Raw genomic sequence first — 57,671 nt, 5'->3', positions numbered from 1 at the left:
CGCGATCCCGCTCCTGATCGGCCTGTGCCTGGTCAGCGCGCTCGGTGTGGTGCTGACCGGCCTCAAGCGCCGAGACCGACCGGATCGACGGCCTCAACGGCCCTGACCAGGCACGTCGCACTCCGGACAGTGACCAACCTTCACCTGATCGGCCTAACGGCCGCCGTGAACAGTGACCTCCGCCGTCCCGTATAGGCAAGTGGCGGCTCGCGATGCCCGCCGCAGGGACCACGACAGGAGTGTCACCATGGGGTTTGCACGATCGGACGACGCGGCCGTGCGCGTGGCCAGGCGCACCCTCGGAGCCTTCGCCCTCGTGGGCACCACGGCGGTCGTCTGGTTCGGCTTCGTCGACCCCGCGGGCGCGGGCGCGCCGACCGTGAAGGCGAACTGCGTGGGCGGTCAGTCGGCGCTCACGGTGGAGATCCGCGGCTACGACAGCCGGGTGGCGAACACCGTGACCGTCCTGGACGGCGAGCGGGTGCTGGACGGCGAGCGGTTCGGGTCGTCCTACCGGAACTCCTTCATCCGGCCGGGCAACGCGGCGCACTCCTACCGGGTCAGGGTGAGGGCCGGGAACGACCGGACCGGCGACCAGGGCTTCTCGTTCGACCGGACGGTGTCGCAGCCGCCCTGCGAGCAGGTCGCGCCCACGCCGACGCGGCGGTCGACCACGTCGCCGCCCTCCTCCACCACCACGGCGACGCGGACGAGCGCTCCGAAGACCACCGGCACCGCGCCCACGACGACGACCACGCACACCACCACTCCCCCGGTGACGACCACGACCACCACCACCGCGGCGGTGCCGGAGCCGCCCGTGGAGCAGCCGGGGCGGGGCACCGAGCCGCCCGGTCGGAACGGGCCCACCTCGACGGCGCTGCCGACCAGGGCCCTGCCGTCGCTGGTGCCACCGCTCGTCAGCCTCGTCGAGCCACCGACGGCTCGGACGTCCGTCGGCTCGGAAACGCCGCCGGGGAGCAGGACGTCCGCGGCGACCTCCACGTCCTCCTCGGTGCCCGGTGACGGCAGGGGGCCGGTGGGCGGCGAGACCCGCGGCACGACCTCGGAGCGGGCGACGAGCACGACGACGAGCGAGGACGGCGTCCTGGTGGTCGCCGACGACACCGACCTGCCGACGACCGGCGCGTCCATCGCGATCCCGCTGCTCTTCGGGCTGTGCGTGCTCACCGCGGGTGGCGTCGTGGTGTTCAGCATGAGGAACCCGCGCAAGCGCGGCAGGCACGCCGCCTGAGGACGGCGCTCCTGCCCCGGACGTGCGGAAGCCCACCGGCCTGTTCGGCTGGTGGGCTTCCGGTCCGCTCGCGGGTGGGTCAGGGCAGGATCTGGATCTTGCGCCCCTCGCCCGCCTTGAACTGCTCGATCGCCGCCGCGTAGGAGTCGAGCGGGAGCCGGTCGCTGATGAAGACGTCCGGGTCCAGGACGCCGGTCGCGAAGAGGTCCGCCGCCCGCTCGAACGAGTGCAGCACCGCCATCGAACCGGTGATGGTGATCTCCTGGTTGTAGATCTTGTACGGCTCGATCACGGCGCGGGCCGCGTAGTCCGAGACGCCGAACTGGAGGAACGTCCCGCCCTTCGCGACCCGGTTGAGGCCGTCCTGGATCGCGCGCTCGTTGCCGGTCGCGTCGATCACGACGTCCCAGCCCTTCGGCCGGTCCAGCTCGTCCGCCGACGTCGCCGTGGCCGTGACGCCCAGCTGCTTGGCCGTGGCGAGGCGGTCGGTGTTGATGTCGACCACCTCGATGCTGGCCGCGCCGGTCAGCTTGCCGAGCTGGAGCATCATCAGGCCCATCGTGCCCGAGCCGTAGATGAGCACCCGGCTCGCGAGCTGCGACCGGAGGATGTCGTAGCCCCGGACCGCGCAGGACAGCGGCTCGATCAGCGCCGCGTCCTCGGTGCGGACGTGGTCGGGCAGCTTCACGCAGTTCGCCACCGGCGCCACGGCGTACTCGGCGGCGCCACCGGCGACCGAGACGCCGATCGCGTTCCACCGCTCGCACAGGTTGTTGCGGCCCAGGCGGCACATCCGGCACTCGTGGCAGTACAGCGACGGGTCGACCGCGACGCGGTCGCCCACGGCGACCTCCGTGACCGCCGAACCGACCTCCACGACGACACCCGCGAACTCGTGGCCGGGGATCACCGGGAGCGTCGGCGCGAACTCGCCCTGGAGGATGTGCAGGTCGGTGCCGCACAGACCGCAGGCGGCGACGTCGACGACCACCTCGCGCGGCCCTGCCTTCGGGTCCGGCACCTCGGTCACTTCCAGCTGACCGACCCCGGTGATCACGACAGCCTTCACTTGACGGCTCCTAGCGACAAGCCCTGGACCAACTTGTCCTGGGCGGCGAACCCCGCGATCAGCACGGGGAGGGACACGACCGTCGCCGCGGCGCAGACCTTCGCCAGGAACAGGCCCTGGCTGGTGACGAAGCCGGTGAGGAACACCGGTGCGGTGCCCGCGACCACGCCGGTCAGCACCCTGGCGAACAGCAGTTCGTTCCAGCTGAAGATGAAGCAGATCAACGCGGTCGCGGCGATGCCCGGCATGGCGATGGGAGCCACCACCCGGCGCAGCGTCGTGATGAGACCGGCACCGTCGATCGACGCCGCCTCCAGGATGGCGATCGGCACCTCGGCGAGGAACGAGCGCATCAGCCAGACGGCGATGGGCAGGTTCATCGAGGTGTAGAGGATCACCAGGAACGAGATGTTGTCGAGCATCCCGGTGAACTGCGCGACCAGGTAGATCGGCAGCAGACCGGCGACGACCGGCAGCATCTTGGTGGAGAGGAAGAAGAACATGACGTCCGTCCACTTCTCCACCTTCTTGATGGAGAGCGCGTACGCGGCCGGGATCGCCAGCAGCAGCACGATGATCGTCGAGCCGATGCTCGCGCTGAACGAGTTGATCAGCGGCGGCCACGGGGACTGGCCCGTGGACGCGCCGAAGAACTCCTCGTAGCCCTGCAGCGTCAGACCGGCGGCCAGCGACGGCGGGTTCGTGGCGGCGTCCGACTCGCTGTGCAGCGAGGTCAGCACCATCCACGCCACCGGCGCGAAGAACAGGATCGCCGAGAACCAGGCCACCACACCGACAAGCCTGCGCATCACTTCACCTCGTCCTTCAGCAGGGACGACACCACGCGCAACGCGAAGTTGGCGATGATGAGCGACCCGATGACCACCACGACACCGGCCGCGGACGCCTGCCCGTAGTCGTGCGCCTGGTAGAAGGTCTGGTAGATCGTGTACGGCAGGTTCGCCGTGCCCAGACCACCCGAGGTGATGGTGAAGACCGCGTCGAAGTTCTGCACGATGTAGATCGACCCGAGCAGGCCGCCCAGCTCCAGGTACTGCCGCAGGTGCGGGAACGTCAGGTAGCGGAAGATCTGCCACCCGGTCGCCCCGTCGATGCGCGCGGCCTCGACCACGTCCATCGGCCTGCTCTGCAAGCCCGCCAGCAGGATCAGCATCATGAACGGCGTCCACTGCCACACCAGCGAGGCCTCGACGGCGATCAGCGGCATGTCGCTGACCCACTCGGGCTGCGGTGGGTTGTCGGCGCCGAACAGGCCCCACAGCCAGGTGAGGGCGCCGTTGAAGAGGCCGTACTCCGGGTTGTAGAGCGCGTGCTTCCACAGCAGCGCGGCGGCCACCGGGACGACCAGGAACGGTGCGATGAGCATCGTGCGGGCGAGTCCGCGGCCGAAGAACTTCTGGTCCAGCAACAGCGCCAGACCGAGGCCGAGGATCAGGCTGACCACCACCACGACGACGGTGAGGATGACCGTCGTGACGATCGACGACCTGAGGTTCGGGTCGGTGAAGACCGCCACGTAGTTGTCGAACCCGGCGAACCCGCGGTTCTCGGGGTCGAGGGAGTTCCAGCGCAGCACCGAGATGATCAGCGTCGCCACGAAGGGAAGCTGGGTCACCACGATGGTGAAGATCAGCGCTGGGAGGAGGGGGGCCCGACGGGCCCAGCGCGCTGCCGCGCTGAGCCCCGTCGGAGCGGGAGGGGTGCCCCGCCTGTGCTGCTTTGCCGGTGGTGGTGCCGTGTCGAGGCTCATCGAAGGCTCCTCGCTACTTCGCGCGGTACTTCTCGGCGACCTTCTCCGCCAGCGCCTGCCCCGCGTTGAGCGCGTCGTCGACGGACGTCGAGCCCGCGATGGCGGAGCTGATCTGCTGGGAGACCTGGGTTCCGAGGTCGGTGAACTCGGGGATGCCGACGAACTGGATGCCGCTCGCGGGCCTCGGCTGGACACCGGGGTCGGTGGGCTTGGCACCCTTGATGGCGGCCTCGGCCTGCTTGGCGAACGAGCTGCCCGCGGCCAGGTAGTCGGGGTTCTGGTAGGTGGAGGAGCGCTTGCCGTCCGGCACCTTCGACCAGCCCAGCGACGTGCCGACCAGCTTCTCGTAGTCCTTGCCGGACGCCCAGGAGATGAACTTCCAGGCCGCGTCCTGCTTCTTGCTGGCCTTCTGGACGCCGAACGCCCACGTGTAGAGCCACTGCGACGCCTCGGTCTTGACGACGGGGGCCTGCGCGAACGCGAGCTTGCCCTTCACCGGGGAGTCGTTGGCCTCCAGCAGACCGGCGGCGACGGTGGCGTCGTACCACATCGCGACCTTGCCCTGCGTCATGTTGTTCAGGCACTCGGCGAAGCCCGCCTGCGGGGCACCGGCCTCACCGTGGGCGCGGACCAGGTCGACGTAGAACTTGGTGGCCTCCTTGAACTCCGGCGCGTTCACCTGCGCCTGCCAGTCCTTGGTGAACCACGTGCCGCCGAAGGTGTTGACCACCGTGGTGAGCGGCGCCATGACCTGGCCCCAGCCCGGCTGGCCGCGCAGGCAGATGCCCTTCATGCCCGGCTCGGCCCCGTCGACCTGGGCGGCGAGGTCCGCGACCTGCTGCCACGTCGGCTTCTCGGGCATCGTGAGGCCCTTGGCGTCGAAGACGTCCTTGCGGTACATGAGGAACGACGACTCGCCGTAGAACGGCTCCGCGTAGACCTTGCCGTCCTCCGCCGTCAGCGACTGGCGGATCGGCTCCAGGATGTCGTTCTGGTCGAACCCGCTGTCCTTCGCGATGAAGTCGTCGAGGGGCGCCAGCCAGTTGTTCTTGGCGTAGATGGGCGTCTCGTAGTTGCTGATCGTCGCGACGTCGTACTGACCGGCCTGGCTGGAGAAGTCCTGGCTGATCTTGTCGCGGACGTCGTTCTCGGGCAGCACCGTGTAGTTCACCTTGATGCCGGTCTGCTTGGTGAAGTTGTCGGCGGTGAGCTTCTGGATGTCCTGCATCTGGGGGTTGTTGACCATCAGGACGTTGATCGACGAACCGTCGGCCGTGGATCCACCCCCACCGGCGCCGCTGCACGCCGTCACCCCGACTGCCACCAGCGCGGCTGCCGCCACACGGGCGACGCGGCGAGAACTGAATGACGTCATCGTCTTTCCTTCCCATCTAACCGTTTTTGCCCTGAGGAGGGCGTCGAGCAGCCAGGTCACCACGCCGTGGTGCACCACTCGGGGGACTTGATCAGGTTCTGACAACTTTCGGGCCGAGCGCGGCATAGCGGTGACCTTCGGCCGCGGGCAGTCCGGAATCCGTGATTATGGCTTCGAGATCCGAAATCGCGGCGAACCGGTTGAAGCTCGCCACGCCGAACTTGGTGTGGACGCCGACGAAGATCTTCCGTCTCGAAGCGCCCACGGCTTGTGCCTTGACCGCACCGACCACGGGGTCGGGTGTGGTCAGTCCGTGCTCGCGCGAGATCCCGTTCGACCCGATGTACGCGAGGTCGATCACCATCTCGCTCAGCATCCGGATCGCCCAGTGGTCCACGGTGGCCAGCGTGCGACCGCGGACGCGGCCGCCCAGCAGCAGCACCGTGACCGAGGGCGTGCCGGACAGTGCCGCGGCCGTGGGCAGCGACGCCGTGACGACGGTCAGCGGGTGGGTCGTCGGCAGGGCTTCGGCCACGAGCTGCGGCGTGAACCCCTCGTCGACGAACACCGTCTCCGCGTCGGCCAGGCGGTCGGCCGCAGCCTTCGCGATGCGCCGCTTCTCCGGCACCATGGACGCCGAGCGGAACGCGAGACCGGTCTCGAACCCCGCGCTCTCCACGGGGAAGGCACCCCCGTGCGTCCGCCGGACCAAGCCGTGGTCGTCGAGGAGCCTCAGGTCCCTGCGGACCGTCTCCGGCGCCACTCCGAGCTCGGCGGCGATGTCGACGACGTCGACCCGCCCGTCGGCCCGAGCACGAGCGAGAATGCGGCGCTGACGCTCTTCTGCCTGCATGCACATCCTCCTGCCCACTCGGACTTGCAGATGCCCGTTCGGGCTGCCCATAGGTTTAACACCGGGGAAACAGTGTGGCCAGCGACACAGCACGTGCGAACATGCCCGATTGGCGCCCGTTTGGCTAGTCAACACGTGGGGGAATGCCGACATCGATGCGGATACGTGCCCGATCACTGGTCAAAAGTTGCCCGTTTTTCGCGAAGCGGAGCCAATTGCGAGTGTGCCGCCAGATCGTCGCCAGGCGTGGCGGGTCGGTTTGATCCGCGTGGAATGGAGCGTCCCCCACACGATTTTCTCAGTTGTTGTGGATGCAAACAGGCGCTCAACTGGGCCGATGCGGGTCACAGACCAATGTCCGAACGGTCACGATTGAACAGGCTAGGGGGTGCTAGGGGTTGGCAGAACCCCTTTCAGGGGTGGCTGCTCCCGTGCCCGTTTCCCCCTCCGGCGACGGGTCGGAACCCCGCGCGGACCCGCCCCCGTCCGGGTCGGACGGTGCGCGTGGACTGTGGGGCGGGGCGACGTCACCCGGACACGGGCCGGGCCCCCGAGGAGGTCGAGGCTCGGGGGCCCGGTGTCCGGAGTGGTGCTCAGGAGGTCGGTGGTCAACCGCTGTGGACCTCGAACTCGCCGACCTGGCCCGCGGGCCAGCCCGTGTTCGCGGTGACGACCAGGCGGACGTACCTGGCCTGGCCCGCCGGGAACGCGATGGTGGCGGTGTTGCCGGTGGCCGGGTCGAAGGTGCGGCCCGCCGAGGCGGACAGGGTGCGGTAGGCGGTGCCGTCGGTGCTGCCCTCGACCGCGATGGTCTGGGTCCTGCTCACCCAGGCCGCCGGGGTCGGCAGCCTGAGGACCACCCGGCCCACCCGCGTCGACGTTCCCAGGTCGACGGTGACGGACTGCGGGAACGCGTTGTTCGCGCTCTCCCAGTAGGTGCCGGGATCACCGTCGGTCGTCCTGGACGGACCGTGGACGTCCGCCTGGCTGGTCGCGGAGGCGGACCTGCCGCGCGCCAGGTTGCCGGTCGGGGCCGTCGTCGTCGTGGTGGTGGTCGTGGTGGTCGGGCCACCGGAGCGGTAGGCCTCGAACTCCGCGACCTGGCCCGCCGCCCAGCCGGTGTTGGCGGTGACCGTCACCCGCAGGTGGCGGTGGCCGGCGGTCACGGGGATGGTGACGGCGTTGCCGGACGCGGGGTCGAAGCGGTAGCCGGTGGGCCCGGACACCTGGGTGAAGGCCGACCCGTCCGCGCTGCCGGACACGGCGATCGTCTGGGTGCGGGCCTCCCACGACGGCGGCAGCTTCAGCACGACCCGGCCCACGTCCGCCGCCGCGCCGAGGTCGACGGTGAGCGTCTGCGGGAACGAGCCGTTGGTGCTCTCCCAGTAGGACCCCGCGTTGCCGTCGGTGGCGTTCGACGCGGCGAAGCCCGAGCCCTGGCTGGACGCCGACGCCGCACGTCCGCGCGCGAGGTTGCCGCTGGGGTCCGGGGGAACGGTGGTGGTCGTCGTGGTCGTGGTGGTGGTCGTCGTCGGTGGCACGGTCGGATCGCCGTACACCGGCTCAGGCCACGGGCCGCAGTACGGCGTGGTGTCCCACCCGGAGTTGCCGGTGCCGCGCTCGATCGCGAACCCGCCCGACCCCAGGCAGCTGTAGATCCCGCCGCGCCCCAGCCCGGTCGCCGTCACGTTGGAGAACGACGCGCCGCCGGGCGACTGGAGCTGGATCCCGAACGTCCCCGCCCCGAGGATCCGCACCCCGTTGAAGTGCACGTTGGTGATCGTCCCGCTGATGAACTGGATCGCCTCGTGGTTCGAGTCGATCAGGTCCGTGTCGGTGACGTCGATCCGCCCCGACATCGCCCCGTCGCGGGCGTCGAACCACAGCGCGCCGACGCCGAACTGCCAGTTGGAGTCGAGCACCCCGGCGCGCAGGGTCGTGTTGCGCGCCAACGTGGTCGTGCCCGCGAGCGGCACCGACTGGAACCGGTTGCCGACGTGGATTCCGCCGCCCTGGTCCTGGGTGTCGGCCACGACGTTGTCCGTCGCGGTGTTGTCCCGCCCGCCGTAGATGGCGATGCCGTTGGCCTTCATCGGCACGACGACGGTGTTGTGCCGGATCGTGTTGCCGTGGTCGGCGTCGTATTCGGACCAGAACGCGATGCCGTCGTCGCTGATGTTGCGGAAGAGGTTGTTCTCGATCAGCACGTTGCTGACGCCCCGGTGCAGGTTCATCCCGTCGGCGAGCTGGTCGACGACGCGGTTGTTGCTGATGGTCAGCCCGTCGAACGGCCCGTCGAGCCAGAGGCCGACCTTCGTGTGCTGGAGGAACATGCCGTCCACCACGGAGCCGCCGCCGAGCGCGCCGCCGATGGCGTTGACCTGGTCGCAGTCCTCGCGCGTGGTGACCTCGCCGATGATGGCGAAGTTCCGCAGCTCCACCCGGCTGCTGCGGCCGGTGTTGCCGCCGGTGCCGCAGCTCGACGGCTCACCGAGGCCGTAGAAGCCGACGCGGTTGCCGCGCACGACGCTGTGCCAGTGGCCCGCGCCGCGCACGACCACCTGGTCGACGGTGATGTGCCGGGTGACGGTGAACGTCCCGGCCGGGATCCACACCTCCTTGCCCGCGGCCCTCGCGGCGGCCACGGCGGCGACGAAGGCGGTGCTGTCGTCGCCCGAATCCCCCGCCACGGCACCGTGTTCGGTCACCGAGACCGAGTTGGCGGGCCGGGTGGCGGGGCCTGCCACCTGTTCGAAGTCGGCGAGGTCGATCGTGTACGACGGCGCGGTGTCGCCGCTGTCGACCTGCAACCGGACCTTGGCGCCCGCCGGGAGGGTCGAGCCGAACAGCGCGCGGGTCGAGTCGTACAGGTGGTGCGGCTTGCCCTGTCCCGGATCGTTGGCGTACGGGTAGCCGCCGTAGCGCCACGAGTACTTCGACGTCAGGGTGAGGCTCGTGGTCCTGGTGCCGTTGAGGTACAGCGACAGCGGCGCGGTGATGCCCGCTCCCCCGTTGCCGTCCGGGACGCTGTAGCGGATGTCGATGGAGTTCGCGGGCTTGGTCAGGGTGAACTCGACGTACTTCCCCTGGCCGGACAGCGTGACGGCCTGGCGGCCGGACGCCTCGCCTTCGAGGGTGCCCTGCCTGCGGCCGGGGCCGATCCTGGTGCCGTTGGTGGCGGCGTTCTCGGCCTCGATCTCGGTGAACGGGACGGTCGCGCCGCGGCCGGGGACGTCGAACGGCGACTGGTAGGCCGCCGCCGCGCTGACCTGGCCGGAGGCGGACTGGGGTGCGGCGACGACCAGCGCGGTCACCACCGCCGCGGACAGGCACGCGGCGCCGAACGCCAGCGGCCGTCGGAGGGAGGAGCGCATGGGACGGCCCTTCTAGGAGGTGTAGGCCTCGAACTCGGAGAGCTGCCCGGCGGGCCAGCCCGTGTTCCCGGTGAAGGTCAGGCGCAGGTAGCGCTGGTTCGCCGTCACCGGGACGGTCACCTGGTTGCCGCTCGCCGGGTCGAACCGGTAGCCGGTGGACCCGACGAGCTGGCTGAAGCCGCTGCCGTCGCCGCTGCCGGAGACGCTCAGGGTCTGGGTGCGGGCGCCCCACGCCGTGGCGGGCGGCAGCGTCAGCACCAGCCGCTTGACGGCCGTCGCCGCGCCGAGGTCGACGGTGAGCGTCTGCGGGAACGCGTTGTTCGCGCTCTCCCAGTAGGAGTCGGCGTTGCCGTCGGTCGTGTTCGACGACGGGTACCCGCCGACCTGGCTGGACGAGGTGACCGGCTTGCCGCGGGCCACGTTCCCGGACTGCGGAGGGGTGGTCGGGGTGTCGCCCGCGTTGCGCGGGGGCCAGCTCCCGCAGTCGGTCCACTGGCTGTCCCAGCCCGTGTTGCCGCTGCCGCGGTTGATCGTGAACGTGCCCGCGCTCGACGGGTAGACGCAGTTGTAGAACCCGCGCGTGCCGACCCGCGAGGCCACGACGCCGCTGAACCGCCCCGAACCGGGCGCCTCCACCTGGAGCACGACCGTGCCGACTCCCTCGACGGACGCGCCGTCCACGGTGACGCCGGTGATCGGCTTGCCGGTGCCGCCGCCCGACACGAACTGGAGCGCGCTGTACGGGCTGTCGACGAACCGGTTGTCGGTGACGGTGACCGGTGAGGTGATCGGGAAGTCGTAGGCGTCGAAGCGGATCGCGCTCATCGGGTGGCCCCAGTTGGGGTTCATCGCCCCGGTGCGGACCATCGTGTTCTGGGCGACCGTCGTCGTGCCCGCGAGCGGGGAGAACGAGCCGTCGTGCACGAACGCCTGGTTGGAGATGGCGATGCCGCCGCCGAGCGCGTTGGTGTCGCGGATCAGGTTGCCGCGCACGGTGGTGTCGGTGCCGCCGTAGATCGCGATGCCGTTGGCGAGGTTCGGCTGGACGATCGTGTTGTCGACGAACGAGTCCCGCACGTCCGCGCCGAGCGACCACATGGCCAGCGAGTCGTCACCGGTGTTGCGCAGGAAGTTGTCGCGCGCCACGGAGTCGGTGACCCGGCCGTTGAAGTTGAGGCCGTCGGCGGCCAGGTCGAGGAACCGGTTGTTCTCGATGACGGCGCCGTTCGTGGTGCCGTTCATGGTCCAGATGCCGCACTTGAGGTGCTGCATCCACAGGCCCGAGATGACCGAACCGCTGCCCAGCGGACCGTGGTAGGCGTTGTCCGGGCTGGTGTCCACGCGCTGGGTGACCTCGCCCATGACCGCGAAGTCGTGGAGCCTGATGTTCCCCCGCACCTGGCCGTTGTTGAGGAACGGGTTGTTGCTGTGCAGGACGGAGTGCCAGTTGCCCGCGCCGCGGATCGTGACCTGGTCGATCGCCAGGCCCCGGCCGATCTCGAAGGTGCCCGGCGGCACCCACACCTCGCGGCCCTGCGACCTGGCGGCGGTGACGGCACTGGCGAACGCGTTCGCGTCGTCGCCGCCGTCGTTCGGGGTGGCGCCGTAGCCGGTGACCGACAGCGAGTTCGCGGGCTGCGCCGCGGCGGCGGCGACCTGCTCGAAGTCGGCGAGGTCGACGGTGGCGGTGCCGACGTTGCCCGCGTCGAGCTGCACGCGGACCTTGTCGCCCGCCTGGACGTCGCGGCCGAGCAGCGCCCGCGACTCGTCGTAGAAGTGGTGCTCCTTGGCGCCGACGATCCACGGGGCGGTGAGGTAGCTGTACTTCGACGTCACGGCGAGGTCGCGGACCTTGGCGCCGTTGACGAGCACGGAGACCGTGCCCTGGCTGCCGTCCGGGACGCTGTAGCGCACGACGATCGAGTTGGCGGGCTTGGTGAGGGTGAACTCGACGTACCGGCCCTGGCCGGACAGGGTGATCGCCTGCCTGCCGGACGCCTCGGACGCGAGGCTGCCCTGGGTGAGGTCCGGGCCGATGCGGTTGCCGTTGGTCGCCGCGGCCTCGGCCTCGTACTCGGTGAACGGGACCGTGGCGCCGTTCCCGCCCGCGGTGAGGGTCAGGGGCGGCGAGTCGGTCGGGGCGGTGGCGAAGAGCGTCCCGGCCACGGCGCTGGCGGCCACGAGCGCCAGCGTCAGGGGCAGGGCTGTGCTGCGGACAGGAGACATCGACGGCTCCAAGCAGGGGTGAAGCGCAGGGGTCACGACCCGGCGGACCGGGCGGGTGGGTGCCGGGCCCACCGGTGGTCGAGCGGACGACCACCGGTGGGCGCACGCGGAGCGGGGACTACGGGTGCTCGGGTCTCAGGCGGACCGACATCGTTGTCCTCCTCCGGTCAGGCCAGGCGGAGCCAGGCGGCGGTGTCCGACGGCAGCGCGCCGTCGTGCAGGGGGTCGCTGGTGAGCAGCACGCCCGCGTGGTCCGGCAGGGGGACCGGGTCCGGCGACAGGTTGACCACGCAGGCGAAGCCGGGCGAGCGGGTGAACGCGAGCACGCCGGGGCCGAGGTCCAGCCACGTCAGGTCGCCGTCGCCGAGCGCCTCCTCGGTGCGGCGCAGGCGGAGCGCCGTGCGGTAGAGGGAGAGCATCGAGTCCGGGTCGGCGGCCTCCACCTCGGCGGTGAAGTCGCTCCACTCCTCCGGCTGCGGCAGCCACGCCGTGCCGTCGCCGAACTCGAACGGCGGTTCCGAGCCGCCCCACGGGATCGGGATGCGGCAGCCGTCGCGCCCGCGGTCGGTGTGGCCGGAGCGCACCCACACCGGGTCCTCGCGCAGCTCGTCGGGGAGGTTCTCCACCTCCCAGAGCCCCAGTTCCTCGCCCTGGTAGACGTACACGCCGCCGGGCAGCGACGTGGTCAGCAGCGCCGCCGCCCGTGCCCGGCGGGTGCCCAGCTCGAAGTCGGTCGTCGCCAGGTGCTGGCGGTCGCCGAAGTCGAACGAGGTGTCCGCACGGCCGTAGCGGGTGACGTGCCTGGTCACGTCGTGGTTGGACAGCACCCACGTGGGCGGCGCGCCCACCGGGGCGTGCGCGGCGAGGGTGTCGTCGATGACCCCGCGCAGCGCCGCCGCGTCCCACGGGCAGCCGAGGAAGTCGAAGTTGAACGCCGAGTGCAGCTCGTCCTCGCGCAGGTAGCGCGCGAAGCGCTCCGGGTCGGGCAGCCACATCTCGCCGACGAAGATCCGCTCGCCGGGGTACTCGTCGGCGATGCGCCGCCAGTGCCGGTAGATCTCGTGGACGCCGTCCTGGTCGGAGAACGGGAGCGGCTCCGGCGTCCGCCCGTCGAGGTCGGGAAGCCCGTCCTCCTTGACCAGGCCGTCGGCCACGTCGATGCGGAAGCCGTCGACGCCGCGGTCCAGCCAGAACCGCAGGATGTCGTCGAACTCGTCGTGCACCTTCCGGTTGGTCCAGTTGAAGTCCGGCTGCTCCGGGCTGTACAGGTGCAGGTACCAGTCGCCCGCCGTGCCGTCCGGGTTGGTGGAGCGGCTCCACGCCGGGCCGCCGAAGCGGGACTGCCAGTCGTTGGGCGGCTCGGAGCCGTCCTCCCCCTTGCCCGGCCTGAACCAGAACAGCTCCCGCGCCGGGCTGTCCGGCCCCTCGGCGATGGCCTGGAGGAACCAGGGGTGCTGGTCGGAGCAGTGGTTGGGCACGATGTCGATGATGATCTTGATGCCGAGGGCGTGCGCCTCGTCGATCAGCTTCTCGGCCTCCACCAGCGAGCCGAACAGCGGCTCGATGGCCCGGTAGTCGGCCACGTCGTAGCCGCCGTCCGCCATCGGCGACGGGTACCACGGGTTGAGCCAGATCGCGTCGATGCCCAGTTCGGCGATGTAGGGCAGCTTGCGCAGCAGGCCCTGGAGGTCGCCGACCCCGTCGCCGTTGCCGTCCGCGAAACTCCGGACGTACACCTGGTAGATCGCCGCCCCGCGCCACCAACGCGTGGTCGTGGTCGTCTTCGCTTCGGCCACTTCAATGCCCTCCTCGTGGAATGGGTCAGCCCTTGACGCTGCCTGCGGTGAGACCGGCCAGGATGTGCCGTTGGAACAGCAGGAAAACGGCGATCATCGGCAGGGCGGCGAGCACCAGACCGGCCAGCAGCAGGTTGATCGGGGTGTCGGGCGCGAACCGCTGCAACGCCACGCTGAGCGTTTGCAGCGACGGGTCGGAGAAGACCAGCAGGGGCCAGATGAAGTCCTTCCACGCGGCCACCACGGCCAGGATCGAGACCACGGCCAGGATCGGCCGCGCCATCGGCAGGACCACCCGCCACAGCACGGTGACCGCCCCCGCTCCGTCCATGCGCGCGGCGTCGAGCAGCTCCGTCGGGATCTGGTCGAAGAACCGCTTCAGCAGGTAGATGTTGAACGCGTTGGCGGCGGCGGGCAGCCAGATCGCGGCGGGGTTGTTGACCAGGTTGACGCCGAGCAGCGGCACGTCGGTGATGGTCAGGTACATCGGCACGAGCAGCGTGGACGGCGGCAGCATCAGCGTGACCAGCATCGCCACCAGCACGCCGTCGCCGAACACCGGCCGCAGCTTCGACAGCGCGTACGCGGCGGGCACGTCGAACAGGATCTGCACGAACCAGGCGCCCGCCACCACCAGCACGGTGTTGAGGAAGTACTCGCCCAGGTCCATCAGCTCCCACGCCTCGACGTAGTTGCCGGGGTTGAACGTCTCGGGCAGCACCGTCACCGGCACCTTCGCCAGCTCCACGGCGGGCTTCATCGCGCCGAGCACCAGCCACAGGAACGGCAGCACGAACGCGGCGGTGAACACCACGACCGTCGCGGTGAACACGATCTTGTACCCGATCCCGGTGCGGCTGCCGGAGAACAGGGTCCGAACAGGACGGTCGCTCACGCGTCTGCCCTCCTGGTGATCCGCAGGTAGGCGAAGGAGAACACCGACAGGAACACGAGCAGCAGCGTGCTCAGGGCGCTCGCCGTGCCGAAGTCGTTGTAGACGAAGGCGTAGCGGTACAGCAGGAGCAGCACGGTGACCGTCGAGTCGTCCGGACCGCCGCCGGTCATGATGTAGGGCTCGGTGAAGATCTGCATCGTCGCGACGACCTGCAGCAGCAGCAGCACCAGCAGCACGAACCGGGTCTGCGGGATCGTCACGTGGCGCAGGCGCTGCACCACGGTCGCGCCGTCCAGCTCGGCCGCCTCGTACAGCTCGCCGGGGATGGTCTGGAGCGCGGCCAGGTAGATCAGCGTCGCCGAGCCGAGGTTCGACCACGTGGCCACGAGCACCAGCGACAGCAGCGAGGTCGTGCTGTCGTCGAGCCAGCGGGGGCCGTCGATCCCGACGGTCCGCAGGATCGAGTTGAACAGGCCGGGGCCGGGGTCGTAGAACCACTTCCACAGCAGCGCCGCCACCACCGGCGGGAGCATCACCGGCAGGTAGACGACCAGCCGGAAGTACCCCTTGGCGTGCCGCAGCTCGTTGAGCAGCACGGCGATCAGGAACGGGACGAAGAACCCGAACACCAGCGCCAGCCCGGTGAACAGCAGCGTGTTGCCCCAGGCGTCCCAGAACAGCGGGTCGGCGAAGAGCCGCTCGAAGTTCTCGAACCCGACCCACTCCGGGTCGGTGATGAAGTTGACCTGCTGGAACGCCAGCAGGACACCGCGGACGATGGGGTACCAGGAGAACAGCGCGAAGCAGACCAGGGCGGCGCAGAGGAACCCGTACGCCGTCAGGTTCTCCACGATCCGGCGGCGCACCCGGCCGGGGGCCCGCCCCGGACGCCGGGCGGCGTCCGGGGCGGGTGCTCCGGCAGGGCGGAGCAGTGTGGAAGCCGACATCACTTCACCTGGGCCAGCACCGGGTTCACCTTGGCTTCGGCGTCGGAGAGCAGCTGCGAGACGTCCGCGTCCTTGTTCGTGAGCACGGCCTGCATCACGTTGTCGAGGATCGCGTACACCTGCTGGGCGTTCGGGGGCTCGATGGCGCCCTTGATGCTCTCGAACGAGTCCACGTAGGCCTTGAAGTTCGCCACCGGCACGGTCGCGTTGGCGTCCTTGAGCTGGTTCTGCTTGTCACGGGTGGCGCCGGTCCAGATGTCGGCGACCGGCGGGACCGGCAGGCCGATGGGCTGCCCCTCGGCCTTGTAGCGCTGGAGGTTCTTCTCGATGCGGTCGGGGTTCAGGTACTTCCACTGCACCCACTTCAGCCCGGCCTTGATCTTCTCGGGCGTGGCCTTCGGGTTGATCATGTAGCCCTCGCCGCCGATCAGCGTCCCCTTGCCGTCCGGGATGCCCGCCAGGCCGTAGTCCTCGTACTTGCCCTTGAACTGGTTGACCAGCGTGGGCACGTTGTCCGGCGCGGCCAGGTACATGCCGAGCTGGCCCGCGCCCATCATCTGCTGCACGTCGGCGAGTTCGAGGAGCTGCTTCTCGCCCATGCTGTTGTTCTCCCACCTCATCTTCTTGAGGTGGTTCAGCACGGCCTTGCCCTTGTCGTCGTTGAAGTCCGCGACCCACTTGTCGCCGTCCTTCTTCGCGATCCGCCCACCCTGCGAGTACATCCAGGTGGTGAAGTGCCAGCCGCCCTGGTTGCTCTTGCTGTACTCGGCGAAGCCGACCGTCCCGTCGCCGAGGTCGGCGATCTTCTTGGCCGCCACCGCGACCTCGTCCCACGTCTTCGGCGGGGAGTCGGGGTTCAGCCCCGCCTTCGTGAACACCGCGCGGCTGTAGAGCAGGCCCATGGAGTAGTTGGCGGTGGGCACGCCGTAGACCTTGCCGTCGGCGCTGAACACGTCCTTGAGGTTCTGCTGGATGTCCGCGTAGTGCGGCACGTCCTTGACGTACTCCGTGATGTCCGCCGCCTGCTTGCGCGCGATCAGGTTCGCCGGGTCCGTGAAGTAGGCGTAGAACACGTCTTCGAGCTGGCCGCCCGCGAGCTTCGCCGAGAAGGTCTTGGGGTCCATGAACCCCTCCTTCGGCTGGAGGTCGATGTCGGGGTTGGCCGCCTCGAACTCGGCGACGTCCTCGTCGAAGATCTTCCGGTCGAACGCCTGCGTCTGCGGCGGCTGCCCGTTGACCGTGAGGGCCACCTTCCCGCCCGTCGACGCGTCGGGGGTGCCGGAGGAGCACGCGACCGTGGCGAGGCCGAGGCTGCTGACCAGCAACAGGCCTGCGGCTCTGCGGACCGTTGATGTGTTCATCGTCTGGGGACCCTTCTCGACGAGGGTGCGCGGGATCTGTCCGTGAGTCGGTGGTGACTCCCGGCGGCGGATCAGCGACGGCTTGTGTGGCGCACACCATAAGCGTGACAAGCCGAAGTCCGCAAGATGTCTACGAGATTTCGCAAGATGCTGACATTTATCACGAACGGGTGACGTGAAGAAGGGGCGAGCCGTGGCGGCTCGCCCCTTCGGGGTCTGGCGGAACCAGGTCTACCTCGGCGCGGGACCCGTCGACGCACGAACGACCAGCTCGGGCTCGAAGAGCAGCTCCTCGTCGGGCACCTGGGCGCCGGAGATCTGGTTCGCCAGCAGTTCGACGGCCGCCCGGCCCATCGCCTCGATCGGCTGCCTGACCGTCGTCAGCGGCGGCTCGGTGCAGTTCATGAACGCCGAGTCGTCGTAGCCGACCACCGACACGTCCTGCGGGATCCGCTTGCCCTGCCTGCGCACCGCGCGCACCGCGCCGAGCGCAAGCGGGTCGCTCGCGCAGACGATGCCGGTGACCCCGCGGTTCAGCAGGCGGGTGGCCGCGGCCTGCCCGCCCTCGAGGGAGAACATGGTGTGCTCGACGAAGTCGTGCAAGAGCTCCAGGTTCGCCCGTTCGGCGCACACCTTGAGCGCGGCGAGCTTGCGCTGCGACGGCACGTGGTCGGGCGGCCCGAGGACCGCGCCGATGCGCTGGTGGCCCAGCGAGACGAGGTGGCCGAACGCCTGCTCGACGGCCACCGCGTCGTCGCACGACACCCTCGGGAACCCGAGGTCCTCGACGGCGGCGTTGACCAGCACGGCGGGCAGCTTGCGGCGGGTCATCTGGCGGTAGTGCTCGTGCGGCGCGTCGGCCTGCGCGTACTGGCCGCCCGCGAACACGACGCCGGAAACGTGCTGTTCGAGCAGCAGTTCCAGGTAGTCGGCCTCGGACACGCCGCCCGCCGTGCGGGTGCACAGCACGGGCGTGAAGCCGCGCTGCGCGAGCGCGTTGCCGACCACGTCCGCGAAGGCCGGGAAGATCGGGTTCTGGAGTTCGGGGAGCACCAGCCCGACCAGCCGGGCGCGCTCGCCGCGCAGCTGCGTCGGCCGCTCGTAGCCGAGCACGTCGAGGGCCGTGAGGACGGCGGAGCGGGTGGCGTCGGAGACGCCGGGCTTGCCGTTGAGCACCCGGCTCACGGTCGCCTCGCTCACGCCGACCTTCGCGGCCACTTCCGCCAACCGTCGCTGCGTCATAGAGCAAGTATACGACAGCGATTAACGGACTTTTGCGTACTCTTGCGCTCGTTTGCGTGGCGCGTGTGCGGCGTGGCTGACGGCCAGTTCCCGCGCTGACGCAAGCAGCGCGCAAGGCGGTACGACCAGGTCGACCAGTCCGGCGCGCAGCGCTTCCGCCGCGGGCACCCGGCGGCCGATCAGCACCGCCCGGTCGGCCTGCGCGGACGTCACGCTGCCCAGGCTGCCGCCGTCCACGAGGACCCGCGCGTCGCACGCCATCGCCAGCGCGCAGCCGCCGCCGACGGCGTCACCGCCGATCGCGGCGACCACCGGGACCGCCATCCGCGCGACCTGCGCGCACAACGCCCTCAAGCCCTCCGCGTGGGCCCTGACCTCGGCCGGAGCGGTACGGGCCACCATCCGGAGGTCGACACCGGAGAAGAACGAGCGGTCGCCGCCGTGCAGCACGACCGCGACCGCGTCCGACGCGGCGTCGAGCGCCGATCGCACTGCGGCCAGGTCGGCGCCGGTCGGTCCCGCCGAAGAGTGCTCGACGAGGATCAGCGCGACCCCGTCGGTGAACTCCAGGGTGACGGACATGAGATCGTCACTGTGACTGAATCCGAGCCCGCGTGTCATGCGGGTGACCACCATCGAGTGACATGCGGCGTGTCGTCGGATCAGCGAACGTCGGCGGGTGTTCGGAAACCACCGACGCACCCGACCGTGGAGTGCGGAATGCCCGTCCGAGGGACTCGCGATAGCAGTCGGCCACGTCGAGGAATGGACGATCGGCCACCGCGAAGAACTCGACAAAACATTCGCTTCACCAAGCGGTCGACCACCACGGTTCGACGTCCGAGAACAGCGATCGACTCATTCACCGAAGGCCGCGCACCCCCTTGGCGCCGCACCCGCGGAACGCTCGGTTCGCACCGAGGGCCAGGGGGTGCAGTTCGACTCTGCCAGGGGGGAGTTTCCCAGTCGGACCCTTGTGGTCGACCCGACCTCAGCCCTTCGCGATTCGCGGTGAACAGGGATATCCGAGGGGGTATTCCGCATTGCTCGAAAGACGAATTGGACGCCGGTCGCGAAGATCCATTTCGGTGCTGGCGACGATGTTGTGCGTGTCCGCGGTGGTGCTGCCGGGCACGGCGCTGGCGGCTCCGCCGGAACCGTCGACCGCCGACCTGGCCGAGGACCTGCTGACGCTGGAGAACGCGGCGGTCCTCCCGGACGACGCCAGAACCGAGGTCACCGCTGGACTGAACCCGGCGGTCACAGCGCCCGCCAGGGGCAAGGTGGCCACTCGGATGTCGCTGAGCGAGGACCGCCGGTTCGCCCGCGGGGCGGCCGGGGCCGAGTTCGACACCGTCACCACGTCGGTGCGCGACGAATCGGCCCAGGGCAGCGGGACGTCGAGGACCGCCGAGGTCGAGGAGGTCAGCGGTCACCCGGTGGCGGGTACGGAGGAAGGCACCTCGTCCACCTCGCACCACCGGTCTCCTACGAGTGGGCGGACTGTCGGTGGGCCATCTCCGACATCACGCCGCTCGACCAGGACAGCGTGGTCAGCGATGCCCGCATCGCCTCCGCCGAGGGCGAGTCCGCCGAACAGCGCCGTGCGGCGATCGTCGATCGGACCTCGACGATCCACCAGGGATCCAGCGCGACCTGCCCGCGCTGACGGCCGGGACGAGGCCGAACTGTCGGGCGAGCGGGTCGAGGCGAGGCCGCCTGCCGACGGCGGGAAGGAAGTACATGGTGGACGTCGCCGTCCACTACGCGAGGGACAACGCGGTTCCCCACGTCCGCGACACGAATGGTTGCACGACCTTCATGTCATGGGTTCTCCGGAACGGCCGTTACGCGGAAGCAGGCAGTGAAAGCCTGATCGACGCGGTCTTCAACCACGACGACCACGCCGCCTGGTACTACCGCCGCAACGACTGCTCACCCCGAAGAACATATACCTGGGGTGGCGCGCGGAACTGGAACATCGACGAGAACAACTACGGCAACCGGGTCACCTTCCTGCCCTACTTGAGCGACCTGCCGATTTCCGATGTATTCCCAATGGATTTCAACGCGTACGGCGACCCGCCGGACATCCCGGACCACACGACGATGGTCACCGGTCGTGGAGCGAATGGCCGGCCTTTGCTGAGCCACCACACCACCGACCGGAGGAACCATCCGGTGTGGGACACCACCGGAAGTGAGGACGGCCCGTTCTGGGCCATTCGCACATGATCAAACGGTCTGCACCGGCGGCACTGCCCGTCCTGGTGGTGGCGCCGTGCTCGGTGGGGACTGGATGCGGCCAGTCCCCACCGCAGGACTGCCTGCCGCCGACCGCCGAGACCATCCGCGCGGACGCGGCTCGTTCCCCGTTCGTGGCGCGGGTCCTCGTGACCGGCCACCCCGAGCTGACCAAGGGGCCCTCCAGCGGCCACGGGCTCATGGTCCGCGCGGAAGCCACCCTGACGGGCCGACCTCCTCCGGCCGAGCTCGCGCTCTGGCCCGCGGTCACCACGCCGGACCTGCCGGAAGGCAAGACGATCATCGTGTTCGCGGGGCTCAGCCGAGCGGAGAGCAGCGAGGTCGCGACCGCGGGCGGCGAGGTGGTGACCGACCACCAGATCGCGGTGCCGAGCGGGTGCTCGACCAGCACGACGGCGTGGTGGCCCGCCTGTGCGAGGAAGCCGCCAGTTCCACCGTCCCCGACGACGTGCTGCACAGCCTGTGAAGGCTTGCCTGTCCGGCGACCGGGATCAGAGCCACCCGCGCCTCATCGCCTGGACCCCGGCCTGGAACCGGGTCTGCGCCCCGGAGCGGTCCATGAGCTGCCGAACGCGCCGCTGCACGGTCCGCGGGCCGAGGCCCAACTGCCGCGCGATGCTCTCGTCGGTCAGCCCCGCGGCCAGCAGGGCCAGCAGCTGCGGGTCGGCCACCTCGTCGGCCGCCCCGCTCCTGGCCGAGTTGGGCGTGAACGGGATCCCCCGGTCCCAGTACAGCTCGAACGTCGAGATCAGCACGTCCAGCAGCGCGGACGGCCTGATCAGCAGCACCTTGTCCACGATCCCGTTCGTCCCCACCGGCAGCACCGCGACCCGCGCGTCGACCAGCCCCAGCTTGAACGGCAGCGTGGGCGTGACGCGGGCCCGCTCGCCCGCCGCGATGAGGTGCACGATCTCCGCGAGCCGACCGGGCAGCTCGATGCTGGACCGGTCGTAGATCACCCGCCACTGCACGTGCCTGGCGCGCGTGTCGACCTCCAGCGCCACGTGGTCCTCCGGCGGCGACACGTACGGCGGCTGGTCCAGCACGCACACCTCCGAGCGCGCCCCGGCGAGCAGCGTCTCCCACAGGTCGCGCACCGAGCTGACCCCGGTCACGACCTCGACCATCCCGCTGTCGTCCTGGTGCTGCTCGTCGCGGCCCTTCAGGTACAGCTCCATCAGCGGCAGCGCCTCGGCCCGCGCCCGCCGGTGCCCGTCCTCGCGCGCGGCGATCAGCATCTCCACGGCCAGGTCCGGCGCGACGGCCTGCCACACCGCCGGGTCACCGGAGCGGCGCTGCACGAGGCCGAGTTCGCCGAGCGACGCCACGACCGGCTCGGCGGCCACGCCCGGCAGTTCGGCGGCGATCTCCGCGGCGGTGCACGTGCCCACCCTGATCAACAGCTCGTAGACCCGCGATTGATCCGGCGTGACGCCCAGGTGTTCGAACACCAGCGCATTGTCACCCATTGAGCCAAAAGAACCAATGAACTGGTCCGAACATCGCAAAAGGGGTGGCGGGAATACGCAACTGACGGGAACCAGCCTGCTCAGACCCTGTGCCGGGCACCACAGCCCTGCCTACCTTCCAGCTCAACTCCGCAGCCGCTTCAGAAACCCTGATCCCTCGGCGGCAAGCGGGGTCCCTGTAGTGGGAAGGAACACCGCTGTGAATGGATTGCGACGCACCGCCACGTGCGCTGCCGTCACGGTGACGCTGCTCGGTGGCATCACCGCGACGGCGTTCGCGGCCCCCGCGGCCCAGCCCGGCGCGGACCCGCTGGCCCAGCCCGTCCCCACCGGGAACGCCCGGCCCTACGAGCGCCTGATCGTCGGCTACAGGTCGTCGGCGACCGAGGCCCGGTCGGACGCGGCGGCAGCCGAGGACGCGAGGACCAAGGGCGACAGGGCAGGCCGCTCGCTCAAGCTGAACCGGCGGCTGGCCACCGGTGCGGCGGTCGTGGACCTGGGTGGCACGACCACCGCGGGCGACGCCGCCAGGACCATCGAGGAGTTCCGGGCCGACCCGGACGTCGCCTACGTCGAGCCCGACCTGCTGATGCAGCCGATGGCGGACCCCAACGACACCGAGTACGCCAAGCAGTGGGACCTCTACGAGGCCACCGCGGGCATGAACGTGCCGTCCGCGTGGGGCACCTCGACCGGCAGCGGCGTGACCGTCGCGGTCATCGACACCGGCTACGTGGCGCACTCCGACCTCGCGGGCAAGACCGTGGCGGGCTACGACTTCGTGTCCGACGCCGCTCGGGCGCGCGACGGCGGCGGCCGTGACTCCGACGCGTCGGACAACGGCGACTGGATGAGGAGGGGCGACTGCGGCACCGACTCGCTCGGCCAGCCCGTCCCGCCCGCCGACCAGAACTCCAGCTGGCACGGCACGCACGTCGCTGGCACCATCGCCGCGTCCACCAACAACGGCAAGGGTGTCGCGGGCATCGCGTACGACGCGAAGATCCAGCCGATCCGCGTGCTCGCGCAGTGCGGCGGCAGCACCTCCGACATCGCCGACGCCATCGTCTGGGCGTCCGGCGGCACCGTCTCCGGCGTGCCGGCCAACGCGACCCCGGCCAAGGTCATCAACATGAGCCTCGGCGGCCAGTCGGCGTGCTCGGCCACCTACCAGAACGCGATCAACACGGCCGTCGGGCGGGGTACGACCGTGGTGGTCGCGGCGGGCAACTCCAACGCCGACATCTCCGGGTTCACCCCGGCGAGCTGCAACAACGTCGTGGCCGTCGCCGCGAGCAGCCGCGAGGGCAACCGGTCGTACTACTCCAACCACGGCTCCAAGGTCGACATCGCCGCACCCGGCGGCGAGACCCGCCGCGGCACCGTCTCCACGCCGCAGAACGGCATCCTGTCCACGCTGAACACCGGCACCACGACGCCGGGCGGCGAGACCTACACGCCGTACCAGGGCACCAGCATGGCCGCGCCGCACATCGCCGGTCTGGCCGCGCTCGTGCTCGCGAAGAACAGCGCCCTCACGCCCGCCCAGGTCGAGACGCTGATCAAGAACAACGCCCGCCCGCTCGCGGGCACCTGCACGGGCGGCTGCGGCGCGGGCCTGGCCGACGCCGCGAAGACCGTGGCGGCGGCCGGTGGCGGCACCACGCCGCCGGTCGGCGGGACGTTCGAGAACACGGCCGACGTGCAGATCCCGGACAACGGCGGCGCGGTCACCTCGTCGATCACCGTCTCCGGCCGCACGGGCAACGCGCCCACCGCGCTGAAGGTCGGCGTGGACATCAGGCACACCTACCGGGGCGACCTCGTGATCGACCTGGTCGCGCCGGACGGCACCGCCTACCGGCTGAAGGGGTCGGCCAACGACTCCGCGGACAACGTGACGACCACCTACACCGTCAACGCCTCCAGCGAGGTCGCGAACGGCACGTGGAAGCTGCGCGTCCAGGACGTCGCCGCGGCCGACACGGGCTACGTCAACTCCTGGAACCTCGTGTTCTGACCGGTCGACCGGCCTCCCCCTGTCCGGCCGGACGCACGGCGGGAACGCCCCGAACCCCACCAGGGGTTCGGGGCGTTCCCCGTCGCGGCGACGTGGCGAACGGCACGTCGGGCCCCGCTCCGGCGTGAGCCGGGATGCGGCCGGGCCAGGGCGGATGGCACAGTCGTGCCACCGAACCACCGTACTGAGGGGATCGCATGACCCGACCCGCCCGTCGTGACCCGAGCAGGCTCGTCGACGCCACCGGTTTCCGCGAGAACGTGCGCCAGGGCTGGGGCGACACCGACCGCGCCGTCCAGCTCACCGCGGGCGCCGCCCGTGCCGCCGCCGACCACCGGGCCCGGCTCGCCGCCGCCCTGCCGGGACGGCGGATCGCCGTCGCGTCCGGCTGGGCGCCCGTCCGCGCCAACGACACCGACTACGGCTTCCGCCCGGACAGCGACTTCTCCTGGCTCACCGGCTGCTCGGCCGAGGGCGCCGTGCTGGTGCTGTGCGACGGCGACGCCGAGCTGTTCCTGCACGAGCCCGCAGGACCGGACGAACCGGACTTCTTCGCCAGCGCCCGCGACGGCGAGCTGTGGGTCGGCCCGGTCCCCGGCCTGACCGAGTGGTCGGAGGCCCTCGGTCTGCGCTGCCGCCCGATCGACCAGCTCGCCGCGGCGCTGCGCGGCAGGCTGCCCGAGGTGTTCTCCGCCCACGGCACGGACCCGCTGCTGGACGCGCTCGCGAACGGCGGGAACAGCGCCGAGCTGCGCTGGACGCTGTCCGAGCTGCGGCGGATCAAGGACGACTGGGAGGTCGGCCAGCTCCAGAAGGCCGTCGACGCCACCGTGCTCGGCTTCGCCGAGGTCGCGGCCGAGCTGCCGACGGCCGTGAAGGGCGGCGGTGAGCGCTGGCTGGAGGGCACGTTCGACCGCAGGGCCAGGACCAGCGGCAACGGCCCCGGCTACGCCTCGATCGTCGCGGCCGGACCGCACGCGCCCGTGCTGCACTGGGTGCGCAACAACGGTGTCGTGCCGGAGGACGCCGTGCTGCTGCTGGACGCGGGCGTCGAGGTCGACACGCTCTACACCGCCGACATCACCCGCACGCTGCCGATCTCCGGCGAGTACAGCGCGGCCCAGCGCCAGGTGTACGACCTCGTGGCGCGCGCCCAGGCCGACGCGCTGGCCGCCGTGCGGCCGGGCAACGACTACCGCGCGTTCCACCGCGCCGCGATGCGCGTGCTGGCCGAGGGCCTGGACGACTGGGGCCTGCTGCCGGTGTCGGTCGACGAGGCGCTGGCGGTCGACGGCCAGCAGCACCGCCGCTACATCGTCTGCGGCGTCGGCCACTTCCTCGGGCTGGACGTCCACGACTGCGCCAACTCGCGCGCCGAGGCCTACCACGACGGCCCGCTGGAGGTCGGCATGGCGCTCGCCGTCGAGCCCGGCCTGTACTTCCACCCGAACGACCTGACCGTGCCGCCGGAGCTGCGCGGCATCGGCGTCCGGATCGAGGACAACGTGGTCGTCCGCGAGGGCGGCGTGCAGCTGCTGTCGAGCGCCCTGCCGTCCGCGCCCGACGAGCTGGAGCAGTGGGTGCGCGCCCAGCAGCGGTGAGTGCCCGGCGGGGCGGCCACGGCCGCCCCGCCCGTTCCGTCAGGAGTAGAGGACCCCGAGGAACTCGACCAGCAGCCGTTCCCGCAACCGCGGACCGGCCGCGGCGAGCAGGGCGTTGACGGGAGCCATCCGCTCCGGCAGCACCCCGGCCCCACCCCCGCCGAGCCCGGCGGCGGCCAGCAGCCCGGCGAACTCCCGCGGCGTCAGCGCGTCGGGGTCCAACGCGCGGATGGCCGCCACGACCTCCTCCGCGACCGGCACCGGCCCGGCCTCCAGCGCGGCCCGCACGGAGTCGTCGAGGTCGGCCACCAGCGAGGCCTCGCTGCCCGCGTTGGCGGCCGTGACGGTCAGGTGCAGGTTCGCGGGCGACGCCCCGTGCGCGAACTGCGGCTGCACGTACCAGTTCCGCGCCCGCATCTCGTCGGCCACCGTGAACAGGTCGAGGTCGGCCCGATCGGCGGCCACCGCGATCAACGTCGAACCGGGCTCGCCCAGCACCCGCAGCCCGTCGATGCCCGCGATCCCGTCGAGGATCAGCTTCGTGGCCCCCAACGCCTTCCGCGCCAGCTCCAGGTACCCGGAGTCGCCGAGGTGCCGGGTCACCGCCCACGCCGCGGCCAGCGGCCCACCGGAGCGCGTGGACTGCGTGGTGGAGTTCAGCATCGTGTACCCCGGCCAGTCCGCGCTGGCGAAGTACTGCGCGCGCCGCAGGTCGGCCGACGCGTGCAGCAGCACCGACGTGCCCTTGGGGCAGTAGGCGTACTTGTGCAGGTCGACGGACACGCTCGTCACACCCGGCACGGAGAAGTCGAACGACGGCACCTCGACCCCCAGCCGGGCGAAGTACGGCAGCACCCAGCCGCCGATGCACGCGTCCACGTGGCACCGCACCCCCGCCGCGGCGGCAGCGGCGGCGATCTCCACCACCGGGTCCACCACCCCGTGCGCGTAGGACGGCGCGCTCGCCACCACCAGCACGGTGTCCGCCGAGATCGCCGCGGCCATGCCGACGGGATCGGCCCGGAAGGTCACCGGGTCCACCGGCACCGCGACCAACCGCACCCCGAAGTAGTGGGCGGCCTTCCGGAACGCGGCGTGCACCGTCTCCGGGACCACCATGGTCGGGTTCCGCACCTCGGGCCGCGAGTCGCGAGCGGCCACCACGGCGAGCAGGCACGACTCGGTGCCGCCGGACGTCACCGTGCCCACCGTGCCCGCGGAGCCGCCGAGCAACGAGGACGCCATCGCCACGACGTCGTTCTCCAGCCGCAGCAGGCTGGGGAACGCGGTGGGGTCCAGCCCGTTGACCGACGACGCCAGCGCGTGCGCCTCGGCCGCCAACGCGTCCAGTCCGGGCACCGCGCTGTCGTAGACGTAGGCCAACGTCCGCCCGCCGTGGGTGGGCAGGTCCCCGCGCCGCAACGCCCGCAGCTCGTCCAGCACCCAGTCGCTCACGCGGACTCCTCACCCCTCAGCAGCGGCAACGCCGCCAACGCCAGCACGGCCGGGACGACCGTGAACCCGATCAACGCAGCCAACACGGCACCGGACGACTGCACAACAGCACCGCCAGAACTGGCGGCGTAACCACCAGCGGCGAGCACCACCCCGTACACACCGGGCCCCAACGCCAACCCGAACGTCTCCCCCGCGGTCCACACCCCGGAGAACAACCCTGCCCGCGTGGACCCGCAGGCCTTCTCCGACGCCGTGATCACGTCGGGCAACATCGCCATCGGGAACACCTGCATCCCGGCATAACCGATCCCCACGAACGCCATCACCGCGACGACCACACCGGCGGGCAGCACCAGCGAAGCCCCCAGCACCGCCACCGCACCGGCGAAGAGCACGGAGGCGAGCACCAACCCGACCCGCTTCCCGTACCTCCGCCCCACCCGCTGCCACAACGGCATCACCACCAGCGCGGGCCCGACGAAACCGACGAACAACAACGTCTGGTACCGAGAATCCCCGAGGACGAGCCGAGCGAAGTAGTCGACCCCGGCCAACATCGTCCCCAGCCCGACCGCCTGCACCACGAAAACGGTCAGCAACAACCGAAAGGGCCGGCTACCCCGGACAACAGCCCACAGCTCACGAGGCGAAGCGGCAACCGGAACCCGCCGCACCCCAGAGGCACCAGCCGTGCCGAAGTACGTCACCAGCGTCCCGACGACGATCAGCACCCCGACAGCGACACCCATCACCGGATAACCGGTCGCATCCCGCACAGCAGGCGCACCGGCCCCGCTCACCAGGATCGCCAGCGCCAGCACGGCCATCCGCCACCCCATCAACCGGGTGCGCTCGTCGTAGTCCTCGGTGATCTCCGCCAACATGGCGACGTACGGCACCTGAAAAAACGCGTAAGCGGTGGCGCACAGCAAAAAAACCACCGCGACATACACAGCGGACCCACCAGCGAACAACGCGGCGAACAAGACCGCGACCCCAAGCCCGCCCACCAACAAGAAGGGCCGCCGAACCCCAGCGCGATCACTGATACGCCCGGCAACGGGGTTGAACAGGACATCCCAGGCCTTGGGCAACAACACCACAAGCCCGGCAGCAGCAGCAGGCACAGCAAGACCGTCAGTCAGATAGGGCAACAGGAGCAAGCCGGGCACAGTGCCAAAAGCACCGGTGACGAACGACCCCATCGCATACCCGGCACGAACACGGGTAGTAACGACCTGCATAAACAGGACATGCTAAGCCACAACAACAAAAAACACACCAGACCAGCCAACAGGAGGCCACAGCCTTCCCGAAACCAAGGCCGATGTCACTCGGGGGACTTGCCCCTCACCCCGGTAGATCGGACAGGTGGTCACCACCTGCCCTTGAGCCCGATCACAGGGGCACATCGAGGGGTCCCCGAGTCACATCGGCCACCCGCTGGGACCAGCAGCCCAGTCAACCCGACGCAACCGGCACCCACCCGTTCCAAGCAGGACCGAACCAGGCGGACCGGACGCCCACCAGGACGCCCGGCCCACCCACCACCTCAACTCCGATAAGGAGCGGCAGCGGCCTTGGCCGCCACCACGAACGCCCCCTTGTTCTTGGGCCAGAACGTACTGCTGACGCAGGAGTAGGCCGGGAAGAACCCACCGCAGGTCCCGCTGGAGGCCCCGACCTCGAACGTCACGCTGGCGACCCCCAACACCCCGTAGGTGAAGTCATCGGTGGTCCCACTGGTGTCGTACCCGACGGTCTCCTCGTTGGTCCCCACGAGATAACCGTTGTAAGCAGCCATCTTCTTCCCGAACGCCCGCATCTGCGCGTCGTTGGGGGCCGTGGCGGACGTCCACCCCCACGGGATGATGATGTCGTTCCCGTAGCTGTGCAGCGTGATCATCGTCCCCCGAGCCGTGACGGGGGCGGGCGCCGTGTCCGACGTCCCCCGCTGGTCCGGGTAGATGGACGTGAACAGGTTCTCCAGGGCCTGCGTCTCGGGCTCGGACTTCGCCGAAGCACCCTGGTAGGTCTCCGTGCAGGGCGAGTTCGAGTCCCCGCCCCACTTGAACGACGAGTTCCGGTTCAGGTCGACACCGATCGACGTTCCGCTGCACCCGCGCAGGTTGTTGGCGTTCTTCCGCTGCAACCGGGGACTGTTGCCACCGGCCGCCACCAGGTCGACGCCGTCCGGGTTGGCGACCGGCACCACCCACACCTCGGTGGTGTCCAGGATGGACGTCGCGTCGGCGTCCGTCCCGTAGCCGTCCACCAGGAAGTCGATCCACCGGTAGGCCAGCTCCCCGGTGGACAACTCGCGGGCGTGGATCTGCGCGACGATCGTGAACCGCGGCTTGGTCGAGTTGGGCGTCCGGGCGCAGTCACCGGCCTGCTTCTTCGTCAGGCAGATGGCCTTGATGTCGTGCCCGGTGCTCAACCCGCGGGTCTTGCGCCAGGAGTCACCGATGTCGAACTGGGTGGCCAGGTCCGGGTGGGCCGCGACCACGGCGTCCAGGTGGGCCTCCTGTTCGGCGGCGGTCTTGTACCCGCCGTAGAACGACGCCGTGCCGACGTCGGCCGCGCCCGCCTCCACCGGCTTGTACACCGTGTCGAAGCGGGTGGGTCGGAATCCGGCGCGGCGCAGGCGCTGGGCCTCCGCCGCGTCCCCGACCACGAGGACGGCGTCGGAGTCGCGCTCGGTCACGTCGAATCCGGCTTGGTCGAGCTGGTGCATCTGGGCGGTGGACGTGACCGGCACCCGCCAGACGTAGGGGACGCGGTCGGGAGCGGCCGCGGCGGTTGTCGGGACGACCAGGGCGGCCGCGACCAGCACGGCCGTGAGCAGGGTTCTGGGTCGCAAGGCAAGCACCTCTCGTGCAGGCCCGACCACGCAGGGGTGTAGTCGGGCGAACACGCTCAGTGTGCCCACCGAACCCCCGGCTGCCACCCCTCGAACGGCTGGTTCCCGCGACGGACCGCACCGCACGGCCCGCGTCCCCTCAGGCCTGTTCCTCCACCCGGACCACCAGCACCAGCTCGGCGGACGACCGCGCCCCGCCGACCCCGCCGTCGCCCTCGACGAGTTCCAGCACCGGCTTGCCGGTCACCGGAACGGCCAGCGCGGCCGCGGCGGCGGCGAACGGCACGGCGGGCCGGGGAGCGGCCCGCACCTCGCGCGGCACGGCTCCCGTGCGCCCGAGCAGCATGAACGGCTCCACCTCGGCCCACACCTCACGTCCCCCGATCACGACCGCACCTCCTGTTCCGGCAGCAGGATCTGCTCGGGCGACGGCCGCGTCCACACGTCGTCGCGGTCCAGCGCCCACGGCGCGTACTTCCCCACCGAACTGATCAGCAGCCGCAGCTCCAGCGCGAGGCACTCCGCCAACCGCGCCAACCCCACCTCGGGGTCCTCGTCCACGGCGATCAGCGCGGCCCGGCCGAGCCCGACGGCGCGGGCGCCCAGCGCGACGGCCTTGGCGGCCCGGCTGCCCTCCCACATGCGACCGGCGACCAGCAGGCAGCCCTCCGGCTCGCCGATCCGGCGCAGGCACTCGGCCAGCGGGAGGCCGACGTGGTCCAGGAACCCCGACGGCGCCCAGCCGGTGCCGCTCTCGGCGCCGTCCACGGTGACCGCGTCGGCGCCCGCCCGCCACGCGACCCGCACGGCCGAACCGATGTCCCGCGCGGGCGGCAGCTTCACCCAGATCCGGGCGAGCGGGAAGGTGTCGCACAGGAGCCGCACCTGCCTGTGCAGGATCTCCTCGGTGAACGTGCCGGGGCTCTCGGAGCGCAGCACCCGGTTGCCGAACAGGGGGTCGATCGCGAACGCGTCGGCGATGCGCGCGGCCCGGTCGGCGTCCAGCACGGCCATCCCGCCGAGGCCGGGTCCGGCTCCCTGGCCCACCTTCAGCTCGAACGCGAGCCGCCCGTCCTCCAGCAGCGGCCGGACGGCGGGGTCGCGGTACACCTGGTCCCACACCTCGGTGCCCGCGGTCCCCTGCTGGACCACGACGCCGCCCCAGCCGTCGGGAACGGTGCCGGTGTAGGCGCGGATCCGCTCCAGCGTCGACCCGCCCACCCCGCCGCGCCCGTCGGTGTCCCCGCCGAGCACGACCGGGATGCCGAGCGCCCCGGCCTGCCTGCTCGCGGCCCGACCGAGGTCGGTGCCGCCGACCTCGGCGGACCCGAAGGCCGACAGGTAGACCGGCATGGTCGACTGGAGGCCGCCGATGATCGTGGTCAGGTCGACGTCGCCGTGCACCGGCTCCCGGTCCAGGTCGATCAGCTTCTCCAGCCGCTGCGGCATGAACACCGGCGGCACCAGCCGCATCGTGTCCAGCTCGTCGACGCACCGGCCCACCGACGCGCCGAACAGCCTGCGCCCGTACTGCTCGACCGGCGGGAACGCGCACGCGGCTCCGTCCCGCGCCCGAGCGCGGACCTGGTCCTCGGGGAAGTCCAGCGCACCGAGGCCGCTCACGTCGCCACCACGCCCGCGGTCTCGGGACGCGGCACCGGCGGGACGGCGTGCGCCCGTGGGAGCGGGGGTGCGGCGGCGGTCGGCAGGATCATCTGCGCGGTCCTCTCCGGCTGGGTAGGCCTTCGGGTGGGGCGGTGCCGAGTGTGTCCCCCCACCCCGGTCGCGGACATGGGTACGACACCCCCACATTTCGGTCGGAGCCGCCGGAGGGCGGCGCGGCGGGAATCTGGGGGCGAAGCACCCATGTCCAACGGGCGACGCGGGTGAGACCGTCGAACCGTGATCCCCACGCCCGCCGCGAAGCAGCCCGCCAGCTGGTGGGCGGGCGGTCTCCGCCTCGCGGAACGGCCGGTCGTCACGAGCGGTCGGACCAGCGCGCGGCTGGCGAAGTGGCGTTCGGCGCACGACAGCGAAGCCTGGTTCGCCCAGCGCCTCGCGGACGCCGGGCTGGACGAGGACGCGCTGGACGCCCTGCTGGCCGAACCGGCCCCCGAACTGGCCGCCCGAACCGGGCGGCCGGAGTGGGCCGCGTTCGTGGAACGCGCCACCACGAACGCGGCCCCCACCACCTTCGCGGGCGGCACGTGGTCCGAGGCCTTCGCCCACGTGCTGCGCCCGCTGGCCGAGGCGGCGGGCGACGACCCGAGGCTGGACGGTGCCTTCACCGAGCAGCTGGTCGGCAGGCTCGTCCGGATCGCGGCCCGCACGCTCGTGCTGGAGCTGAACCTGGCGCGCAGGCGCGGCGACCTGGTCGGCGCGACGCCCGCGGACCGGTTCACGCACTTCGTGGACCACGTCGACCTGGCCGACCTGCTGCGCCGCTACCCGGTGCTGGCCCGGCTGCTCGCCCTGACCTCGCTGCACGGCGCGGCGGCGCACGTCGAGCTGCTCGACCGGTTCGCCGCCGACCGCGAGCGGATCGTGGCCGACCTGCTCGACGGGGTCGACCCCGGAGCGGTCATCGCGGTGGAGTCCGGCCAGGGCGATTCGCACGGCCGCGGCCGCACGGTGTGCGTGCTGCGGTTCGCCGACGGGTCTCGGCTGGTCTACAAGCCCCGCCCGGTCGACCTGCACGTGCGCTTCAACGAGATGCTGGGCTGGCTGGACGGCCACACCCGCCTCGGGCTCCGCCGGGTCAGGGTGGTGCGCGGCGAGGGCTACGGCTGGGCCGAGTTCGTCGAGCACGGGGAGTGCTCGGAGGTCAGCGGCATCGGCCGGTTCTACCACCGGCTCGGCGCGCTGCTCGCGCTCGTCTACGCCGTGGACGGCACGGACATGCACTACGAGAACCTGATCGCGTGCGGCGACCAGCCGGTGCTGATCGACGTCGAGACCCTGTTCCACCCGACGCTGCTGACCGCCGCGCCGAGCACCGACCCGGCGGCGAACGCGCTGGCGGGCTCGGTGACGCGGACCGCGCTGCTGCCGCAGATGCTGATCGGCGACCACGGCGTGTTCGACCTGTCCGGGCTGGGCGGCGACCGGGACCGCACCTACCCCTCCCAGACGGTCGACTGGCTGGACCCGGCCACCGACACCATGCGGCTCGTCCGGCGGACCGCGCCGAGCACCGGCGCCCACAACCGGCCCCGCCTCGGCGGCCAGGAGGCCGAGCCGAGCGACTACCAGACCGCGCTGCTCGCGGGCTTCCGCGTCGGCCACGACACGATCTGCGCGCACCGCGCCGAGCTGCTGGACCTGCTGCGGCGCTGCGCCGACGTGCCGGTGCGGTTCGTCGCGCGGGCCACCCGCACCTACGCGACGGCGCTGGACGAGACGACGCACCCCGAGGTGGCCCGCGACGCGCTGGACCGCGACCTGGCGCTGGACCTGCTGTGGACCGAGGCCCGCGAGGACGCGCTGCTGCGCGCGCTGGTCCCGCACGAGCTGGCCGACCTGTGGGCGGGCGACGTGCCCCTGTTCACCGTGCGGCCCGGCAGCCGCGACATCTGGACGTCGACCGGCGAGCGCATCCCCGACCTGCTGCCCGTCTCCGGTCTGGAGGCCGCGCTGCGCAAGGTCGAGCGGATGGACGAGGTCGACCGGCACGACCAGCAGTGGCTGATCGCCGCGTCGCTGGCGGGCCGGTCGGGCGCGGTCGAGCACCGCGGCGCCGACGTGGTGCCGGGGCGGGTCACGGCGGGCGTGCCCGACCCGCAGCGGCTGCTGGCAGCGGCCTGCGGCATCGCCGACGAGATCCTGGCGCACGCCACCGTCGAGGGGAACCGGGTCAACTGGCTCGGCCTGGAGCTGGTGGACGACCGGCACTGGACCGTCATGCCGATGGGCGCGGGCCTGTCCAACGGCTACACCGGTGTCGCCCTGTTCCTGGCGCAGCTCGGTGCCCTGACCGGCGCGGAGCGGTACACCGAGTTCGCCCGCGACGCCCTGCGGCCGATCCCCCACCTGCTCGACGTGCTGGCCGCCGACCCGCAGCTGGCGCCCGCCGTCGGCAGCGGCGGGTTCCACGGCCTCGGCGGCATCAGCTACGCGCTCGCCCGGCTCACCGCGATCCTGGCCGACGACCCCGACCTGCCCCGCTGGCTGGAGCGGTCCGTGGAGCTGGCCCGCGACCTGCGGGACGAGTCGTCGTCGGTGGTCGAGGGCAGCGCGGGCGGCCTGGCCGCGATGCTCGCCGTGCACGCGCAGACCGGGCTGCCGCTGGCGGGTGAGCTGGCGGCCCGCTTCGCCGACCGGCTCGCCGAGCGGGCAGCCGCCGGCGACGGGTTCGCCCGCGGCGCTGCCGGGGTCGGCTGGGCGCTGCTGCGGTTCGCCGCGGCGGGCGGCGACGTCCGGCACGCGGTGTCCGGCCGGGCCGCGCTGCGCGCCGACCGGAGCCTGCGGCAGCGGCTGCTGCCCGTCGGCGAGGCCGACCACGGCTGGTGCTCCGGCCTGTCCGGCGCGGTGCTCGCCCACGTGGCGCACCCCGAACAGCCGCTGGACGCGTACACGCTGCACCTCGACCGGTGCATCAACGCGCTCGCCGTGCACGAACCGCTGCGGGACCTCAGCCTGTGCCACGGGGAGCTGGGCGTCGTGGAGGCGCTGACGGTGCTCGCGGAGCGCGGCCACGAGCGGGCGGCCGCCGCCAGGACCCGGCGGGCCGGGCTCGTGCTCGGCGCGCTCGACCAGTACGGGGCGCGCTGCGGGACCCCCGGCGGCGTCCCCTCCGCAGGTCTGCTCACCGGGCTGTCCGGGATCGGCTACGGACTCCTCCGACTCGGGTTCACCGACCACGTACCTTCGGTGCTCCTGCTCCAACCACGGTAGAACTCACACCCCTCAAGGAGAGATTTCCGATGAACGACGCCATGAACACCGAGGTACCGGCGATCGACGACGACGAGTTCGACGCCGGTACCAGCCCCGCGGGCGAGATGGCGCTGTCCGGCAGGACCACGGCCGGGATCCGCACGAGGGTGCTCTCCGGCATCGCCCTCACCGCGGGCATGGCCGTCCTGGCCTACGGGACCAACTCCTTCACCACGGTCAGCGCGCCCGGTTTGCCCGTGTGACCGTCCCCTCGCCCGGACGGCCTGCCCCCTGGGGGTGCAGGCCGTCCGGTGCCCCGCATTCGGCATTCGAATAGCGGAACCGGCGCACGCCGGATGCTCGCTAAGGTCACCCTCATGCAGACCCGCGCGCCGGTGGTGGTCGGCCGGGACAAGGAAGTGCACGAGCTGGAGCGGGCTCTGGAGGACGCCAGGGCTGGTCGCGGCGGTGCCGTCTTCCTCGTCGGTGAGGCGGGTGTCGGGAAGTCGAGGCTCGCGCGGGTGGCCGCGGGCCGCGCGTTCGACAGCGGCATGAGGGTGCTCCGCGGTCGGGGCAGCACGATCGGCCCGATGGTCCCGTTCCGCCCGCTGGCGGAGGCGCTGCTGTCGCTGTTCCGCGGTGGCGAGGCGCCCGACGAGGTGGAGCTGGGGCCCTACAAGCCGGTGCTCGGCAGGCTCATCCCCGAGTGGAGCCGGGGCGAGGCCCAGCACAACGGCGAGTCGCTGGTCGTCCTGGCCGAAGCGGTCCTGCGGCTGCTCTCCGCCGTCGGCAGGAGGCAGGCGTGCCTGCTGGTGCTGGAGGACCTGCACGACGCCGACGCCGAGACCCTCGCCGTCATCGAGTACCTGGCGGACAACCTCGACCAGCAGCCGGTGGTGCTGCTGGCGACCGTCCGGGGCGAACCCGGCGACGCGCTGGACGTGGTGACGCTGGCGGCGCGCCGCGGCGCGGGCGTGGTGCTGGAGCTGGCGCGGCTCGACCGCGACGAGGTCCGCCGGATGGCCGCGTCCTGCCTGGAGGTGGAACGCGACGCGGTGCCCGCCGAGGTCGCGGACCGGCTGTGGGCCGACAGCGCGGGGAACCCGTTCGTCGTCGAGGAACTGCTGCACGGCATGGTCAGCAGCGGTCTGCTCGTGCCGGGCCCGGACGGCTGGCGGGTGCTCGGCGAGCTGCGGATCGAGGTGCCGACGGCGCTGGTGCGCAGCATCGCGCACCGCACGGACCGGCTCGGGCCGCAGGGCCGTGAGCTGCTGTCGGTGGCGGCCGTGCTGGGCCACCGGTTCCCGCTCTCGATCGTGCGGCGGGTGACCGGGATGGACCACCGGGGCCTGCTCAGCCACCTGCACGCCGGTGTCGCGGCGCAGCTCGTGACCCCGGACGAGCCCGCGCCGGACTGGTACGCCTTCCGCCACCCGCTGACGGCGGAGGCGCTGCGCGCGCAGCTCACGCCCAGCGACCGGGCCGAGATCTCCGGCCGCACGGCCGACGCCATCCAGGCCGCCCACCCCGACCTGCCCGGCGAGTGGTGCGCGCTGGTCGCGGCGCTGCGCCTGGACGCGGGCGAGGACGCGCGCGCGGGCGGGCTGCTGGCCGAAGCGGGTCGCCGCGCGCTCAAGGGCGGCGCGCCGGGGTCGGCGATCACGTTGCTGGACCAGGCGAACCGGCTGCTGGCGAGCGGGGTGGACCCGGAGATCCGCGCGGACGTGCTGGAGTCGCTGCTGCCCGCGCTGACCGAGGCGGGCCAGTTCGAGTCCGCCATCGCGCTCACCGACACGCTGGCCGAGCTGGCGGCCGCCGGGCTGCCCAAGCCGCGCCGGGTCAGGCTGCACACCGAACTCGCGCGGGCCGCGCACATCGCGGGCCGGTGGGACTACGGCATGGGCCAGGTCGGCGCGGCCCGCGCGCTGCTGGGCCGCGACGCCGGGGACGAGCAGACCGCGCCGGTGGACGTCGTGGCGGCCATGCTGACGGTGCACACCGAGAGCACGGACCGGATCGACACGGCCGCGGCGCTCGCGCGCCGGGCCGTGGACGCCGCGGCGCGGGTGCCGCTGCCGCTGGTCGGCTGCGAGGCGTGGCAGGTGCTGGGCATGATCGCCCGCGAGGACGACACCGCCGAGGCCAACGCGTGCTTCGAGCAGGCCAGGAAGCTGGCGGAGGAGCACGACCTGCCGATCCAGCAGGTGTACGCGATGGTGCGGATCGCGGGCAACGACTGGCTGGTCGACGCGACCACGGCGTCGCTGGACCGCACCCGCGAGGAGGCGCAGCGGGTCGGCGCGATCACCATCGCCTACAACGTCGACGCGATCCGGTCGCTGCACGCGGTGCTGGTGGGCGACCACGCCGGGGCGGCGGAGCTGGTCGAGCAGACGGCCAGGGTCACCTCGCGGCTCAAGATGACGCCGCTGACCCGGTACCTGCTGATGGTCAAGGCGACGTCGGCCGCGCACCGGCTCGACCGGCAGGGCATGGAGCACGCCCTCACCGAGTTCCGCGCGGTCTCCGACGGCGGCGCCTCGCAGGAGCAGCCGCTGTGCTTCGGCCTGGCGCGGACGTTCTGCGCGCTGCTGGAGGAGGACCGCGAGCTGGCGGAGAGCGAGCTGGCGCAGGCGCTGGCCCACGAGGCGGAGAACCCGACGATCTTCCACCTGGCGGGCCGCCACGGGCTGCACCTGCTGCTCGGCGTGCTCGCGGGCCGGGTGGGGTGGCCGCACCACCGCGAGATCACCAGCGCCGCCGCGAGCCGGATGCGGTGGAACCGGGTGTTCGCCGACCTGGCGCACGCCGTGCTGCTCGGCCGGGACGGCAGGGCCGCCGAGGCCGAGGCCGCCGTGCGGGCCGCCCAGGACGCCGCGTCGATCTTCCCGGTCGCGCGGCACCTCGGGCTGCGGCTGGTCGCCGAGGCGGCGCACGCGGACGGCTGGGGCGACCCGGTGGCGTGGCTGCGCGGTGCGGAGGAGTACTTCCACCAGGCGCAGGTGACGCCGGTCGCGAGCGCGTGCCGGGGCCTGCTGCGGCAGGTCGGCGCGACCGTGCAGCAGCGGCGCACCGGCACCGATCAGGTGCCGCGCCAGCTGAGGGTGCTGGGCGTCACTGTTCGGGAGTTCGAAGTGTTCCTGTTGCTGGCCAACAGGATGGGGAACAAGGCCATCGCGGCGCGCCTGCACATCTCCCCCAGGACCGTGGAGAAGCACGTCGCGAGCTTGATCAGCAAAACCAGCCGCCCCGACCGGGAGGCGCTCAGCAGCTTCGCCGCCGCCATGGCGAGTTGACCGGATCGGAAATTCGCATGGCCTTCTCCGCGAGGTTGGCGTACACGAATCCAATTCACCGCATAGACTCTTGCTTGCCCGGTGTTGTCGACCCCCCTGACCGCACCCGGCGTGTACACGGCCCCCGGCTCCCAACCCCCCAGGTGAGCTGGGGGCCGTCGCACGTTCCGCACTCTCCTTGCCAGGTCAGGACATCTGACCGCCGATGTCGCCGTGCGGCAGGTACTGGGCGGGGATGCTGCCGAGCCGCCCGGCCTGGTGGTCCTCGAACGCCTGGAGCACCTCGGCGCGCGTGTTCATCACGAACGGCCCGCCCCACGCGACCGGCTCGCGGATCGGCGCGCCACCCAGCACGACGACCTCCATCTCGGCGTAGCGGGACTCCTGCTTGCCCGCGCCGTCCAGCACGATCGTGTCGCCGGGCCCGAACAGCGCGAGCTGCCCGGTGGAGATCGGCCGCCGCTCGGCACCGACCGTGCCGTCACCGGCCAGCACGTAGACCAGCGCGTTGAAGTCCGGCCGCCACGGCAGCCTCACGCGTGCTCCGGGGCTCACGGTGGCGTGCAGCATGGCCATCGGCGTGTAGGTCGAGCCGGGGCCCTGGTGACCCGCCACGTCGCCCGCGATGACGCGCACCAGCACGCCGCCGTCGGGGGAGGTCAGCAGCACCGACTGGTTGCCGCGCAGGTCCTGGTAGCGCGGTTCCACCCACTTCTGGGCGCGCGGCAGGTTGACCCACAGCTGCACGCCGTGGAAGACGCCACCGGTCCGCACGAGTTCCTCGGTCGGCTTCTCGATGTGCAGCACGCCACCGCCCGCGGTCATCCACTGCGTGTCGCCGTTGGTGATGTTGCCGCCACCGCCGTGCGAATCGGCGTGCTCGAACTCGCCGTCGATGATGTACGTCACGGTCTCGAACCCGCGGTGCGGGTGCCACGGGGTGCCCTTCGGCTCACCCGGCCCGTAGTCGACCTCGCCCATCTGGTCCATGTGGATGAAGGGGTCGAGGTCGGCCAGGTCGATGCCCGCGAACGCCCGGCGGACGGGGAAGCCCTCGCCCTCGAACCCCTGCGGACCAGTGGTTACGGAACGGACTTTCCGGTCAACAGCCTCGGGGGCGGGTTCGGGGATCCGGGCCAGGCTGGTGATGTCGGTGACGGTGACCGCGGGCATGGTTTCCTCCAGGTTGACACTTCAACTCACCGGTTCAAACGATTTTGTGCGGCAGGTCATTCCCGCAGGGCCGTTAGGGGCGGTTTAAACCCGAAGGTGGACTCCAAGCAAGACGTTCCGTAACCTGATCGAGACTTCGCGCCAGGCAGTAACCCTTCCGGGTTAAACGGCCAGGTCACCGCCGCACAGACTGTGACAGTGCCCCCTGGGCACAAGGTGGGAAGTACCGACGAAGGAGGCTGCGCGACGTGTCGTCGCAACCACGCAAGCGGATGTTTCAGGGAGCGCTGGCGGCCACCGCGGTCGCCGCGTCAGTCCTCGGCACGGCCCCCTACGCCCAGGCCGACCCCGCGTCCGAGGCGCTCCAGAAGTACAACGACCTCTCGCACGAGGCCGAGGTTCTCAACGCCGACCACCTGAAGGCCCAGGAGGCCCTCACGGTCGCGGAGAACGAGCTGGGCAAGGCCAACACGGACCTCACGGCGGCCACGGACGCGGAGAACGCGGCGAAGGCGACCGAGGAGCAGTTCCGGGGCCAGGTCGACCTGCTCACCGAGGCGTCCTTCGAAGGCGCGCGCTTCAACAACCTCTCCGCGCTGCTGGTGAGCGACTCGCAGCAGGACTTCCTCAACCGCATGTCGGCGATCAGCGTGCTGGCCGCGGACAACAGCGAGGCGCTCGGCAAGCTGTCCAGCGCGGTCGAGACCGCCGACCAGGCCCGCGTCTCGGCCAAGGACGCGACGGACCGCGCGGGCAAGGCCAAGGACGATGCCGCCAAGCTGCTGGAGGACATCGACAAGAAGGCCGAGGAGCTGGACGGCAGGGTCAAGGAGGCCAAGGCCGCCTACAACGCCCTCAGCAGCACCACGAGGAACTCCCTCGCCGCGGGCAGCGAGCAGACGCCGATCACGGTGGACGCCTCCGGCGCGGCGGCCACGGCCGTGAACTTCGCGCTCGGCCAGCGCGGCAAGCCCTACGTGTTCGGCTCGAACGGCCCCAACTCCTGGGACTGCTCCAGCCTCATGCAGGCCGCCTACCGCGAGGCGGGCATCTCGATCGGCCGCACCACGTACGCGCAGGCGGTCCTGGGCCGCGCGGTCTCGCGCAGCGAGGTCCAGCCGGGCGACCTGGTCATCTACTACGCCGACCAGGGCCACGTCTCGATGGTCGTGGACAGCAACACCGCGGTCCACGCCTCCACCGAGGGCGTCCCGGTGAAGACCGCGCCGATCGACTCCATCGGCCCGATCAACACCATCCGCCGCATCGTAGGCTGACCACAGCACCAGGAGCCCGGCCCCGGAACACAGTTCCGAGGCCGGGCTCTTGACGTTGAAGCACAACCCGACCACACGGAACACGGAACACGGCTCGCAACCCGAACCGGGGCTTGAAAACCCGACTCACAACCAAGGCGCCACCCGAGTTCGAACCCACACCCCCGGCCTCACCCCGATCCGAAGCGCCCTCACTTCGCCCTTGGTTTGTCAAGGCATCTTTCCCGCCTTGACAAACCAAGGGCGAAGCTGGAGACAATCGCGCGAGCGGGGTGAGACCGACCCGCACCACCGACCCGCACCACAACCGGCCCGCCCCACAACCGACCCGCACCACAACCGGCCCGAACCAACCCACCGACCCGCACCACCACCGAGCCGCCCCAACTCGCACCAACACCGAGCCGCCCACCGAACCCACACCCACCGAGCCCCACCTACCGAGGCTCCACCAGGTACCCCACCTCGACCCCCCTCACGTCCACGTCGTTGAACCACGCCGTGTGCCCGACCCCGTCCCACCGCACCAACCGGGCCCCGCGGATCTGCCCGGCCAACCCCACCCCCCACACGTGCGGCGTGGCGGGATCGTGCGCCCCGCTCACCACCATCACGTTCCGCACCCCGCGCACCACCACGGGCCCCCAGGGGTTCCGGGCCGGAACGGGCCACCCGGCGCACCCGGCCTGCACGTCCCACCCCTCCACGTACCCGCGGGTCACCGGAGCGGCAGCCCGCACCTCGGCCACCCGCGCGGCCATGTCCGCGGCCCCGCGCACCGACGACGGGAAGTCGTGGCACGCGATCACCCGGTAGGCGGCGTCACTCCCGACCCCCGCGAACGCCGACGTGTCCCCGCCGAACGCCGTCACCAGGATCTCCGCCACGGCGGGCCACTGCGACCTGATCGACAGCCCCGAGTACACCCCGTACCCGATCTGGGCCGCGGTGGCACCGGGTCCCGGCCGGGCCAGCAGCTCGCGGAACTCCCCCACCACGTCCCGCCCGTGCGCCGCGCACCCCGCGTCCGCGGCGCACCACCGCGCGAAGAGCCCGAACACCTCCTCGTGCACCACGGCCTCGTCGAGCGCCATCCGCCGCGACCCGACCGCGTGGTCGACGGCCCCGTCCAGCACCGCGGCCCGCACCCGCGCGGGGAACACCCCGGCGTAGGTCGCCCCGAGCAGGGTCCCGTAGGACAACCCGAGCCACGACACCCGAGCCTCCCCGAGCACGTCCCGCACGACGTCGAAGTCCCGAGCGGCGCTCACCGTGTCGACGTGGTCGATCAACGGCCCGGTCGCCCGCAGGCACCCCAGCGCCACCTCCCGGTTGTAGGAGACGAGCCGGTCGAACGACGCACGGGACTCGGGGAACTGCTCCACCCCCGTCGGGGGCAGCTCGCACGCGATGGCGGGCACGCTCTCCCCCACGCCGCGCGGATCGACGCCGACGACGTCGAACCGCTCCCGCAGCTCCGGCGGGAACAGCCGGGGCTCGTCCCGCACGAACGGGACGGCCGCCCCACCGGGCCCACCGGGGTTGAAGAACAGCACCCCGATCCGCCGAGCGGGATCGGCGGCCCGCAACCGGCTCACGGCCAGCGTGATGCGCTCCCCGCCGGGGTTCCCCCAGTCCAGCGGCACCCGCACCGTCCCGCACTCGGCCCCGTGCTCACCGCAGGGCGTCCACACGACGGCGGGCGACGCGACCGCCACCGCACCCCAGCCGACACCGCCGACACCGCCGACACCGCCGACACCGCCGACACCGACCAGCAACCCCAGAACCGCCACCAACACCAGAACCGACCGCATCCCGCTCCCCCGTGGAAGATCCACCACCGACCCGGATCATCGGATGACCGAAGTCGCGCACGCGTCGGCCCACGAGATGATCCACGTCCCAGACCACCGGCCCTTGCGGGCCGAACGGGACCTCCACTAGAGACGACCCAACCGCCCCGAGTCGAGGAGGACCCGAGTTGGACAGCAAGACGATCGCGCTCGCCGCGGTGGCGACGGCCGGTTTGCTGCTGGGCACCGCCCCAGCGGCGTCAGCGGAACCGGACGTCACCCGCGGTCCCTGCGCCTACACCAAGACCCCGGAGGAACCCGCCGCCCGCCCGGTCCGCCTGCCCAAGGACCCGAGGCACACCCCGAACCGCGGCACGGTCGACGTCCTGCTGAAGACGAACCGGGGCCCGATCCCGCTGACCCTGGACCGCGCGCTGGCCCCGTGCACGGTGCAGAGCTTCATCCACCTCGCCGAGCACCGCTTCTACGACGTCACCACCTGCCACCGGCTGACGACGTACCCGACGCTCAAGGTGCTCCAGTGCGGAGACCCGAGCGGCACCGGCGAGGGCGGCCCCGGCTACCGGTACAAGGACGAGCTGCCGACCACCCTCCCGCCCGCGCCGAACGACCCGACGGGCGAGCGCCGCACCTACCCGCGCGGCACGCTCGCGATGGCCAACGCCGGGCCGGACACCAACGGCAGCCAGTTCTTCCTCGTCACGTCGGACTCGGTGCTGCGCCCCAACTACACCGTGTTCGGCACCATCGGCGAGGAGGGCCTGAAGACGGTGGACGCGGTCGCCGCCGCGGGTGTCGCACCGACCCCCGAGGAGCCCGCACCGGTTGACGGGGCACCGAAGCTGAAGGTCGACATCCGTCGCGCCACCGTCAAGTGTTGACGTCCGTCGACGCTTCCCGCACCGGCCACCCGGCGTTCATCGTGATCACTCTTCACGTTCCTACGCTGCGCAACCGAACGGGAACGTCCAGTGCGAGGAGTCTCGGATGAAGCGAATCACGGCCGCGGTGGTCGCGGCCGCCCTGCTGATCGCGGTAGCGCCACCCGCACAGGCGACGCCGACCGCCACCGGAACGACGGCCGTCGGCCTGCACAACAGCTACACGCAGGCCACCGCCCCCTGGCTGGTCGACGTGCTCGACCGGAACCCCGGCATGATCGAGATCGACGTGTGGACGAACTTCCTCTTCACCAACGACTTCCAGGTCGGCCACGACCCCGGCAACGCCAACAACTGCTCCAGCTCGACGACCTACGAGGGGCTGCGGTCCGGCAGCCGCAACCAGAACCTCGCGGGCTGCCTGCGCAACGTCCGGCTGTGGCACGACCGCAACCCGAACCACGCCCCGATGGTCCTCAAGGTCGAGATGAAGAACGGCTTCGACGGCCGCGCGGGCTTCGGGGTGCCGCAGTTCGACACCCTGCTCGCGAACACCCTGGGCGCGGGCAACGTGTTCTCCCCCGCGAACCTCAAGGGCGGTCACGCCGACCTCGACACCGCGGTGCGGGCGAGCGGCTGGCCGTCGCGGTCGGCGCTGACGGGCAAGTTCATCGTCATCCTGGAGAACGGGACGTTCGAGCTGGGGAACCCGTTCGACACCTACGACACCGACCTGGAGGTCGCCGACCGGCTGATCGCCGCGAACTCCAGCGGGACGCTCTCCTCCGCGCTCTCGTTCCCGGCGATCAACGGCGCGTCGGCGACCGACCCGCGCACGGGTGACCGCGGCGGCGCGCGCAAGCCGTGGATGGTCGCGTTCGACGGCAACGCCTCGGCCTTCGCGGGCTTCGGCGGCGGCCCCTACCTCGGGGGGAAGTACCTGGTCGTCATGACGGACGCGCACAACGTGCCGCCCGCCGTCGACAGCCGCGACCCGGCGCCCGCCGACGCCTGGGCGAAGGTCCGGCAGCTGGGCGGGATCGGCGCGACGATCGTGTCCAGCGACTGGACGAGCGCCGAGGTCCTCTCCTACACCACCACCTAGTGCGGCGAAGGGGGTTCTCCGTCCGATGTGGACGGAGAACCCCCTTCCCTCGGGACTAGCGGGTTTTCGCCACCAGCGTCAGCACGTCGTACTTCGCGACGGAGGCGCCGTCCTGGTTCACCAGGTCGGCGTCCCACCGCACCTCGCCGTAGTCCTTGTCCTCGCGCGGCGTGATCTGCTTCGCCGTCAACGTCACGGTCAGCTCGTCGCCGGGGAACGTCGGCGTGAGGAACCGCAGGTTGTCCAGGCCGTAGTTGGCCAGCACCGGACCGGGCTCGGGCGAGACGAACAGGCCTGCCGCGAACGAGACCACGAGGTAGCCGTGCGCGACCCGGCCGCCGAAGAACGGGTTCGCCTTCGCCGCGTCCTCGTCCATGTGCGCGTAGAACGTGTCGCCGGTGAACTCGGCGAAGTGCTCCACGTCCTCCATCGTCACCGTGCGCGGACCCGCCACGACGCTGTCGCCGACCTTCAGCTCCGCCAGGCTCTTGCGGAACGGGTGCTCCTCGGACTCCGTGCGCGGCGCGCCCGGCACCCAGCGGCCGGTGACGGCCGCCAGCACCTTCGGGCTGCCCTGCACGGCCGTGCGCTGCATGTGGTGCAGCACGGCCCGCATACCGCCCATCTCCTCGCCGCCACCGGCCCGGCCGGGCCCGCCGTGGACCAGCGCGGGCAGCGGCGAGCCGTGCCCGGTGGACTCCTTGGCGTCGTCGCGGTCCAGCACGAGCATCCGGCCGTGCCACGCGCCCGCTCCGAGCACGACCTCGCGGGCGAACGCCGGGTCCGCCGTGACGATCGAGCCGACCAGGCTGCCCTGGCCGCGCGCGGCGAGCCGGACGACGTGCTCGGTGTCGGTGTACGGCATCAGCGTGCTGACCGGGCCGAACGCCTCGACCTCGTGCGGCTGGGCGAGTTCCGGGTCGTCGGCGCGCAGCAGCACGGGCGAGAGGAACGCGCCGCGCTCGGCGTCCGCGTCCACGACCTCGACGCGCTCGGGGTCGCCGAACACGATCCGCGAGGCCTCCAGCAGCCCCTTGAGGGAGCGGCGGACCTCCTCGCGCTGCTCCAGGCCCGCGAGCGCGCCCATCCGCACGTCCGGGTTGGCGGGGTTGCCGATCACGACCTTGCCGAGCCGCGCGGACACGGCCTCGGACACCTCGTCGATCAGCGGCGCGGGCACGAACGCGCGGCGGATCGCCGTGCACTTCTGGCCCGCCTTGGCCGTCATCTCCGTGACGAGCTGCTTGACGAACAGGTCGAACTCCGGTGTGCCGGACACCGCGTCCGGTCCGAGGATCGAGCAGTTGAGCGAGTCGGCCTCGGCGTTGAACCGGACGCTGGAGCGCACGACGGCCTGGTGCGTGCGCAGGTGCTGCGCGGTGGAGGCGGAGCCGGTGAAGCCGACGAGGTCCTGCTCGGTCAGGTGGTCGAGCAGGTCGCCCGCGCTGCCGCAGACGAACTGGAGCGAGCCCTCGGGCAGCAGCCCGGAGCCGATCATCAGCTCGACGAGCCTCTCCGTCAGGTACGCGGTCTGCGACGCGGGCTTCACCAGGCTGGGCACGCCCGCGAGGAACGCGGGGGCGAACTTCTCCAGCGGGCCCCACATCGGGAAGTTGAAGGCGTTGATCTGCACGGCGACACCGCGCAGCGGGGTGGCGATGTGCTGGCCCGCGAACGTGCCGCCGCGGCCGAGCGGCTCCAGCGCGCCGTCGACGTAGACCGTGTCGTTCGGCAGTTCGCGCTTGGCCTTGCTGGCGTAGCCGAGGAGGACGCCGATGCCGCCGTCGACGTCGATCATCGAGTCGTTCTTCGTCGCGCCGGTGCGCGCGGACAGCGCGTACAGCTCGTCGCGGTGCTCGCGCAGGGTCGAGCCGAGCGCCTTGAGCAGCGCCGCGCGCTGGTGGAACGTCAGCTCGCGCAGCGCGGGGCCGCCGACCTCGCGGCCGTGCCGCAGCGCCGCGGCCATGTCGATGCCCGCGGAGGAGATCCGGGCGATCTCCTCCCCCGTCACGGCGTCGTGCAGGGGTGCGCCCTCGGCGGTCGGCACGTGCCAGTGGCCGGAGACGTAACTGCGCAGCAGAGCCATCGGGGTCGTCCTCCAAGGTCCGGGGTGATCTACCGACCGTTCGTTCAGTGAAGCAGGCGGGTCGCGCCCTCGTCAGCACACTATCGGGGAATGCTTGTTCTCGGTCCGCACTGAAGCGATGAAGGAGGCTGCCCCTACTTGCATCGTGACTTGAACAAAGACGTCGAGTAACGTTCCGCACACACCAGGTGGTTCGGACCATTTATCACTGATCCCCCCTGAAGACCGCCGATCAGTGGTTCGACGACGAGCCACCACCCTGCGTGAAAGGTGATCTGCGATGTCGACACGAGGGCCTCTTCGGCGTGCCCGAGCAGCCGGAATGCTGGGTGCAGCCCTGCTGATGACGCTGGGCGCGATCTCCGTGTCCACCCCGGCCAGCAGCGCACCCGCCAACTCCGCACAGGACGTCAGCGCCATGGCGACCACGTTCGCGGACGAGTTCAACGGTCCGGCGGGCGGCGGGGTCGACGGCAGCAAGTGGCAGTTGGAGACGGGTGACAACGTCAACAACCACGAGCGCCAGATGTACACGAACAGCCGCAGCAACGCGGCGACCGACGGCGCGGGCAACCTCGTCATCACCGCCCGCAAGGAGAACCCGGCCAACTACAACTGCTGGTACGGGCGCTGCGAGTACACGTCGGCGCGGCTGAACACGGCGGGCAGGTTCACCCAGACGTACGGCCACTACGAGACGCGGATGAAGCTGCCGCGCGGCCAGGGCATGTGGCCCGCCTTCTGGATGCTGGGCGCCGACATCAACACCGGCAACCCGTGGCCGGGCAGCGGCGAGATCGACATCATGGAGAACGTCGGCTTCGAGCCCAACACCGTCCACGGCACGCTGCACGGGCCCGGCTACTCGGGTTCCGGCGGCATCGGGGCGGCCTACAACGGCCCGAACTTCTCCGACGGCTTCCACACGTTCGCGATCGACTGGGCCCCGAACTCCATCCGCTGGTCGGTCGACGGCAACGTCTACCAGACCCGCACGCCCGCCGACCTCGGCGGCAGGCAGTGGGTGTTCAACAAGCCGTTCTTCATCATCATGAACCTGGCGGTCGGCGGCTACTGGCCCGGCGACCCCAACAGCAGCACCCAGTTCCCGCAGCAGCTCCTCATCGACTACGTCCGGGTGACCACGTCGGACAGCCCGCAGCCCGGTGGCGGCCAGATCATCGGCCTCGCGGGCAAGTGCCTGGACGTCGCGGGCGCGAACAGCGCCAACGGCACGCCGATCCAGATCGTCGGCTGCAACGGCAACGCCGCGCAGAACTGGAGCCGTCCCGGTGACGGCACGATCCGCGCGCTGGGCAAGTGCCTGGACGCGGCGTCGGCGGGCACCGCGAACGGCACGCTGGTCCAGCTCTGGGACTGCAACGGCACGGGTGCCCAGCAGTGGGCCGTGAGCGGGGCGCGCGACATCGTCAACATCCCGGCGAACAAGTGCCTGGACGTCATCGGCAACAACCCGGGCGACGGCACCCGCACGCACCTGTGGGAGTGCACGGGCGCGGCGAACCAGAAGTGGACCGTCTGATCCCGACCCGCTAGACCCCCGATCGGCGAGAGCCGCTCGTGTCCTGTTCGGACACGGGCGGCTCTCGCCGTGTTCCTGCTGGGAGAAGAGCTGGTCAGGGCGTCGGGCACGGATCCGTTCACCCGGCAATCGGCCGATCGGCTATTCGCCCTTCGGCCGATTTACCGAAGCGGGACGTGCAACCCGGATCGTCTGATAGGCGTCTAGACCTTCAGGTCGAGTCCGACCGCGACTCATCAGTTGGGGGATACCCGGTGTTGAAGCAAGTCCTCGTCCGCTTGGGCGGGCTGGCCGTCGTGGCCGTCGCCGCGACCGCCTGCGGCTCGTCAGGTGGGGCTCCGGTCAACCCGGACCTCGCGCCCAGGGGCACCGCGATGACCACGGCCAAGCCCACCCGGCAGGACCTCACCAACAAGGTGAGCCTCACCGGCAAGGTGACGATGAACCCGGTGTTCGGGCTCGTCGCGCCGGTGGCCGGGCAGGTGCGGTTCATGGACGTGAAGGAACCCGCGGGCACGCCCACCACCGCCACCAGGGTCGGGTCGGTGTGGGCCGACGGCTCGCCCACGTGGTTCGAGGTGCCCGCGGGAGCGACGTTCTCCGGGCGGCTGGTGGACGACAAGTCCACGGTGACCGCGGGGATGCCGGTGGCCTCCGCGAAGCTCGCCGGGTACGGCATCGCCGCCGACATCGACAGCGCCCAGGCCTACAAGATCGCCGACGGGGCCGCGTCGGTGCAGGGGCAGATCAAGAACGGGCCGGGGCCGTTCCCGTGCGCCGTGCTCGGCACGATCGCCGCCCTGCCCGCGGGCACCGTGCCCGCGCCCACCCCCGCGGAGGACAAGGACACCGAGGCGGACGCCGACAAACCCACCGACTCGCCGAAGCAGCAGCAGCCCCAGCCCGACGCGGGAGGCCAGAAGTCCGAGTCCACCGGTCTGCGGCTGGTGTGCACGGCGCCCGACGACGTGAAGCTCATCAACGGCGCCGCCGCGACGCTGGAGGTCGTCACGCAGACCTCCGCCAACGCGCTCGTGGTACCGGTCGAGGCCGTCGCGGGCGGCCAGGGCAACGGCAAGGTCGAGATCGTGAAGTCCGACGGGAGCAAGGTGATCGCGGACGTCGTGCTCGGTCTGACCGACGGCAAGGTCGTCGAGATCAAGTCCGGTCTGACCGGTGATGAGACGCTGAGCATGCCGGGCCCGAACCTGCCCGCCGCACCGCAGGACCAGAACAACCCCACGCCGGGGTCGTGATGACGCCGCTGATCAGCATCACCGGTCTCACCAAGACCCTGAAGGGCCAGGGCGAGCCCCGCACGATCCTCGCGGGCGCGGACCTGACCCTGCACAGCGGGGAGAGCATCGCCATCCTCGGCCGCTCCGGCTCCGGCAAGAGCACCCTGCTCAGCCTGATCGGTCTGTTCGACCGCGCCGACGGCGGCCAGTACCTGTTGCACGGCAACGACATCACCCGCATCCCCGAGCGCAGGGCCGCCGCGCTGCGCAGCGAGGAGTTCGGGTTCGTCTTCCAGCGGTTCTTCCTCCTCAAGCACCTGACGGCCGTGCAGAACGTGTCCATGGCGCTCGTCAACGGCCAGGGCTGGCTGCCGCGCCGCAAGCGCAGGGCGAAGGCCATGGAGGCGTTGGAGAGGGTCGGCATCGGCCACCTGGCCAAGCACAAGCCGCCCCGGCTGTCCGGTGGCGAGCAGCAGCGCGTCGCCATCGCCCGCGCGCTGGTGCGCGAACCGAAGATCCTGCTCGCCGACGAGCCGACCGGCGCGCTGGACACCGAGACCGGCAACCTCGTCGTGGAAGCCCTGCGCTCGGCGACCGACCGCGGCTGCGGGCTCATCCTCGTGACCCACGACCACGACCACGCCGCGAAGATGGGCCGGGTCATGCAGTTGACGAACGGCGTCTTCGAGCGCACCCCGCAGCGGGTGGTCGCGTGATCCGCCTGTCCGGCCGGTTCCGGTCCTCGCTGATCATCGGCGGCCAGGGCATCCGGGCCCGCAAGATGCGCACGTTCCTGTCCATGATCAGCCTGTTCCTCGGCGTGCTCGCCGTGGTCACGGTCCAGGCGGGGTCGGTGATCGCCCAGCGCGCGCTGCTGTCCGACATCGAGATCAGCCAGGGCAAGGACGGCACGCTCCAGATGTACCTGCCGCCCACGCCGAAGGCCGTCCCGATCACGATGGAGCTGATCCAGGGCCGCGCGGACGTGGCGGGCCTGACCTCGGGCAAGGCCGTCATCGGCGAGCCCGGCGTGAAGCCCATCAACGAGGGCGGCGGACCGCTGGACGGCAGCGGTGGCTTCCGCGGCCCGGCGATGACGTGCGACGCGAGCGGCCAGTGCAGGCCGATGGACGAGGAAGCCGCCCAGGCCCCGTCCGGCCAGGCCATCGAACTCAGCATGAAGGCGGTCACCGGCGACATCCGCCAGTTCCGCCCGTTCCGCCTGGAATCGGGCGAGTGGCTGGACTCCAGCAGCACGCCGTCGCTCTCCCCCAGGATCGTCCTCAACAAGCAGGCGGCCGAGGGCTTCAGCAAGTACCAGGTCCCCGCGGAGATGCGCGTGGACGGCGCCGTCGCCAACACCACCCCGCGCATCATCGGCGTGGTGGACGACGGCGGCTGGGGCCCGGCGGCCTACGTGCGGTCGGACGAGCTGCTCAACTGGATGCCGGTGGACAGCCTCAGCGACCAGCGCTACGGCGGCATGGAGCTGATGCTCGCGCCCGGCACCACCGCGGACCTCCAGCAGACGCTGAAGAGCAGGCTGACGGCCGCGGGCGTCAACCCGGACGAACTCCAGGTGCGGACCGTCAACTCGCTGGAGGAGATGCGGTCCCAGTTGACGCTGATGCGGTGGATCTTCCTGGGGATGGCCGCGCTGGTGCTGCTGATCGGTGTGGCGGGCATCCTGAACGTCGGGCTGGCCACGGTCGGGGAGCGGATCGAGGAGTTCGCGCTGCGGAGGGCGGTGGGGACGCCGCGGATGCTGCTGGCCGGGATCGTGTTGGCGGAGACGTTGTTGACCGGGTTGCTGACGGCCGCGTTCGCCATCGGGTTCGGCGCGGTGGGGTTGAAGGCTGTGAGCGTGGTCCTGGGGTCGAGGGAGCCGTTCTTGCAGGACGTGGCCTTTCCCTGGGAGGCCGGGGTCGCCGGGGTGGTCGCGGGCCTGGTCGCGGGCGTGCTGGGTGGGTTGATCCCGGCCATCCGCGCGGCTCGGATTCCGATCGCCACGGTGATGCGGGCTTGAGGTGGGGTTCGGCTGCTGGTTCCGGTGGGATGGCCGCTGGTTCCACGGGGATGTGTCCGCTGCCAGTCCCGGCGATTGGCTTGGGACCCCTCGACGTGACCCTGTGATCGGGCTCAAGGGCAGGTGGTGGCCACCTGCCCGGTCTACCGGGGTGAGGGTCAAATCCCCGAGCGAAATCGGCTGCTGCTCCGGGGCGGTGTGCTCGGGTTGGTGGGCAATCGACCCGGTCCTCGCTTCCGGGTGTCTTTGTCAAAGCCTTTGGCGGTGACGGGCTTGGTCACTACGGTGGTTTTACGTCCGTTGCTAGGAGGTAGCTGGTGATCACGTCCACGATCCTGCGTGCGCTGCTGGTCCTTCGGGGTGTTGCTTCTGGGCCGGAGAGCCATCCAGGGTGGGACGGGCGGTCTCGGCGGCTTCCTGCTCGGCGGTTGGCTCAGCGGATTGCCGCTCGGCCTCGGTTCGGTTAAGACGACGAAAGGGCCGCCCCTGGTGGGGCGGCCCTTTCGTCGGTGTTGGTGTGGTGCTACTGGGGGCCCTGTTCTGCCAGGAACTTTTCGAACTCGGCGCCCAGTTCGTCCGCGCTGGGGATTTCCTCTTCTTCCAGGAGCAGGCTCTGGTCTTGCCGTTCGGCGCCCGTGAAGGCGTCGTACTGGCGTTCCAGGGCGGCCACGACCTCCGAGACCTCCTCCGACTCCGAGACCTGGCGCTGGAGTTCCGCGTCGGCCCGGCGGGCGGTTTCGCGCAGCACGTCGGACGGCAGTGCCAAGCCCGTGGTGCGGGTGATCGTGTCCAGCAGCACCAGCGCGGCCGCCGGGTGGGTGGACTGCGCGAGGTAGTGCGGGACGTGGGCGGCGAAGCCGATGGCGTCGTGGCCGTGCTCGCCCAGCCTGACCTCCAGCATCGCGGCCACGTTGCCGGGGACCTCGACGCGGCTGAAGAACGGCTGGTGGCCGGAGACCAGTTCGCGGCGGGTCGCGTGGGCGGTCACGCCCAGCGGGCGGGTGTGCGGCAGGCGCATCGGGATGCCGTGGAAGCCGACGGTCGTGCCGACCTGCCAGCGGTCCACGAGCTGCTGCACGGCGGCGATGAAGGTTTCCCAGCGGAAGTCCGGCTCAGGGCCGCTGAGCACCAGGAAGGGGAAGCCCGCCGCGTCGAAGACGAGGTTGACGACCAGTTCGGGCGCGGGCTGCGGCTCGAAGTGGTCGGTCGCGTAGATCATGCTGGGGCGCCGCGACCGGTAGTCGATGAGCTGGTCGACGTCGAATCGCGCGACCACGCGGTGCTCGTAGCTCGTGAGGATGTGCTCGACGAGGAGCTTGCCCGCGGCACCGGCGTCCATGAAGCCGTCGAAATGGTGCAGCAGGACGGCCCCGGTCAGGTCCGGTACGTCGGAGTCCACCTCGTACAGGTTCTCCGGATCCAGCACCACCACAAACCTCCCAGCGAGTCACGGACGATCCCGCAAGTGCCAACAACCCCTGATCGGCTTACATTCCCCCTATTCTCACACCCGATCTCCGGACGGGTACCCCTATTTACCGGCGACCAGGCTTTTCAGCGCCCGGAGGAGACCAGGATTACGCCGAACGGCCCAGCGGAGCCGCGTCCCCCGCGACCCGCCGGAGCCGTTTCCCGCCCGGTTGGCGTCCGGAGCGGGCCCGGTCGCCGCCCGCCTCACTCGGCGAGCCAGGTCACCTGCCTGATCTTGTTCATCGCGTCCAGCGCCGCCACCTTGTACGACTCGGCGAGCGTCGGGTAGTTGAAGACCGCGTCCACGAGGTAGTCCACGGTGCCGCCGCAGCCCATGACGGCCTGGCCGATGTGGACCAGCTCCGTGGCCTGGGTGCCGAACACGTGCACGCCGAGCAGCGACCGGTCCTCGGAGGACACCAGCAGCTTGAGCATCCCGTAGGAGTCGCCGATGATCTGGCCGCGCGCCAGCTCCCGGTAGCGCGAGATGCCGACCTCGAACGGGATGGACGCGGCGGTCAGCTCGTCCTCGGTGCGGCCGATGTAGCTGATCTCCGGGATCGTGTAGATGCCGATCGGCTGGTGGTCGCTCATGGCCCTGACCGGCTCGCCGCACGCGTGGTAGGCGGCCAGCCTGCCCTGCTCCATCGACGTGGCGGCCAGCGCGGGGAAGCCGATGACGTCGCCGACCGCGTAGATGTGCTCCACGGGGGTGCGGAACTGGTCGTCCACGGAGATCCGGCCGCGGTTGTCGGCGACGATGCCCGCCTTCTCCAGGTCGAGGCCCTCGGTCATGCCCTGCCGCCCGGCCGAGTACATGACCGTCTCGGCGGGGATCTTCTTGCCGCTGGCCAGCACGGCGATGGCGCCGCGCGCGTACCGCTCGACCGACGCCACGGTCTCGCCGAAGCGGAACGTGACCGACAGGTCGCGGAGCTGGTACTTCAGCGCCTCGACGACCTCGAGGTCGCAGAACTCCAGCATCCGGTCGCGCCGCTCCACGACGGTGACCTTGGTGCCCAGCGCGGCGAACATGGAGGCGTACTCGATGCCGATGACCCCGGCGCCGACCACGATCATCGACTGCGGGATGTGCTCCAGGTGCTGGATGCCGTCGGAGTCGATGATCGTCTTGTCGTCGAAGTCCACCGTGTCCGGTCGCGACGGCCGGGTGCCGGTCGCGATGACGATCTTGTCGGCGGTGACCTTGTGGAGCTGCTCGGTGCCGTCGACGACCTCGATGGTGTGCTCGTCGAGGAACTTGCCGAGGCCGGGCAGCAGCGTGACCCGGTTGCGGGAGAGCTGGTTGCGGATGACGTCGATCTCGCGCCCCACCACGTGCTGGGTGCGCGCGGACAGGTCCGCGATCGTGATGTCGTGCTTCACGCGGTAGCTCTGGCCGTACATCTCCCGCTGGTTGAGGCCGGTGAGGTAGAGCACGGCCTCGCGCAGGGTCTTGGACGGGATCGTGCCGGTGTTGATGCACACCCCGCCGATCATGTCGCGGCGCTCGACCACCGCGGCCTTCTTGCCGAGTTTCGCGGCGGCGATGGCCGCCTTCTGCCCACCCGGACCGGACCCGAGCACCAGGACGTCGAAGTCGTACATGGCGGTCAGTGTGCCTCAGCGACCGGCAAAAGTGAGCGGGTCACACCGACTGGTCACCGAACTGGTCCGGGAGCGCGACCCGGAGTTCGTGCCTGCCGGACAGGCCGAGCTTGCGGTACACCCCGGAGAGGTGGAACTCGATCGTGCGACGGGTGAGGAAGAGCTGTTCGGAGATCTGCTTGTTGCTGTAGCCCGAGCGGGCCAGCCAGGCGATCTTCGCCTCCTGGCGGGTCAGGTCGCGGCCCGCGCGGACGATCTGCGCCAGGTCCTCGCGGGCGCGCAGCAGCTCCTGGCGGGCGGCGGACAGCGAGAGCAGGTCGACGGCCTCCCCGAGCACCTCCACGGCCTCGTCGCCGTCACGGGTGGCGGCGACGGCGTGCAGCGCGATCCCGACGGCTCGCGAGGTGCCCCACGAGCGCGCCTCGATCAGCTCCTGCTCGGCGAGCACCTTCGCCAGGTCGTGCCGCCGGTCGCCGACCGCGGCGAGCGCGGCGCGCGACCGCCACGGGATGACGGCGGGGTTGCGGACGCCGCCGTCGAGCAGCCGCCGCCCGCACTCCAGGTAGTCGTCGACACCGGGGCGTCGGCGGCCGGAGCCCACGTGCAGCGCGCCCCTGGCGGCCAGGAGGTACGGCGCCTCGGGTCCTTCCGGGACCTCGCCGTCGAACCCGTGCTCGCGCAGCAGCGCGGTCGCCACGTCGTACTGCTCCAGCCCGACCTCGGCGGTGACGAGTTCGGCGAGCGCGAGGTGCCTGGTGCGCAACGAGAGGGCGCGTTCCTCCAGGACGGACCGGGCGAGGTCGCGGGCGACGAGCGGCTGGCCGTTGGCGTGGGCGATCCGGGCCCGCAGCAGGCCGAGGACCGCGCGCTGGCGGGTCCTCTCCTCGACGCGGAGGCAGAGTTCGAGGGCCGTGCCGGGCTCGTCGGCGTACAGCAGCACCGACACGGCGTGCCACAGGTCGGCGTAGGCGTCGCAGGACGCCGCCTTCTCCACGGCCGGGCCGCGTTCGACACCGCGGCACGCCGCGAGGAAGGCGGACCGCACCGAGCGGAACCCGTTGTCCACTGTGGACCGGGTCAGGGTGTCTGTCATCGGCCACTCCCCGCGCACGTGCTGATGCTCGTTCACGTGGAACCTTCGCAGCCACCCTCTGAGAAAACCGTGAGCGCTTGATCACGCAACGACTTCGGGCAGCGCCAGCTCGATGGTCGTGCCGCCCAGCGGCGAGTCCACGACGCGGGCCGATCCGCGGTGCAGGTCGGCCACCCACCGCACGATGGCGAGCCCGATGCCGGTGCCGGAGCTGCTGCCGGTCACCCACTGGTCGAACACCCGGTCGCGGTCGGCCACGTCGATGCCGGGCCCGCGGTCGGACACCGTGACGGTGCCGCCCGCGACCTTCACCTCGACGCTCACCCGGCCGTCCTCCTGGGCGCCGTGCTTCACCGCGTTGTCGACCAGGTTCCGCAGCGCCTGCGAGAGCAGCACCGGATCGCCCTCGACGACGGTGGGGTGCAGGTCGACGGCGACCGCGCGGCCGTCGTCGATCTGCTCGCCGACGACCTCCTCCACGAGCTGGTCGAGCCGCAGCGGCAGCCACTCCATCGCTCGGGTGCCGTTGCGCACGCGGGCGCGCGCCAGCAGCCCGGTGACCAGGTGCGCCATCCGGTCCACCAGACCCACGACCTGCGCGGCCGACGCGCCCGCCCGGACCGGGTCGTTCGCACCGGCCTCGGCGATCAGCCGCAGCGTCGCCAGCGGTGTGCGCAGCTCGTGCGCGGCCTCGGCGAGGAACCGCTCCTCCTGTTCGAGCGCGCGCACGGCGGGGCGGGTGCCGATGTAGGACAGCATGTGGCCCGCGGCGGCCGCGAGCACGAGCATCGCGAGGCAGCCCCAGAACGTCCACATGACGTACTCGCGGTGCGCGGCGACGCCGGGCGCGGGGTCGCCCGCCACGACGACGACGGCCGCGACCTGGTTCGTGGTGTTCCAGACCGGGGCGGCGGCGAGGCGCAGCCGTTCACCCGTGGGCGAGGAGCCGTCGCCGAGGACGGTGTACTGGAGGTCGCGGACCTGGTCCACGAGGGCCAGCTCGCTGCGCTCCTCGGTCTTGGCGTTGTCGACCTCGCGGGAGTACTTCGAGACCCAGAGGCCGTTCTCGCGGGTCCACACGTGCAGCAGCGACGTGCGGCTGACCAGCGCGTCCACGTCCAGCGGCTCCAGGTGCAGGTTGCCGTCGCCGTCGTAGTAGACGACCCGCGACACGCCCGCCACCTGGCGGTCCAGCTCGATGTCGAGCGCCTGGCTGCGCGAGCGCTCGTCGTTGACCAGCGCGATCGTGGCGAGAGTGCCGATGCAGACGGCGGTGGTGGCGGTGAACAGCACCGTGAGCACCCAGCGCACCCGGCGCAACCGCTTCGCCGTGGTGCTCTGCCACGCCGTGGTCACCCGATCTCGTCAATCACGAAACCGACCCCTCGCGACGTCGCGATCAGCGGCGGGGGCCCCAGCTTGCGGCGGAGTTGGACGACGACCGCGTCCACCACGTTCGACATCGGTTCGGCCATGGCGTCCCAGCAGTGCTCGATGAGGTCGGAGCGCGAGACTACCTGGCCACGACGGGCGCAGAGCAGTTCGAGGACGGCGAACTCCTTGGCGGTGAGGCTCAGCATCACCCCCGCCCGCGTCACCCTCCGCCGCGCCGCGTCGACCTCCAGGTCCGCGATCCGCACGAGCGACGGCCTCGGCTGCTCGGCCCGGCGGCACAGCGCGCCGACCCGTGCCACCAGCTCCGCCATCGCGAACGGTTTGCCCAGGTAGTCGTCGGCGCCGTGGTCGAACCCCGCGACCCGCTCGGCGATGCCGTCCATCGCGGTCAGCATCAGGACCGGCACCCGCGACCGGCGCGCGCGCCAGCGACCGAGCAGGTCCAGCCCGTCACCGTCGGGCAACCCCCGGTCCAGCACCACGCAGTCGTAGGTGTTCGCGGTCAGGCTCTCCTCCGCCGCGGCCAGGTCCATCACCCAGTCCACGGCGAATCCGGCCTGCCGAAGCCCGGACACGACCTCATGGCCCAGCTCAGCGTCGTCTTCGACCGCCAGTACGCGCACAACGCAGAGACTAGTGGGCCGGGGAAAACCTGTGGTGGATCCGTAGAGACGAGTCTTGGCCGCGACGCCGACACTTCGGGTCCGACCGGGCCGCCGCCCCCTGCACCGAACGTCCTGGGGAGCGACCCGATGAGCACGAGGCCACTGGTGATCGGTTCCCCTCCCCGTGCGGACCGGACCTCCGCGACCCCGTTCCGCTCCTCCGAGGTCGAGCACGGGTCCACCCGGCCGTGCGACGTCCCGCTGGACCACCGCGTCCCGTCGCCCCACTGAGACCTCCCCCGCGAGGGGCGAGGAATTCCCCTGCCGCCGGCGTCCGACCGAT

The 57,671-nt window shown here is 71.2% G+C and carries 43 protein-coding genes (1 of these 43 running past the window's edge); 16 read left to right on the top strand and 27 right to left on the bottom strand.

Translation table 11 applies throughout. The annotated features are described in order from the left end of the window. Together VFZ92_RS39840 and VFZ92_RS39835 are read left to right on the top strand one after the other, a co-directional pair. Positions 1-106: the 3' end of a hypothetical protein gene (locus VFZ92_RS39840; RefSeq protein WP_330882888.1), read on the top strand. It extends 569 nt beyond the left edge of the window; 106 of the gene's 675 nt are visible here — the last part of the coding sequence; its start codon lies beyond the left edge, outside the window; it ends in the stop codon at positions 104-106. 141 nt (positions 107-247) lie between these two features. Beyond that, on the top strand, positions 248-1,255 hold the full coding sequence (locus VFZ92_RS39835; protein WP_330882886.1) for a hypothetical protein: 1,008 nt from the start codon (positions 248-250) through the stop codon (positions 1,253-1,255). A 79-nt stretch (positions 1,256-1,334) separates the two neighbouring features. On the opposite strand, the gene VFZ92_RS39830 is transcribed toward VFZ92_RS39835, so the two are convergent. The 13 genes from VFZ92_RS39830 to VFZ92_RS39770 all read right to left on the bottom strand — a co-directional run bounded on the left by VFZ92_RS39830 (position 1,335) and on the right by VFZ92_RS39770 (position 18,746). After that, complete coding sequence (locus VFZ92_RS39830; protein WP_330882883.1) at positions 1,335-2,324, bottom strand: zinc-dependent alcohol dehydrogenase family protein; 990 nt, start codon at positions 2,322-2,324, stop codon at positions 1,335-1,337. Continuing rightward, the gene (locus VFZ92_RS39825) at positions 2,321-3,133 is read right to left on the bottom strand and encodes a carbohydrate ABC transporter permease (RefSeq protein ID WP_330882881.1); all 813 of its coding nucleotides are present in this window, start codon (positions 3,131-3,133) and stop codon (positions 2,321-2,323) included. Before VFZ92_RS39825 ends, VFZ92_RS39830 begins: the two co-directional genes overlap by 4 nt. Next, on the bottom strand, positions 3,133-4,095 hold the full coding sequence (locus tag VFZ92_RS39820; RefSeq protein ID WP_414720114.1) for a carbohydrate ABC transporter permease: 963 nt from the start codon (positions 4,093-4,095) through the stop codon (positions 3,133-3,135). Before VFZ92_RS39820 ends, VFZ92_RS39825 begins: the two co-directional genes overlap by 1 nt. A 13-nt stretch (positions 4,096-4,108) precedes the next feature. Continuing rightward, complete coding sequence (locus VFZ92_RS39815) at positions 4,109-5,470, bottom strand: sugar ABC transporter substrate-binding protein (protein WP_330882878.1); 1,362 nt, start codon at positions 5,468-5,470, stop codon at positions 4,109-4,111. A gap of 91 nt (positions 5,471-5,561) precedes the next feature. Continuing rightward, the gene (locus VFZ92_RS39810; RefSeq protein WP_330882876.1) at positions 5,562-6,323 is read right to left on the bottom strand and encodes a DeoR/GlpR family DNA-binding transcription regulator; all 762 of its coding nucleotides are present in this window, start codon (positions 6,321-6,323) and stop codon (positions 5,562-5,564) included. Between the two features lie 608 nt (positions 6,324-6,931). Then, on the bottom strand, positions 6,932-9,697 hold the full coding sequence (locus tag VFZ92_RS39805; protein ID WP_330882874.1) for a discoidin domain-containing protein: 2,766 nt from the start codon (positions 9,695-9,697) through the stop codon (positions 6,932-6,934). A gap of 12 nt (positions 9,698-9,709) precedes the next feature. Beyond that, positions 9,710-11,923, bottom strand: a complete 2,214-nt coding sequence (locus VFZ92_RS39800) for a discoidin domain-containing protein (protein ID WP_330882872.1) — start codon at positions 11,921-11,923, stop codon at positions 9,710-9,712. Positions 11,924-12,090: 167 nt separating this feature from the next. Next, positions 12,091-13,719, bottom strand: a complete 1,629-nt coding sequence (locus tag VFZ92_RS39795; RefSeq protein ID WP_330882870.1) for a glycoside hydrolase family 13 protein — start codon at positions 13,717-13,719, stop codon at positions 12,091-12,093. Positions 13,720-13,744: 25 nt separating this feature from the next. Beyond that, positions 13,745-14,614 carry a carbohydrate ABC transporter permease gene (locus tag VFZ92_RS39790; RefSeq protein WP_330882868.1) on the bottom strand — a complete coding sequence of 290 codons (870 nt, stop codon included), beginning with the start codon at positions 14,612-14,614 and terminating at the stop codon, positions 13,745-13,747. Further along, entirely contained in the window at positions 14,611-15,561 is a 951-nt protein-coding gene (locus VFZ92_RS39785; protein WP_330882866.1) for a sugar ABC transporter permease, read from the bottom strand. The genes VFZ92_RS39790 and VFZ92_RS39785 overlap by 4 nt, the downstream gene beginning before the upstream one ends. Then, positions 15,561-16,922, bottom strand: a complete 1,362-nt coding sequence (locus VFZ92_RS39780; protein WP_330882864.1) for an ABC transporter substrate-binding protein — start codon at positions 16,920-16,922, stop codon at positions 15,561-15,563. Before VFZ92_RS39780 ends, VFZ92_RS39785 begins: the two co-directional genes overlap by 1 nt. Before the next feature lie 231 nt (positions 16,923-17,153). Beyond that, entirely contained in the window at positions 17,154-18,164 is a 1,011-nt protein-coding gene (locus VFZ92_RS39775) for a LacI family DNA-binding transcriptional regulator (RefSeq protein ID WP_259629613.1), read from the bottom strand. A 21-nt stretch (positions 18,165-18,185) separates the two neighbouring features. Further along, positions 18,186-18,746, bottom strand: a complete 561-nt coding sequence (locus VFZ92_RS39770; RefSeq protein WP_330882860.1) for an enoyl-CoA hydratase/isomerase family protein — start codon at positions 18,744-18,746, stop codon at positions 18,186-18,188. A gap of 1,164 nt (positions 18,747-19,910) precedes the next feature. On the opposite strand from VFZ92_RS39770, the gene VFZ92_RS39765 reads away from it, so the two are divergent. Beyond that, on the top strand, positions 19,911-20,399 hold the full coding sequence (locus VFZ92_RS39765) for an amidase domain-containing protein (RefSeq protein WP_330882858.1): 489 nt from the start codon (positions 19,911-19,913) through the stop codon (positions 20,397-20,399). A 521-nt stretch (positions 20,400-20,920) separates the two neighbouring features. On the opposite strand, the gene VFZ92_RS39760 is transcribed toward VFZ92_RS39765, so the two are convergent. Further along, positions 20,921-21,880, bottom strand: a complete 960-nt coding sequence (locus VFZ92_RS39760; protein ID WP_330882856.1) for a LuxR C-terminal-related transcriptional regulator — start codon at positions 21,878-21,880, stop codon at positions 20,921-20,923. A gap of 217 nt (positions 21,881-22,097) precedes the next feature. Here VFZ92_RS39760 and VFZ92_RS39755 point away from each other — a divergent pair, with 217 nt between their 5' ends. Both VFZ92_RS39755 and VFZ92_RS39750 read left to right on the top strand, forming a co-directional pair. Beyond that, positions 22,098-23,918: a S8 family serine peptidase gene (locus VFZ92_RS39755; protein ID WP_330882854.1), complete on the top strand. Its 1,821-nt coding sequence runs from the start codon at positions 22,098-22,100 to the stop codon at positions 23,916-23,918. A 197-nt stretch (positions 23,919-24,115) separates the two neighbouring features. Beyond that, complete coding sequence (locus VFZ92_RS39750) at positions 24,116-25,519, top strand: aminopeptidase P family protein (RefSeq protein WP_330882852.1); 1,404 nt, start codon at positions 24,116-24,118, stop codon at positions 25,517-25,519. Positions 25,520-25,558: 39 nt separating this feature from the next. Here the strand turns inward: VFZ92_RS39750 and VFZ92_RS39745 are convergent, their stop codons facing one another. The 5 genes from VFZ92_RS39745 to VFZ92_RS39725 form a co-directional block, all read right to left on the bottom strand. Further along, positions 25,559-26,974 (bottom strand): pyridoxal phosphate-dependent decarboxylase family protein, encoded by a 1,416-nt coding sequence (locus VFZ92_RS39745; RefSeq protein ID WP_330882850.1) that lies wholly within the window; start codon positions 26,972-26,974, stop codon positions 25,559-25,561. Next, positions 26,971-28,221, bottom strand: a complete 1,251-nt coding sequence (locus VFZ92_RS39740; RefSeq protein WP_330882848.1) for an MFS transporter — start codon at positions 28,219-28,221, stop codon at positions 26,971-26,973. The genes VFZ92_RS39745 and VFZ92_RS39740 overlap by 4 nt, the downstream gene beginning before the upstream one ends. Positions 28,222-28,529: 308 nt before the next feature. After that, the gene (locus VFZ92_RS39735; protein WP_414720113.1) at positions 28,530-29,849 is read right to left on the bottom strand and encodes a M14 family zinc carboxypeptidase; all 1,320 of its coding nucleotides are present in this window, start codon (positions 29,847-29,849) and stop codon (positions 28,530-28,532) included. A 130-nt stretch (positions 29,850-29,979) separates the two neighbouring features. Next, positions 29,980-30,228: a hypothetical protein gene (locus VFZ92_RS39730; RefSeq protein WP_330882844.1), complete on the bottom strand. Its 249-nt coding sequence runs from the start codon at positions 30,226-30,228 to the stop codon at positions 29,980-29,982. Continuing rightward, entirely contained in the window at positions 30,225-31,463 is a 1,239-nt protein-coding gene (locus VFZ92_RS39725; RefSeq protein WP_330882842.1) for a glutamate synthase-related protein, read from the bottom strand. Before VFZ92_RS39725 ends, VFZ92_RS39730 begins: the two co-directional genes overlap by 4 nt. 279 nt (positions 31,464-31,742) lie before the next feature. Between VFZ92_RS39725 and VFZ92_RS39720 the strand changes: the two genes are divergently transcribed. The 3 genes from VFZ92_RS39720 to VFZ92_RS39710 all read left to right on the top strand — a co-directional run bounded on the left by VFZ92_RS39720 (position 31,743) and on the right by VFZ92_RS39710 (position 38,011). Continuing rightward, positions 31,743-34,733, top strand: coding sequence for a type 2 lanthipeptide synthetase LanM family protein (locus VFZ92_RS39720; protein WP_330882840.1), 2,991 nt, complete (start codon positions 31,743-31,745; stop codon positions 34,731-34,733). A 29-nt stretch (positions 34,734-34,762) separates the two neighbouring features. Then, positions 34,763-34,978: a hypothetical protein gene (locus VFZ92_RS39715; RefSeq protein WP_330882838.1), complete on the top strand. Its 216-nt coding sequence runs from the start codon at positions 34,763-34,765 to the stop codon at positions 34,976-34,978. Between the two features lie 114 nt (positions 34,979-35,092). Continuing rightward, positions 35,093-38,011, top strand: a complete 2,919-nt coding sequence (locus VFZ92_RS39710; RefSeq protein ID WP_330882836.1) for a helix-turn-helix transcriptional regulator — start codon at positions 35,093-35,095, stop codon at positions 38,009-38,011. 186 nt (positions 38,012-38,197) lie between these two features. Here VFZ92_RS39710 and VFZ92_RS39705 read toward each other — a convergent pair whose 3' ends face one another. Beyond that, the gene (locus tag VFZ92_RS39705) at positions 38,198-39,184 is read right to left on the bottom strand and encodes a pirin family protein (protein ID WP_330882834.1); all 987 of its coding nucleotides are present in this window, start codon (positions 39,182-39,184) and stop codon (positions 38,198-38,200) included. A 248-nt stretch (positions 39,185-39,432) separates the two neighbouring features. Here VFZ92_RS39705 and VFZ92_RS39700 point away from each other — a divergent pair, with 248 nt between their 5' ends. Further along, the gene (locus VFZ92_RS39700; protein WP_330882832.1) at positions 39,433-40,461 is read left to right on the top strand and encodes a C40 family peptidase; all 1,029 of its coding nucleotides are present in this window, start codon (positions 39,433-39,435) and stop codon (positions 40,459-40,461) included. A gap of 437 nt (positions 40,462-40,898) precedes the next feature. Here VFZ92_RS39700 and VFZ92_RS39695 read toward each other — a convergent pair whose 3' ends face one another. Further along, positions 40,899-42,278: an alpha/beta fold hydrolase gene (locus VFZ92_RS39695; protein WP_330882829.1), complete on the bottom strand. Its 1,380-nt coding sequence runs from the start codon at positions 42,276-42,278 to the stop codon at positions 40,899-40,901. A 167-nt stretch (positions 42,279-42,445) separates the two neighbouring features. On the opposite strand from VFZ92_RS39695, the gene VFZ92_RS39690 reads away from it, so the two are divergent. Beyond that, a complete protein-coding gene (locus VFZ92_RS39690) occupies positions 42,446-43,159 on the top strand; it encodes a peptidylprolyl isomerase (RefSeq protein ID WP_330882827.1) in 714 nt (237 codons plus the stop codon). A gap of 106 nt (positions 43,160-43,265) precedes the next feature. Next, complete coding sequence (locus tag VFZ92_RS39685; RefSeq protein WP_330882824.1) at positions 43,266-44,264, top strand: Ca2+-dependent phosphoinositide-specific phospholipase C; 999 nt, start codon at positions 43,266-43,268, stop codon at positions 44,262-44,264. Between the two features lie 55 nt (positions 44,265-44,319). Here VFZ92_RS39685 and paaZ read toward each other — a convergent pair whose 3' ends face one another. Then, on the bottom strand, positions 44,320-46,350 hold the full coding sequence (gene paaZ / locus VFZ92_RS39680) for a phenylacetic acid degradation bifunctional protein PaaZ (protein WP_330882822.1): 2,031 nt from the start codon (positions 46,348-46,350) through the stop codon (positions 44,320-44,322). Between the two features lie 322 nt (positions 46,351-46,672). Here paaZ and VFZ92_RS39675 point away from each other — a divergent pair, with 322 nt between their 5' ends. The 4 genes from VFZ92_RS39675 (at position 46,673) to VFZ92_RS39660 (ending at position 51,157) form a co-directional block, all read left to right on the top strand. Then, the gene (locus VFZ92_RS39675) at positions 46,673-47,893 is read left to right on the top strand and encodes a family 16 glycosylhydrolase (RefSeq protein WP_330882820.1); all 1,221 of its coding nucleotides are present in this window, start codon (positions 46,673-46,675) and stop codon (positions 47,891-47,893) included. Positions 47,894-48,147: 254 nt separating this feature from the next. Next, complete coding sequence (locus tag VFZ92_RS39670; RefSeq protein WP_330882818.1) at positions 48,148-49,149, top strand: efflux RND transporter periplasmic adaptor subunit; 1,002 nt, start codon at positions 48,148-48,150, stop codon at positions 49,147-49,149. Then, the gene (locus VFZ92_RS39665; RefSeq protein WP_330882816.1) at positions 49,149-49,847 is read left to right on the top strand and encodes an ABC transporter ATP-binding protein; all 699 of its coding nucleotides are present in this window, start codon (positions 49,149-49,151) and stop codon (positions 49,845-49,847) included. The genes VFZ92_RS39670 and VFZ92_RS39665 overlap by 1 nt, the downstream gene beginning before the upstream one ends. Further along, a complete protein-coding gene (locus VFZ92_RS39660) occupies positions 49,844-51,157 on the top strand; it encodes an ABC transporter permease (RefSeq protein WP_330882815.1) in 1,314 nt (437 codons plus the stop codon). The genes VFZ92_RS39665 and VFZ92_RS39660 overlap by 4 nt, the downstream gene beginning before the upstream one ends. A gap of 523 nt (positions 51,158-51,680) precedes the next feature. Here the strand turns inward: VFZ92_RS39660 and VFZ92_RS39655 are convergent. From VFZ92_RS39655 to VFZ92_RS39635, 5 genes are all read right to left on the bottom strand, one after another. Continuing rightward, positions 51,681-52,586: a PAC2 family protein gene (locus VFZ92_RS39655; RefSeq protein ID WP_330882813.1), complete on the bottom strand. Its 906-nt coding sequence runs from the start codon at positions 52,584-52,586 to the stop codon at positions 51,681-51,683. Between the two features lie 245 nt (positions 52,587-52,831). Beyond that, positions 52,832-54,235 carry a Si-specific NAD(P)(+) transhydrogenase gene (sthA, locus tag VFZ92_RS39650; protein WP_330882811.1) on the bottom strand — a complete coding sequence of 468 codons (1,404 nt, stop codon included), beginning with the start codon at positions 54,233-54,235 and terminating at the stop codon, positions 52,832-52,834. Between the two features lie 40 nt (positions 54,236-54,275). Then, positions 54,276-55,328: a response regulator transcription factor gene (locus VFZ92_RS39645; RefSeq protein ID WP_330882809.1), complete on the bottom strand. Its 1,053-nt coding sequence runs from the start codon at positions 55,326-55,328 to the stop codon at positions 54,276-54,278. 81 nt (positions 55,329-55,409) lie between these two features. Next, entirely contained in the window at positions 55,410-56,684 is a 1,275-nt protein-coding gene (locus VFZ92_RS39640) for a HAMP domain-containing sensor histidine kinase (RefSeq protein ID WP_330882807.1), read from the bottom strand. Further along, on the bottom strand, positions 56,681-57,346 hold the full coding sequence (locus tag VFZ92_RS39635; RefSeq protein ID WP_330882805.1) for a response regulator transcription factor: 666 nt from the start codon (positions 57,344-57,346) through the stop codon (positions 56,681-56,683). Before VFZ92_RS39635 ends, VFZ92_RS39640 begins: the two co-directional genes overlap by 4 nt. A gap of 129 nt (positions 57,347-57,475) precedes the next feature. Between VFZ92_RS39635 and VFZ92_RS39630 the strand changes: the two genes are divergently transcribed. Continuing rightward, positions 57,476-57,619, top strand: a complete 144-nt coding sequence (locus VFZ92_RS39630) for a hypothetical protein (RefSeq protein ID WP_330882803.1) — start codon at positions 57,476-57,478, stop codon at positions 57,617-57,619. Positions 57,620-57,671: the final 52 nt, after the last annotated feature.

The organism is Umezawaea sp., assembly GCF_036375055.1.
In the GTDB taxonomy this organism is placed as follows: domain Bacteria; phylum Actinomycetota; class Actinomycetes; order Mycobacteriales; family Pseudonocardiaceae; genus Umezawaea.
This window is presented reverse-complemented; position numbering and strand designations above follow the sequence as displayed.

Excerpts from the sequence above, each read along its gene's own strand:
- VFZ92_RS39775 (WP_259629613.1), bottom strand. The coding sequence starts at position 18,164 with ATGACGCAGCGACGGTTGGCGGAAGTGGCCGCGAAGGTCGGCGTGAGC.
- VFZ92_RS39675 (WP_330882820.1), top strand. The coding sequence starts at position 46,673 with ATGCTGGGTGCAGCCCTGCTGATGACGCTGGGCGCGATCTCCGTGTCC.
- VFZ92_RS39780 (WP_330882864.1), bottom strand. The coding sequence starts at position 16,922 with ATGAACACATCAACGGTCCGCAGAGCCGCAGGCCTGTTGCTGGTCAGC.
- VFZ92_RS39685 (WP_330882824.1), top strand. The coding sequence starts at position 43,266 with ATGAAGCGAATCACGGCCGCGGTGGTCGCGGCCGCCCTGCTGATCGCG.
- VFZ92_RS39695 (WP_330882829.1), bottom strand. The coding sequence starts at position 42,278 with ATGCGGTCGGTTCTGGTGTTGGTGGCGGTTCTGGGGTTGCTGGTCGGT.
- sthA (WP_330882811.1), bottom strand. The coding sequence starts at position 54,235 with ATGTACGACTTCGACGTCCTGGTGCTCGGGTCCGGTCCGGGTGGGCAG.
- VFZ92_RS39825 (WP_330882881.1), bottom strand. The coding sequence starts at position 3,133 with ATGCGCAGGCTTGTCGGTGTGGTGGCCTGGTTCTCGGCGATCCTGTTC.
- VFZ92_RS39740 (WP_330882848.1), bottom strand. The coding sequence starts at position 28,221 with ATGCAGGTCGTTACTACCCGTGTTCGTGCCGGGTATGCGATGGGGTCG.
- VFZ92_RS39800 (WP_330882872.1), bottom strand. The coding sequence starts at position 11,923 with ATGTCTCCTGTCCGCAGCACAGCCCTGCCCCTGACGCTGGCGCTCGTG.
- VFZ92_RS39770 (WP_330882860.1), bottom strand. The coding sequence starts at position 18,746 with ATGTCCGTCACCCTGGAGTTCACCGACGGGGTCGCGCTGATCCTCGTC.
- VFZ92_RS39785 (WP_330882866.1), bottom strand. The coding sequence starts at position 15,561 with ATGTCGGCTTCCACACTGCTCCGCCCTGCCGGAGCACCCGCCCCGGAC.
- VFZ92_RS39665 (WP_330882816.1), top strand. The coding sequence starts at position 49,149 with ATGACGCCGCTGATCAGCATCACCGGTCTCACCAAGACCCTGAAGGGC.
- VFZ92_RS39835 (WP_330882886.1), top strand. The coding sequence starts at position 248 with ATGGGGTTTGCACGATCGGACGACGCGGCCGTGCGCGTGGCCAGGCGC.
- VFZ92_RS39645 (WP_330882809.1), bottom strand. The coding sequence starts at position 55,328 with ATGACAGACACCCTGACCCGGTCCACAGTGGACAACGGGTTCCGCTCG.
- VFZ92_RS39710 (WP_330882836.1), top strand. The coding sequence starts at position 35,093 with ATGCAGACCCGCGCGCCGGTGGTGGTCGGCCGGGACAAGGAAGTGCAC.
- VFZ92_RS39750 (WP_330882852.1), top strand. The coding sequence starts at position 24,116 with ATGACCCGACCCGCCCGTCGTGACCCGAGCAGGCTCGTCGACGCCACC.
- VFZ92_RS39820 (WP_414720114.1), bottom strand. The coding sequence starts at position 4,095 with ATGAGCCTCGACACGGCACCACCACCGGCAAAGCAGCACAGGCGGGGC.
- VFZ92_RS39715 (WP_330882838.1), top strand. The coding sequence starts at position 34,763 with ATGAACGACGCCATGAACACCGAGGTACCGGCGATCGACGACGACGAG.
- VFZ92_RS39810 (WP_330882876.1), bottom strand. The coding sequence starts at position 6,323 with ATGCAGGCAGAAGAGCGTCAGCGCCGCATTCTCGCTCGTGCTCGGGCC.
- VFZ92_RS39805 (WP_330882874.1), bottom strand. The coding sequence starts at position 9,697 with ATGCGCTCCTCCCTCCGACGGCCGCTGGCGTTCGGCGCCGCGTGCCTG.
- paaZ (WP_330882822.1), bottom strand. The coding sequence starts at position 46,350 with ATGGCTCTGCTGCGCAGTTACGTCTCCGGCCACTGGCACGTGCCGACC.
- VFZ92_RS39705 (WP_330882834.1), bottom strand. The coding sequence starts at position 39,184 with ATGCCCGCGGTCACCGTCACCGACATCACCAGCCTGGCCCGGATCCCC.
- VFZ92_RS39630 (WP_330882803.1), top strand. The coding sequence starts at position 57,476 with ATGAGCACGAGGCCACTGGTGATCGGTTCCCCTCCCCGTGCGGACCGG.
- VFZ92_RS39815 (WP_330882878.1), bottom strand. The coding sequence starts at position 5,470 with ATGACGTCATTCAGTTCTCGCCGCGTCGCCCGTGTGGCGGCAGCCGCG.